Annotated in this window: 54 protein-coding genes, 2 tRNA genes and 2 pseudogenes (1 of these 58 running past the window's edge); 30 read left to right on the top strand and 28 right to left on the bottom strand. The window is 60.0% G+C overall.

All coding sequences use genetic code 11. The annotated features are described in order from the left end of the window. The 5 genes from gcl to ABH944_RS05410 all read left to right on the top strand — a co-directional run. A protein-coding gene (gene gcl / locus ABH944_RS05430; protein ID WP_062090230.1) for a glyoxylate carboligase crosses the window boundary here: on the top strand, positions 1-1,207 show its 3' portion. 569 nt of this gene lie to the left of the window's left edge; only the last 1,207 of its 1,776 coding nucleotides appear in the window; the start codon falls outside the window, past its left edge; its stop codon occupies positions 1,205-1,207. Positions 1,208-1,221: 14 nt separating this feature from the next. Beyond that, positions 1,222-2,025, top strand: coding sequence for a hydroxypyruvate isomerase (hyi, locus tag ABH944_RS05425; protein WP_404605293.1), 804 nt, complete (start codon positions 1,222-1,224; stop codon positions 2,023-2,025). An 18-nt stretch (positions 2,026-2,043) separates the two neighbouring features. Further along, on the top strand, positions 2,044-2,925 hold the full coding sequence (glxR, locus tag ABH944_RS05420; protein ID WP_404605295.1) for a 2-hydroxy-3-oxopropionate reductase: 882 nt from the start codon (positions 2,044-2,046) through the stop codon (positions 2,923-2,925). Positions 2,926-3,226: 301 nt separating this feature from the next. Continuing rightward, complete coding sequence (gene lysM / locus ABH944_RS05415) at positions 3,227-3,727, top strand: peptidoglycan-binding protein LysM (protein WP_404605297.1); 501 nt, start codon at positions 3,227-3,229, stop codon at positions 3,725-3,727. A gap of 199 nt (positions 3,728-3,926) precedes the next feature. Beyond that, positions 3,927-4,568: a Vat family streptogramin A O-acetyltransferase gene (locus tag ABH944_RS05410; RefSeq protein WP_404605298.1), complete on the top strand. Its 642-nt coding sequence runs from the start codon at positions 3,927-3,929 to the stop codon at positions 4,566-4,568. A 65-nt stretch (positions 4,569-4,633) separates the two neighbouring features. On the opposite strand, the gene ABH944_RS05405 is transcribed toward ABH944_RS05410, so the two are convergent. Continuing rightward, the gene (locus ABH944_RS05405) at positions 4,634-5,236 is read right to left on the bottom strand and encodes a hypothetical protein (protein ID WP_404605299.1); all 603 of its coding nucleotides are present in this window, start codon (positions 5,234-5,236) and stop codon (positions 4,634-4,636) included. Positions 5,237-5,805: 569 nt separating this feature from the next. Here ABH944_RS05405 and ABH944_RS05400 point away from each other — a divergent pair. Then, positions 5,806-6,267 carry a GNAT family N-acetyltransferase gene (locus tag ABH944_RS05400; RefSeq protein WP_404605301.1) on the top strand — a complete coding sequence of 154 codons (462 nt, stop codon included), beginning with the start codon at positions 5,806-5,808 and terminating at the stop codon, positions 6,265-6,267. Positions 6,268-6,300: 33 nt separating this feature from the next. Here the strand turns inward: ABH944_RS05400 and ABH944_RS05395 are convergent, their stop codons facing one another. From ABH944_RS05395 to ABH944_RS05370, 6 genes are all read right to left on the bottom strand, one after another. Next, the gene (locus ABH944_RS05395; protein WP_404605302.1) at positions 6,301-7,305 is read right to left on the bottom strand and encodes an asparaginase; all 1,005 of its coding nucleotides are present in this window, start codon (positions 7,303-7,305) and stop codon (positions 6,301-6,303) included. A 60-nt stretch (positions 7,306-7,365) separates the two neighbouring features. Beyond that, the gene (locus tag ABH944_RS05390) at positions 7,366-8,292 is read right to left on the bottom strand and encodes a CysB family HTH-type transcriptional regulator (RefSeq protein ID WP_062090223.1); all 927 of its coding nucleotides are present in this window, start codon (positions 8,290-8,292) and stop codon (positions 7,366-7,368) included. A gap of 38 nt (positions 8,293-8,330) precedes the next feature. After that, positions 8,331-9,389 (bottom strand): sulfate/molybdate ABC transporter ATP-binding protein, encoded by a 1,059-nt coding sequence (locus tag ABH944_RS05385; RefSeq protein ID WP_404605303.1) that lies wholly within the window; start codon positions 9,387-9,389, stop codon positions 8,331-8,333. Between the two features lie 15 nt (positions 9,390-9,404). Next, positions 9,405-10,334 carry a sulfate ABC transporter permease subunit CysW gene (cysW, locus tag ABH944_RS05380; protein WP_404605305.1) on the bottom strand — a complete coding sequence of 310 codons (930 nt, stop codon included), beginning with the start codon at positions 10,332-10,334 and terminating at the stop codon, positions 9,405-9,407. Continuing rightward, on the bottom strand, positions 10,331-11,227 hold the full coding sequence (gene cysT / locus ABH944_RS05375) for a sulfate ABC transporter permease subunit CysT (protein WP_062090220.1): 897 nt from the start codon (positions 11,225-11,227) through the stop codon (positions 10,331-10,333). Before cysT ends, cysW begins: the two co-directional genes overlap by 4 nt. 168 nt (positions 11,228-11,395) lie before the next feature. Beyond that, positions 11,396-12,445 (bottom strand): sulfate ABC transporter substrate-binding protein, encoded by a 1,050-nt coding sequence (locus ABH944_RS05370; RefSeq protein WP_404605307.1) that lies wholly within the window; start codon positions 12,443-12,445, stop codon positions 11,396-11,398. 292 nt (positions 12,446-12,737) lie between these two features. On the opposite strand from ABH944_RS05370, the gene lexA reads away from it, so the two are divergent. From lexA to ABH944_RS05355, 3 genes are all read left to right on the top strand, one after another. Continuing rightward, positions 12,738-13,394 carry a transcriptional repressor LexA gene (gene lexA, locus ABH944_RS05365; RefSeq protein WP_062090218.1) on the top strand — a complete coding sequence of 219 codons (657 nt, stop codon included), beginning with the start codon at positions 12,738-12,740 and terminating at the stop codon, positions 13,392-13,394. A gap of 206 nt (positions 13,395-13,600) precedes the next feature. Beyond that, entirely contained in the window at positions 13,601-13,987 is a 387-nt protein-coding gene (locus ABH944_RS05360; protein WP_404605309.1) for a hypothetical protein, read from the top strand. Between the two features lie 151 nt (positions 13,988-14,138). Next, entirely contained in the window at positions 14,139-14,792 is a 654-nt protein-coding gene (locus tag ABH944_RS05355) for a DUF2939 domain-containing protein (RefSeq protein WP_404605310.1), read from the top strand. Between the two features lie 130 nt (positions 14,793-14,922). Here the strand turns inward: ABH944_RS05355 and ABH944_RS05350 are convergent, their stop codons facing one another. Next, complete coding sequence (locus ABH944_RS05350; RefSeq protein ID WP_097262436.1) at positions 14,923-15,429, bottom strand: universal stress protein; 507 nt, start codon at positions 15,427-15,429, stop codon at positions 14,923-14,925. Positions 15,430-15,829: 400 nt separating this feature from the next. Here ABH944_RS05350 and nodI point away from each other — a divergent pair, with 400 nt between their 5' ends. Continuing rightward, complete coding sequence (gene nodI, locus ABH944_RS05345) at positions 15,830-16,795, top strand: nodulation factor ABC transporter ATP-binding protein NodI (RefSeq protein WP_404605312.1); 966 nt, start codon at positions 15,830-15,832, stop codon at positions 16,793-16,795. A 78-nt stretch (positions 16,796-16,873) separates the two neighbouring features. Next, entirely contained in the window at positions 16,874-17,686 is an 813-nt protein-coding gene (locus tag ABH944_RS05340; protein ID WP_404605378.1) for an ABC transporter permease, read from the top strand. Between the two features lie 129 nt (positions 17,687-17,815). On the opposite strand, the gene gnd is transcribed toward ABH944_RS05340, so the two are convergent. The 3 genes from gnd to ABH944_RS05325 all read right to left on the bottom strand — a co-directional run bounded on the left by gnd (position 17,816) and on the right by ABH944_RS05325 (position 22,241). Continuing rightward, positions 17,816-18,802: a phosphogluconate dehydrogenase (NAD(+)-dependent, decarboxylating) gene (gene gnd / locus ABH944_RS05335; RefSeq protein WP_404605314.1), complete on the bottom strand. Its 987-nt coding sequence runs from the start codon at positions 18,800-18,802 to the stop codon at positions 17,816-17,818. Positions 18,803-18,808: 6 nt separating this feature from the next. Further along, a complete protein-coding gene (tkt, locus tag ABH944_RS05330) occupies positions 18,809-20,905 on the bottom strand; it encodes a transketolase (protein ID WP_404605315.1) in 2,097 nt (698 codons plus the stop codon). A 283-nt stretch (positions 20,906-21,188) separates the two neighbouring features. Continuing rightward, positions 21,189-22,241, bottom strand: coding sequence for an NADP(H)-dependent aldo-keto reductase (locus tag ABH944_RS05325; RefSeq protein WP_404605380.1), 1,053 nt, complete (start codon positions 22,239-22,241; stop codon positions 21,189-21,191). A gap of 205 nt (positions 22,242-22,446) precedes the next feature. Between ABH944_RS05325 and ABH944_RS05320 the strand changes: the two genes are divergently transcribed. Further along, positions 22,447-23,889: an MFS transporter gene (locus ABH944_RS05320; protein ID WP_404605316.1), complete on the top strand. Its 1,443-nt coding sequence runs from the start codon at positions 22,447-22,449 to the stop codon at positions 23,887-23,889. A 216-nt stretch (positions 23,890-24,105) separates the two neighbouring features. On the opposite strand, the gene ABH944_RS05315 is transcribed toward ABH944_RS05320, so the two are convergent. Further along, a tRNA-His gene (locus ABH944_RS05315) sits at positions 24,106-24,181 on the bottom strand. Between the two features lie 99 nt (positions 24,182-24,280). Continuing rightward, positions 24,281-25,282, bottom strand: a complete 1,002-nt coding sequence (gene dusA, locus ABH944_RS05310) for a tRNA dihydrouridine(20/20a) synthase DusA (RefSeq protein WP_404605317.1) — start codon at positions 25,280-25,282, stop codon at positions 24,281-24,283. Between the two features lie 281 nt (positions 25,283-25,563). Between dusA and ABH944_RS05305 the strand changes: the two genes are divergently transcribed. After that, complete coding sequence (locus tag ABH944_RS05305; RefSeq protein ID WP_404605319.1) at positions 25,564-25,857, top strand: hypothetical protein; 294 nt, start codon at positions 25,564-25,566, stop codon at positions 25,855-25,857. Between the two features lie 260 nt (positions 25,858-26,117). Then, complete coding sequence (locus tag ABH944_RS05300) at positions 26,118-26,543, top strand: hypothetical protein (RefSeq protein ID WP_404605320.1); 426 nt, start codon at positions 26,118-26,120, stop codon at positions 26,541-26,543. On the opposite strand, the gene ABH944_RS05295 is transcribed toward ABH944_RS05300, so the two are convergent. From ABH944_RS05295 to ABH944_RS05280, 4 genes are all read right to left on the bottom strand, one after another. After that, the gene (locus ABH944_RS05295) at positions 26,540-27,646 is read right to left on the bottom strand and encodes an enoyl-CoA hydratase/isomerase family protein (RefSeq protein ID WP_404605322.1); all 1,107 of its coding nucleotides are present in this window, start codon (positions 27,644-27,646) and stop codon (positions 26,540-26,542) included. The two genes, ABH944_RS05300 and ABH944_RS05295, sit on opposite strands and share 4 nt — an antisense overlap. A 63-nt stretch (positions 27,647-27,709) precedes the next feature. Then, positions 27,710-28,324 (bottom strand): TetR/AcrR family transcriptional regulator, encoded by a 615-nt coding sequence (locus ABH944_RS05290; RefSeq protein ID WP_404605323.1) that lies wholly within the window; start codon positions 28,322-28,324, stop codon positions 27,710-27,712. Positions 28,325-28,405: 81 nt separating this feature from the next. After that, positions 28,406-28,690: a DUF1488 family protein gene (locus ABH944_RS05285; RefSeq protein ID WP_404605324.1), complete on the bottom strand. Its 285-nt coding sequence runs from the start codon at positions 28,688-28,690 to the stop codon at positions 28,406-28,408. Between the two features lie 61 nt (positions 28,691-28,751). After that, a complete protein-coding gene (locus tag ABH944_RS05280; RefSeq protein ID WP_257025947.1) occupies positions 28,752-29,123 on the bottom strand; it encodes a hypothetical protein in 372 nt (123 codons plus the stop codon). Between the two features lie 520 nt (positions 29,124-29,643). Between ABH944_RS05280 and ABH944_RS05275 the strand changes: the two genes are divergently transcribed. Beyond that, entirely contained in the window at positions 29,644-29,961 is a 318-nt protein-coding gene (locus tag ABH944_RS05275) for a hypothetical protein (RefSeq protein ID WP_404605381.1), read from the top strand. Between the two features lie 27 nt (positions 29,962-29,988). On the opposite strand, the gene ABH944_RS05270 is transcribed toward ABH944_RS05275, so the two are convergent. Together ABH944_RS05270 and ABH944_RS05265 are read right to left on the bottom strand one after the other, a co-directional pair. Further along, complete coding sequence (locus ABH944_RS05270; RefSeq protein ID WP_404605325.1) at positions 29,989-30,327, bottom strand: DMT family transporter; 339 nt, start codon at positions 30,325-30,327, stop codon at positions 29,989-29,991. Between the two features lie 3 nt (positions 30,328-30,330). Then, the gene (locus ABH944_RS05265; protein WP_404605327.1) at positions 30,331-30,834 is read right to left on the bottom strand and encodes a heme-degrading domain-containing protein; all 504 of its coding nucleotides are present in this window, start codon (positions 30,832-30,834) and stop codon (positions 30,331-30,333) included. Positions 30,835-31,227: 393 nt separating this feature from the next. On the opposite strand from ABH944_RS05265, the gene ABH944_RS05260 reads away from it, so the two are divergent. The 5 genes from ABH944_RS05260 to ABH944_RS05240 all read left to right on the top strand — a co-directional run bounded on the left by ABH944_RS05260 (position 31,228) and on the right by ABH944_RS05240 (position 33,196). After that, a complete protein-coding gene (locus ABH944_RS05260) occupies positions 31,228-31,491 on the top strand; it encodes an ESPR-type extended signal peptide-containing protein (protein ID WP_404659310.1) in 264 nt (87 codons plus the stop codon). Between the two features lie 115 nt (positions 31,492-31,606). Beyond that, a tRNA-Met gene (locus ABH944_RS05255) sits at positions 31,607-31,683 on the top strand. A 216-nt stretch (positions 31,684-31,899) separates the two neighbouring features. Continuing rightward, complete coding sequence (locus ABH944_RS05250; RefSeq protein WP_404659308.1) at positions 31,900-32,286, top strand: DUF2946 domain-containing protein; 387 nt, start codon at positions 31,900-31,902, stop codon at positions 32,284-32,286. A gap of 84 nt (positions 32,287-32,370) precedes the next feature. Beyond that, the gene (gene copC, locus ABH944_RS05245) at positions 32,371-32,742 is read left to right on the top strand and encodes a copper homeostasis periplasmic binding protein CopC (RefSeq protein WP_404605330.1); all 372 of its coding nucleotides are present in this window, start codon (positions 32,371-32,373) and stop codon (positions 32,740-32,742) included. Between the two features lie 7 nt (positions 32,743-32,749). Continuing rightward, the gene (locus ABH944_RS05240; RefSeq protein WP_404605331.1) at positions 32,750-33,196 is read left to right on the top strand and encodes a copper chaperone PCu(A)C; all 447 of its coding nucleotides are present in this window, start codon (positions 32,750-32,752) and stop codon (positions 33,194-33,196) included. A gap of 150 nt (positions 33,197-33,346) precedes the next feature. On the opposite strand, the gene ABH944_RS05235 is transcribed toward ABH944_RS05240, so the two are convergent. Next, positions 33,347-35,830, bottom strand: a complete 2,484-nt coding sequence (locus ABH944_RS05235; RefSeq protein ID WP_404605333.1) for a penicillin-binding protein 1A — start codon at positions 35,828-35,830, stop codon at positions 33,347-33,349. Positions 35,831-36,478: 648 nt separating this feature from the next. Between ABH944_RS05235 and ABH944_RS05230 the strand changes: the two are divergent. After that, positions 36,479-36,743 (top strand): annotated as a pseudogene (locus ABH944_RS05230) (plasmid mobilization protein); the annotation flags it as partial. 363 nt (positions 36,744-37,106) lie between these two features. Here the strand turns inward: ABH944_RS05230 and ABH944_RS05225 are convergent. Continuing rightward, positions 37,107-37,277: pseudogene (locus ABH944_RS05225) on the bottom strand (DUF2177 family protein); the annotation flags it as partial. A gap of 384 nt (positions 37,278-37,661) precedes the next feature. Here ABH944_RS05225 and ABH944_RS05220 point away from each other — a divergent pair. Together ABH944_RS05220 and ABH944_RS05215 are read left to right on the top strand one after the other, a co-directional pair. Further along, positions 37,662-38,342 (top strand): PspA/IM30 family protein, encoded by a 681-nt coding sequence (locus tag ABH944_RS05220; RefSeq protein ID WP_404605334.1) that lies wholly within the window; start codon positions 37,662-37,664, stop codon positions 38,340-38,342. A 259-nt stretch (positions 38,343-38,601) separates the two neighbouring features. Next, a complete protein-coding gene (locus tag ABH944_RS05215) occupies positions 38,602-39,789 on the top strand; it encodes a tetratricopeptide repeat protein (protein WP_062090240.1) in 1,188 nt (395 codons plus the stop codon). 377 nt (positions 39,790-40,166) lie between these two features. On the opposite strand, the gene glgX is transcribed toward ABH944_RS05215, so the two are convergent. Next, positions 40,167-42,371 (bottom strand): glycogen debranching protein GlgX, encoded by a 2,205-nt coding sequence (gene glgX / locus ABH944_RS05210; protein ID WP_404605335.1) that lies wholly within the window; start codon positions 42,369-42,371, stop codon positions 40,167-40,169. 28 nt (positions 42,372-42,399) lie between these two features. Then, a complete protein-coding gene (locus ABH944_RS05205; protein ID WP_404605337.1) occupies positions 42,400-42,558 on the bottom strand; it encodes a hypothetical protein in 159 nt (52 codons plus the stop codon). A 232-nt stretch (positions 42,559-42,790) separates the two neighbouring features. Between ABH944_RS05205 and ABH944_RS05200 the strand changes: the two genes are divergently transcribed. The 4 genes from ABH944_RS05200 to ABH944_RS05185 all read left to right on the top strand — a co-directional run bounded on the left by ABH944_RS05200 (position 42,791) and on the right by ABH944_RS05185 (position 46,547). Continuing rightward, positions 42,791-44,206 (top strand): DUF2252 domain-containing protein, encoded by a 1,416-nt coding sequence (locus ABH944_RS05200; protein ID WP_404605338.1) that lies wholly within the window; start codon positions 42,791-42,793, stop codon positions 44,204-44,206. Between the two features lie 252 nt (positions 44,207-44,458). After that, positions 44,459-44,905 carry a large conductance mechanosensitive channel protein MscL gene (gene mscL, locus ABH944_RS05195; protein ID WP_404605340.1) on the top strand — a complete coding sequence of 149 codons (447 nt, stop codon included), beginning with the start codon at positions 44,459-44,461 and terminating at the stop codon, positions 44,903-44,905. A 376-nt stretch (positions 44,906-45,281) separates the two neighbouring features. Further along, entirely contained in the window at positions 45,282-45,773 is a 492-nt protein-coding gene (locus ABH944_RS05190; RefSeq protein WP_062090190.1) for a hypothetical protein, read from the top strand. 564 nt (positions 45,774-46,337) lie between these two features. Next, complete coding sequence (locus ABH944_RS05185; protein WP_062090189.1) at positions 46,338-46,547, top strand: dodecin; 210 nt, start codon at positions 46,338-46,340, stop codon at positions 46,545-46,547. A 138-nt stretch (positions 46,548-46,685) separates the two neighbouring features. On the opposite strand, the gene ABH944_RS05180 is transcribed toward ABH944_RS05185, so the two are convergent. From ABH944_RS05180 to ABH944_RS05165, 4 genes are all read right to left on the bottom strand, one after another. Continuing rightward, the gene (locus ABH944_RS05180) at positions 46,686-47,789 is read right to left on the bottom strand and encodes a BMP family ABC transporter substrate-binding protein (protein ID WP_404605341.1); all 1,104 of its coding nucleotides are present in this window, start codon (positions 47,787-47,789) and stop codon (positions 46,686-46,688) included. A gap of 73 nt (positions 47,790-47,862) precedes the next feature. Next, positions 47,863-48,792, bottom strand: a complete 930-nt coding sequence (locus tag ABH944_RS05175) for an ABC transporter permease (protein WP_062090187.1) — start codon at positions 48,790-48,792, stop codon at positions 47,863-47,865. 8 nt (positions 48,793-48,800) lie between these two features. Further along, the gene (locus ABH944_RS05170) at positions 48,801-49,907 is read right to left on the bottom strand and encodes an ABC transporter permease (RefSeq protein WP_062090186.1); all 1,107 of its coding nucleotides are present in this window, start codon (positions 49,905-49,907) and stop codon (positions 48,801-48,803) included. Beyond that, positions 49,907-51,496, bottom strand: a complete 1,590-nt coding sequence (locus ABH944_RS05165; RefSeq protein ID WP_404605343.1) for an ABC transporter ATP-binding protein — start codon at positions 51,494-51,496, stop codon at positions 49,907-49,909. The genes ABH944_RS05170 and ABH944_RS05165 overlap by 1 nt, the downstream gene beginning before the upstream one ends. Before the next feature lie 269 nt (positions 51,497-51,765). Between ABH944_RS05165 and ABH944_RS05160 the strand changes: the two genes are divergently transcribed. After that, complete coding sequence (locus ABH944_RS05160) at positions 51,766-52,698, top strand: LysR substrate-binding domain-containing protein (protein WP_097262378.1); 933 nt, start codon at positions 51,766-51,768, stop codon at positions 52,696-52,698. Between the two features lie 6 nt (positions 52,699-52,704). Here ABH944_RS05160 and ABH944_RS05155 read toward each other — a convergent pair whose 3' ends face one another. Beyond that, a complete protein-coding gene (locus tag ABH944_RS05155) occupies positions 52,705-54,075 on the bottom strand; it encodes an 8-oxoguanine deaminase (RefSeq protein WP_404605345.1) in 1,371 nt (456 codons plus the stop codon). Between the two features lie 519 nt (positions 54,076-54,594). Between ABH944_RS05155 and uraH the strand changes: the two genes are divergently transcribed. Continuing rightward, a complete protein-coding gene (gene uraH / locus ABH944_RS05150; RefSeq protein ID WP_089164586.1) occupies positions 54,595-54,948 on the top strand; it encodes a hydroxyisourate hydrolase in 354 nt (117 codons plus the stop codon). A gap of 92 nt (positions 54,949-55,040) precedes the next feature. Further along, the gene (locus ABH944_RS05145) at positions 55,041-56,234 is read left to right on the top strand and encodes a urate hydroxylase PuuD (RefSeq protein ID WP_062090181.1); all 1,194 of its coding nucleotides are present in this window, start codon (positions 55,041-55,043) and stop codon (positions 56,232-56,234) included. Positions 56,235-56,510: the final 276 nt, after the last annotated feature.

Raw genomic sequence — 56,510 nt, 5'->3', positions numbered from 1 at the left:
CGCCCAGGTCGAAAAAGCGCTGGCCATGCTGACGGCATCGGAGCGCCCGTTGATCGTGTCCGGCGGCGGCGTGTTGAACGCAGCGGCCGAGGATCTGCTGGTCGAATTCGCTGAAATCATGAACGTGCCGGTGATCCCCACGCTGATGAGCTGGGGTGCAATCCCTGACGATCATCCGCTGATGGCCGGCATGTGCGGTTTGCAAACGGCGCACCGGTACGGCAACGCCAGCATGCTCGCGTCAGACTTCGTGCTCGGTATCGGCAATCGTTGGGCGAACCGCCACACGGGCAGCGTAGAGGTTTATACGAAGGGCCGTACATTCGTGCACGTCGACATTGAGCCGACGCAGATCGGCCGCGTGTTCGGACCGGATCTGGGCATTGTCTCCGACGCTAAATTCGCGCTCGAACTGTTTGTCGAAGTGGCGCGCGAATGGAAGGCCGCGGGCAAGCTGAAGGATCGTGGAACGTGGGTCGGCGAGTGCCAGGAACGCAAGCGCACGATGCATCGCAAGACGCACTTCGACAACGTCCCGATGAAACCGCAACGCGTCTACGAAGAGATGAACAAGGTCTTCGGCCGCGATACCTGCTACGTCTCGACGATTGGCCTTTCGCAGATCGCAGGCGCGCAGTTCCTGCATGTGTACAAGGCCCGCAACTGGATCAACTGCGGCCAGGCCGGCCCGCTCGGCTGGACCATTCCGGCAGCGCTCGGCGTGCGTGCCGCGGACCCGCAACGGCCGATCGTCGCGTTGTCCGGCGACTACGACTTCCAGTTCATGATCGAAGAGCTTGCGGTTGGCGCGCAATTCCGCCTGCCGTACATCCATGTTGTCGTGAATAACTCGTACCTCGGCCTGATCCGTCAGGCACAGCGTGGCTTCGACATGGACTATTGCGTCCAGCTCGCTTTCGAGAACATCAATGCGCCCGACCTGAACGGTTATGGCGTCGATCACGTCGCAGTGGCCGAAGGACTCGGCTGCAAGGCGGTGCGCGTCTTCAATCCGGAAGACCTCGCCCCCGCTCTTCGCAAGGCACAGGGCATGCTCGCGGAATTCGGCGTGCCGATCATCGTGGAAGTGATCCTGGAGCGCGTCACGAACATCGCGATGGGCACGGAGATTGATGCGATCAATGAATTCGAGCCGCTGGCCGAAAGCCAGCAGGACGCGCCCACGGCCATCGCGCATAACGCCTGAGAGAGAACAAAACCATGCCGAAATTTGCTGCAAACCTGACCATGCTGTTCAACGAGGTGCCGTTCCTCGACCGCTTCGCAGCAGCAGCGGAAGCGGGCTTCGAAGCGGTCGAATTTCTGTTCCCGTATCCGTACCCGGCAGCAGACCTGCGTCAGCGTCTCGATGCGAACAACCTCGAGCTCGTGCTGCACAACCTGCCTGCCGGGAATTGGGAAGCAGGCGAGCGCGGCATCGCGTGCCTGCCCGATCGCCGCGAAGAATTCCGTGAAGGCGTGACGCGGGCAATCGAGTACGCAAAGGCGTTGAACGTGCCGCAACTCAATTGCCTCGTTGGGATTGCGCCGGCATCGGTGAGCCGTGAGGAAGCGCGGGCGACCATCGTCGAGAACTTGAAGTTTGCGGCCGCTGCGTTGAAGAAAGAAGGCATCAGGCTGCTGGTCGAGCCGTGCAATCACTTCGATATCCCCGGCTTCGCGCTGAACCGGTCACAGGAAGGGCTGGACGTGATGCGCGACGTGGACTCGGACAACCTGTTCCTGCAATACGACATCTATCACATGCAGCGCATGGAAGGCGAACTGGCTGCCACGATCAAGCGCAACCTGCCGTCGATTGCGCATATTCAACTGGCCGATAACCCCGGCCGCAACGAGCCCGGCACGGGCGAGATCAACTATCCCTTCCTGTTCTCGTTGCTCGATTCGCTGGGCTACGACGGCTGGATTGGTTGCGAGTACAAACCGCGCGGCACGACTGGAGCAGGCCTTGGCTGGCTGCAGGAAATCGCCGGCTGGAAGACTGCGCGAGCAGTGGCATAACTGGAGGAGACACACGCAATGGCAACAATCGGATTTATCGGCCTGGGCATCATGGGCGCGCACATGGCGCGCAATTTGAAGAAAGCGGGCCATTCGCTGGTGCTGAACGGCGCGTATCCCGTGCCGGACGACCTGCGCTCGCTGGGTAAAGTGGTTGCCAGCTCGACCGACGTCGCCCGGACAAGCGAAATCGTCGTCATCATGGTGCCGGACACGCCCGATGTCGCTAACGTCCTTTTCGCCGAGGACGGCGTTGCGCAAGGTCTGGAAAAAGGCCAGCTTGTTATCGACATGAGTTCGATCTCGCCGATCGAGACGCAAGCGTTCGCGAAGAAAATCAACGCGCTCGGCTGCGATTATCTCGATGCGCCTGTGTCAGGCGGCGAAGTCGGTGCGCGTGAAGCGTCGCTGACCATCATGGTAGGCGGGCCGGAAGCGGCGTTCGAACGCGCCAGGCCGCTCTTCGATGTCATGGGCAAGAACGTGACGCTCATTGGCGATAACGGCGCCGGACAGACGTGCAAGGTCGCAAACCAGATCATCGTCGCGTTGAATATTGAAGCGGTTGCCGAGGCGTTGCTGTTCGCGTCCAAATCCGGTGCAGACCCTGAACGCGTGAGGCGTGCGTTGATGGGTGGATTTGCGGCATCGCGGATATTGGAAGTTCACGGCGAACGCATGACGAAGCGCACGTTCAATCCGGGATTCCGTATCGAATTGCATCAGAAGGACCTGAACCTCGCGCTCGAAAGCGCGAAGAAACTGGGTCTTGCTTTGCCGCATACCGCGAGCGCGCAGCAATTGTTCAGCGTGTGCGTGGCGAACGGCGGACGCGAGTGGGACCACTCAGGAATGGTGAAGGCGCTGGAACTGATGTCGAATCATCAGGTTACCGAATGAACTGCTCGAAAACCGGCTGACACATATTCCTGCGCATAGCCGGTCGCAGAAAGTGCAATAAAGCGGGGTCCGTCAAGCGGCACCCGGTGATGACGTGGAAGCCTTGGTCGGTCAGACGTCATTGCCGGGTGTCCGCCTTGCCGGATCTTTCTTTGCTTTGTTGACTCAAGCGTGTCAAAAAATGTCCATCCACACAGTATTACAACTCCATCGGCAAAACCGAGAACTATCGGTTAGTTCTCGCGACTAAAGGGCTCGGCCTTATCGTGCCGATTCACGCGGTCATTACAGGAGTTGCAACATGGGCATTTTCAGTTTCATCAAGGACGCGGGCGAGAAGTTGTTCAGCGCCGTTTCACCGACAGCCAAGGCAGCGCCGGCGGGAGCCGCGCCGCCGGTTGATGTAGCCGCGCTCAACAAGACGGCTGGCGATGCAATTGCAGCCTACATCCGCGCGCAAGGCCTGAGCGCCGATAACCTGCAAGTCAGCTTCAACGGCGCGTCGCATACGGTCACGGTGAGCGGTCAGGCCGCCGATCAAGCGACCAAGGAAAAGATCCTCGTGGCGGCGGGTAACGTGCAGCACGTGGACAAGGTCGACGATCAACTGACCGTGCTGAACCCCACGCCCGTTTCGCAATTCCATACCGTGATTTCCGGTGACAATCTCTGGAAGATCGCCGACAAGTACTACGGCAACGGCGCGAAGAACGATGTGATCTTCGAAGCCAATAAGCCAATGCTCAAGAGCCCGGACAAGATTTACCTCGGACAGGTTCTGAGGATTCCCGCGCTGGCTTGAGGACCGGGCGAATGGTTGAATAGAAACGCGACTCGAGGGTCGCGTTTTTTGTTGCATCGGTTTTCAGGGGCAGTTTTGGCGGCGCGGCGGCATAGACCGGCAGACAGCTTTGCCAATACACTACTCGCCTACATCGAACGCTGAAGCGGGCAAAGCTTTGATGCCCGGCGAATTCGCGACCAGGTTTCGAGGAGGTCATGTGAACGGTCCTGATCCAAACAACAAACATCCCATGAAGGGATTTCCGCAAGTCTGTTTCATCAAAAATACCGTGCGCAACCCGAACATCTTGATTGGGGACTACACGTATTACGACGATCCCGAGGATTCGGAGAACTTCGAACGAAATGTCCTGTATCACTTCCCGTTCATCGGCGACAAACTGGTGATCGGAAAATTCTGTGCAATTGCCAAAGGCGCTCAGTTCGTCATGAACGGCGCGAATCACAAGCTCTCGGGCATATCCACTTACCCGTTTCAGATTTTCGGCAATGGCTGGGAAAAGGTCACACCTGCGATGAGCGACCTTCCCTATAAGGGCGATACCGTAATCGGCAACGACGTATGGATCGGCTACGACGCGCTTATCATGCCGGGAGTCAGGATTGGCGACGGCGCAATTGTGTCGTCACGATCTGTCGTCACCAGCAATGTTCCCGCCTATACGATCGTGGGAGGCAACCCGGCAAAACCGCTTAAGGAACGATTCGCGCCCGGTGTCGCTGCCAGACTCCAGGCACTGGCTTGGTGGGACTGGCCAATCGAATCGATTACCCGGCATCTCGCGCATATTGTGTCCGGCGATGTTGAGCGCCTGAGCGACTGCGCGAAGGGAGGCTGATTTTGTTCCCGGGTCAGCGCAGGCTCCGCCAAGAACGACTGAGCTGCATCAGCCGCGTTGCCTTATCAGATCATCTTTTCCCGGAGCACTGCATTCTGCGCCGCACGTCTGGTCGACAGCATATGAAAAAAACCGTGGATGCCTGCCCTCAACTCGTCCGCGCGTTCGAACTCCAGGTAAGTCACCTCACATAAATCCTCGAGCTCCCGAATGAGCGTTGTCTTGATCGGAGCATGCTTCCAGACGAGAAACAGGATCGGGGAACATTGTCCCTTGAAGATGTGATAACTCAGTTCAAAGGCACTGCTCTCGCTCATGCCAACCCTGATATTGATCAGGGCATCGGCCTGGTCCAGCAGTTTCAGCCGATAGTCACGAAAGTTCTTCGGCGTAAACGGCAGGTGACGATTACGCTCAAACGACTCCCTGAAGGTGTCCGCACTTTCAGCGCTGGTGCCGGTGAGATAGTTGAATGGACGGCGCGGGTCATTGGCAGTGTCGATTATTTGCAGTATCTGTTCGATCAAGCGCTGCTGTGACTCACCCGACTCGGTGAATGGTTGCCTGATAAATAACCTGATCGAAGTGTCGCCGACAGACGAATCAGGACTTCCTGCCGGCGGCGTTGTTTGCACAAGCGACCGATGCAGTTCCTGCAGCGAATACACAGCCATGGGATGTTTCATCACTTATCCCGTCAATCCGGGTTGCGAACCGGCGCACCCTATATTTCGACAATCTGAAAATCAAAATTTAATAGGATTACGAAATATAAAAAATAAAAGCAAAGCTCAAATCAAAGCCATGCCCTGTGTTTCCACCGGCATGCCGCTTCGCTGTTTCAGGTGATCTCAGGGACTATCAGCCTCGAAAATCCTGGCTCAAGTCTAGTGCATGGGCACGCACTCTCCAAGGGAATTCCACCGTCATTACGGTGCATCGAGAGGTTATCGCGGCAATGGTTTCGCCAGGTGAACGTGTTGCCGATTGCGACTATATTTTCTGAAACGCATATCGGCCTTTGTGCGAAATACCTCCCCACTTTTTCAGACGGCATCAACATCTGAAACACGCGAATCCGCCATTGCGTTCCCTGACTATTTCACGCGATGGCCACTTCAGGCACGTGGCTCCTGGAAAACGAGCGCGGCTGGATCTTTTTGCCTTTGCTGAAGCGCACTATGATCTCCCACACTATTTCGCACTGTTCCAATCACCTGTCAGGAAACGCACGACCATGACATCAACACTCCCTCCTCAGATCAGATCGGTGGCCGTTGCTGACTTTGATGCGTGGTTGACGCTATGGCGCGGCTATCAAGCGTTCTACAAGACCGATATCCCCATGGACACCACGCTGCGCACGTGGGTGCGAATGCTCGATCCATCGGAGCCGGTATTTGCTGCAGTGGCGGTAATGGATGGCCGCGTAGTCGGGATGGTGCACTGGATCATGCATCGGTCGTGCTGGACTGCCGGCGACTACTGTTATCTGCAGGACCTATACGTGGAACCGGATATTCGCGGAGCCGGGATTGGACGCAAGCTCATCGAGCATGTCTATGCCAAGGCCGAGGAAGCACAATGCTCGCGCGTCTGGTGGCTGACGCATGAAACCAATACCGACGCGATGCAGTTATATGACCGCATCGCGGACCGGTCGGGGTTTGTGCAGTACCGGAAGATACTGGGCGGATAGAACGCCAACGCCGGAAGTCCGGCGTCGCCACGATCAATAGGTATCGAACACGCTCTGCAGGTCTGCCGACGCGGTGCCCGCCGCCAACGCCAGCATCAGCAGCACGCGCGCCTTGTACGGGTTCAAAGCGTCTGCCGTGATCGAACCAAGTGCATCGTCCGGCGCAGCGCCATTGCGCATCACATGCCCCGCGCCTACCCGCGATGACCGCACCACCGCTACGCCTTGCCTGACAGCTTCGGCAACTGCCTGTTGAAGCGCTGAATGAAGTGAGCCGTTGCCCGTCCCTGCGATCACCAGGCCTTTGACACCGGCTGCAACGAATGCATCGATAGCTGCTCGCGACGCCCCCGCATAACTCGTCACGATCTCGACCACGGGCAGATCAGCGGATATCTGGAACGGGCTGCGCAGCGTATGCGGCCTTACCACTGCTCGCTGGAATTCCACCTGGCCGTCCTGCACCCAACCAAGCGCACCGCCTTCGGGGGACCGGAAGGCGTCGACGGCATAAGTGCTCGTCTTGGTCACATCGCGGGCACAGTGAATCTGGTTGTTGAACGCGACCAGCACGCCCTGCTTCCACGATGCCCGGCTTGCCGCCACCGTCACGGCGTTGAGAAGATTCAGGGGGCCATCGGCGGACAAGGCTGTCGCCGGCCGCATGGCTGCCGTCAGCACCACGGGCTTCTCGCTTTTGACGGTCAGATGCAGCAGGTAGGCGGTTTCCTCGAGCGTGTCGGTACCGTGCGTGATGACAATCCCGTCGATATCGTCCTGCGCCAGCAACGCGTTCACCCGCGTGCAGAGCGTGGCCCATAGCGCCGGAGTCATGTCCTTGCTGTCGATGCTCGCTACTTGCTCGGCGTGGATCCGCGCGACTTGCGAGAGCGAAGGCACGGCGCCGAGCAGTTTATCGACGCCGAGTACGCCGGCCTTGTAACCCGAGGTTTTCGAGGCATCGCCGGCCTCGCCGGCGATGGTTCCGCCGGTGGCCAGCACCGCAATCCGCGGCAATGAAGTGTGTGAGGAGTTCATGGCCGTAATTGTAGCGGAGCGGCGGCCGGCTGCTTTTCAGGCCGTTGAGCTTTTCAAGGCTCAGGCAGCTTCCCGCAATTGCGCCGCGATCTGCGCTTCATCGAGTTGCGGCGCGAACATCTCGATCAGCCTGTACGCGTACGCCCGCAGGAAAGCGCCCTTCCTCAAGCCCACGCGCGTGGTGCTGGCTTCGAACAGATGCTGCGTGTCGAGCGCGACGAGTTCGGTGTCGCGTTTTTCGTCGAAGGCCATCGCGGCCACAATGCCGATGCCCATGCCCAATTCCACGTACGTCTTGATCACGTCGGCATCGATAGCGGTCAGCACCACATCCGGCAGCGCGCCCGCTTTCGCAAACGCCTGGTCAACATGCGAACGGCCGGTGAAATCGTGGTCATACGTAACGATCGGATATTCAGCGATTTCGTCGAGCGTGATGTTCTCGCGGCCGACCAGCGGATGCCCCTTTGGCACGACCACCGTGTGATGCCACGAGTAGCACGGGAACGTGACGATATCCGGGTACCGGTCGAGCGCTTCGGTCGAGATACCAATGTCCGCTTCGCCATTGATAATCATCTGCGCGATCTGTTGCGGGCTGCCCTGACGCAACGCGAGATGGACCTTCGGGAACACTTCCGTGAACTGGCGGATCACTTTAGGCAACGCGTAACGCGCCTGCGTGTGGGTGGTAGCGACCACCAGATGACCGTTGTCCTGATCGGCGAACTGGCGGGCCACGCGGCGCAGGTTCTCGGCATCGAGCAGCATCCGCTCGATCACCTGATGCACCTCTTTGCCCGGCTCGGTCAGACCCGTCAAGCGCTTGCCGCGTCGAATGAAGATATCGACGCCGAGTTCGTCCTCGAGGTCCTTGATCTGCTTCGATACACCCGATTGCGACGTATAAAGCACGTTCGCGACTTCCGTCAGGTTCATGTTTTGCCGGACCGCTTCGCGTACGAAACGCAATTGCTGGAAGTTCATGTCAGCCTCTCTTTTTCAGTATGCTTGATTCAGTAAGCTCAATGCGCCGGGAACACGCGCAGAACACGCGGCACGGCGGTCACGCCATCGCCGATATTCAGATTCAATCCACGCCAGGTTTCGCGATCCAGTTCCGCTTCCAGCACATTGCCTTCGGCGCCTTCCAGGTCCACGCGCACCGAACCGCCAAGCGTGACGACACGGCGGACATCGACCACGATGCCATCGCGATGACCGCTCGCCGTCGGGAACAGCGTCAGGTCGTGCGGCCGTACGTAAGCCACCGCAGGACCCGCGAAATTCGCTTCTGTTGCGATCGGCTGCGCGGCGCCTTGCGCCACAAAACCGTTCGCATCGACACTGCCCTTGAGCCGGTTCGCCGCGCCAAGGAACTCATAGACGAACGACGTCTGCGGATGATCATAGACGTCTTGCGGACTGCCAACCTGCTCAACGTGGCCACGATTGAGCACCACGATCCGGTCAGCGACTTCAAGCGCCTCTTCCTGATCGTGCGTGACAAAAATAGTCGAGATATGCAGGTCGTCGTGCAAACGCCGCAGCCAGCTACGCAATTCCTTGCGGACCTTGGCGTCGAGTGCGCCGAACGGCTCGTCGAGCAGCAGCACTTTCGGTTCGACTGCCAGCGCCCGTGCCAACGCAATCCGCTGCCGCTGCCCACCGGAAAGCTCCGATGGAAACCGTTGCGCCAGCCAGTCGAGCTGCACGAGCTTCAGCAATTCATGCACTTTCTCGCGGATCACCGCTTCGGACGGCCGCTCCTTGCGCGGTTTCACGCGCAGGCCGAACGCCACGTTCTCGAACACGGTCATGTGCCGGAACAGCGCGTAATGCTGGAACACGAAACCGACCTGCCGCTCGCGCGCGCCCACGGCCGCGACGTCTTCGCCGTTCAGCACGACCGAACCGGTGTCCGCGTATTCCAGCCCCGCGATCACGCGCAGCAGCGTGGTCTTGCCACAGCCCGACGGCCCGAGCAGCGCGACGAGCTCGCCCGACGGAAAATCGAGCGAGACGTTATCCAGCGCGACGAAATCGCCGAAGCGCTTCTGCAAATTGCGAACGATGATGCTCATGGTGATTTTCGCCTTCTAGTTCTGGATTGACGCGACCGGCATATCGGCGGGCCGTGCCTGCACTGCTTCAATCGATTGCGACATGCGGCGCTCGGCGAGCAGCTTCAGCGCCAGCGTGACGAGCGCGAGCAACGCAAGCAGCGACGCCACGGCGAACGCCGCCGAAAAGTTGTACTCGTTGTAGAGGATTTCCACGTGCAGCGGCATGGTGTCGGTTTGTCCGCGAATGTGGCCCGATACCACCGATACCGCGCCGAACTCGCCCATCGCCCGCGCATTGCAGAGAATCACGCCGTACAGCAGACCCCACTTCACGTTCGGCAAGGTCACGCGGCGGAAGATCTGCCAGCCCGACGCGCCAAGCACGTGCGCGGCTTCTTCCTCGTCGCTGCCTTGCGCCTGCATCAGCGGGATCAGCTCGCGTGCAACAAACGGGAACGTGACGAAGATCGTCGCCAGCACAATGCCGGGCACGGCGAAGATGATCTGTACGTTGTGGTCGATGAGCCAGGGGCCGAACCAGCCCTGCGCGCCGAACATCAGCACGTAAATCAGGCCCGAGACGACTGGCGAGACCGAGAACGGCAAATCGATCAGCGTCGTGAGGAGGGCTTTGCCGCGGAATTCGAATTTCGCGATGGACCACGACGCCGCCAACCCGAACACCACGTTCAGCGGCACGGCAATAGCGGCAACAATCAGCGTGAGCTTGATGGCGGACCACGCGTCGGGGTCTTTCAGCGAATCGAAGTAATAGTCCACGCCCTTGGCAAACGCCTGCGCAAACACGGCAACGAGCGGCACCACAAGAAACAGCGCCAGGAAAATCAGCGCAATGGTCGTCAGGATCCAGCGCACGGCGCGCGGTTCAGTGACCGGATCGAGCCGGTGTTCCGTCACTCGGGGCGCGGTCGCGCCTACCGCTTTCTGGTTGACCGTACTCATGCTTTCGCCCCGTCGATATGCAATGCACCGGCCGAAGCGGGCGCAGGACCTGCTCCGCCGCGGCTCGTGCGCCGTTGCAGGAACCATTGCAGCGTATTGATCAGCAGCAGCATCAGGAACGACACGCACAGCATCACCACGGCGATCGCGGTCGCCCCGGCGTAGTCGTATTGTTCGAGCTTCGTGATGATCAGCAGCGAAGTGATTTCGGACTTCATCGGTACATTGCCTGCGATGAAAATCACCGACCCGTATTCGCCTAGCGCACGCGCGAATGCGAGCGCGAAACCGGTCAGGATCGCGGGAAACAGCGACGGCAGCACCACGCGGCGAAACGTCAGCCAGCGCGTGGCGCCAAGGCACGCGGCCGCCTCTTCCTGCTCGCGCTCGAAATCTTCCAGCACGGGCTGCACGGTCCGCACGACGAATGGCAAGCCGATAAACGTCAGCGCCACCAGCACACCCAACGGCGTGAAAGCCACCTTGATCCCGAGCGGCGCGAAAAACTGGCCGATCCAGCCATTCGGCGCGTACACCGCGGCAAGCGCGATGCCGGCAACGGAAGTCGGCAACGCAAACGGCAGATCGACCACGGCGTCCACCACGCGCTTGAACGGGAACGTGTAGCGCACCAGCACCCAGGCCACCAGGAAGCCGAACACGGCGTTGATCAGCGCGCCGCCGAGGGCAGCCGTAAACGTCAGCCGATACGACGCCATCACGCGCGGCGAAGTCACCGCGCGCACGAACGTCGCCCAGTCGAGCGTGGCCGTCTTGGCGAAGGTCGCGGCGAGCGGAATCAGCACCACGAGGCTCAGATACGCCACCGTGATGCCGAGCGTCAGGCCGAAGCCCGGCAGTGCGCTGGGCTTGCGGAAAGTAAAAGTCGTCATGCGTGAATCATCCAATTCCACCACGCCGCGGGGACGGCGCTTCGGGGTCGAGCTTCGGGTTGGTTTCCGGGCCGTCTATGCGGCCGTAGTGTCATTTCAAGCTTCTTTTACGACTACAGCACCGCGAGCGCGCAAGCGCCGGCGATGCTGTCCTTCAAACCGCCATGCTTACTGCGGCTGATAGATCGAATCGAACACCCCGCCATCGGCGAAATGCGTCTTTTGTGCTTTGGCCCAGCCACCGAACGAGTCGTCGATGGTGTAGAGCTTGATCTTCGGGAACTGCTTCGTCAGCGCGGCGGGAACAGCCGTGGAGCGCGGCCGATAGAAATTGCGCGCGGCGATCTCCTGCCCTTCTTCGCTATACAGATACTTGAGGTAAGCCTCGGCCAGTTTGCGCGTGCCGTGACGATCGACCACCTTGTCGACGACCGCCACCGGCGGCTCGGCCAGGATGCTCACCGACGGCACCACGATCTCGAACTTGTCCGAACCAAATTCCTTCAACGACAGGAACGCCTCGTTTTCCCACGCAATCAGCACATCGCCCTGACCACGCTGCACGAAACTCGTCGTCGCGCCCCGTGCGCCCGAATCCAGCACGCCGGCATTCTTATAGAGCTTGGTCACGAAGTCCTTCGCGGTCGTCGCGTTGCCGCCCGGCAGATGTTCCGCATACGCCCACGCCGCGAGGTAGTTCCAGCGCGCGCCACCCGACGTCTTCGGATTCGGCGTCACGATAGACACGCCCGGCTTGAGCAGGTCCGGCCAGTCCTTGATCTGCTTCGGGTTGCCCTTGCGCACGAGGAACACGATCGTCGATGTGTACGGCGAGGCGTTGTCCGGCAAGCGCTTCTGCCAGTCCTGGGCGACCAGTCCCTTGGCTGCGAGCGCATCAATGTCGTAAGCGAGCGCCAGTGTCACAACGTCAGCCTGCAAGCCGTCGAGGACCGAGCGCGCCTGACCGCCGGAGCCGCCGTGCGATTGCTTGAACGTGACGGTTTCACCGGTTTCAGCCTTCCATTTCTTGCCGAAAGCCTGATTGAATTCCTGGTACAGCTCACGCGTCGGGTCGTACGACACATTGAGGAACGACGTGTCGGCATGCGCTTGCGCGATCATTCCCGCGGTCATCCCGGTCACCGACGCCGCCCCGATCACCGCCGTGGCAAACAGCTTCCTTGCACGTGCGCCCCACCCCGAATTCCGACTCAGCATTGCCCCGTTCTCCGTCTTATGTGTTTGAGCAGCCGAGTCTATCGACGAGCTTTCATTATTAAAAATAATTGTTATTCATTCTTTTAGATGAAAAAGTGCTAATGACGGCTGGAAGCGGCGTTGCGGCCATCAATCAGGCGTTGGAGCACCGGATTTTGGGCTCTGTGTGGTTCTGACGACGCCGAACTTAAAGTAAAGCTTGAAAAGCGCCGAATACTGTATAAAACTACAGGTATCTGTTCATCCATACAGTGGACGACCGGCCATAAAGGGGCAAAAGTACGTGACCAAAATGAGCAAACTGACTGCGCGGCAGCAAGAGGTTTTCGAACTGATCCAGCGTGCGATCGAACGCACCGGGTTTCCGCCCACACGCGCCGAGATCGCAGCCGAACTAGGCTTTAGCTCCGCTAATTCCGCTGAGGAGCATCTTCGGGCGCTGGCGCGTAAAGGGGTGATCGAACTGGCCGCAGGTTCATCGCGCGGCATTCGCTTGCTGACCAATGGAGGCCTTGACGATGGTCCTCACCAGTTCACGTTGCCTCATGCCAGCATCATGCAATTGTCCTTGCCACTGGTCGGGCGCGTGGCGGCCGGTAGCCCGATCCTTGCGCAGGAACATATCTCCCAGCATTTCGCCTGCGACCCGGCGCTGTTCTCCAGCAAACCGGATTATCTGTTGAAGGTGCGTGGTCTCTCCATGCGCGACGCGGGCATCTTCGACGGTGATCTGCTCGCCGTGCAGAAGAAAAACGAAGCAAAGGACGGGCAGATCGTCGTAGCTCGGCTCGGCGACGACGTCACGGTGAAACGCTGGAAACGTCGTCCGGATGGGGTTGAATTGATCGCTGAAAATCCTGATTACGAGAACATCTTCGTAGCGTCAGGCAGTGACGACTTTGCGCTGGAAGGTATTGCGGTCGGGTTGATTCGTTCCGGCGAGCTTTGATTTCTGCACGGCTTTCAGCTTCTGCCTTGATTTCTGTTTGCTGATTTCCGGTTTCTGATTTTGCAGCGCGGCGGGTGTTCCGGGGGTTCCCGGTCCCAGCCGCGCTACCCATGAATTCCGGCCCTAAAAAGCGTGACGGACATCGCACCCGCGATGAACCGGTGCGCGTCCTATTGTTATCGATCATCGGTTATCGGAGAAACATCATGGAACGATTCGCCCGGCTGTTTTCTGCTTCTTTTTTATCCGCATCGTTCGCGCCGACGGCTCGTGCGCCACTATCGTTTCGGCAATTCCGGGAGTTCGGCCGTTTGCGGCACCTGCGCTCGCTGATCTCCTGCAAGACACAAAAGCCCGCCGACACCCCCGATCTCTTTGACGAACTGCCCGTCCTGCCCTCGCGGCAACCCGCGTTCGCCCGGGTATCGCTGAGTGCATCGGTGCATACGCAGGCCGAACAACGTGCGCCGGTGCGGGTTTATCGCGGCGAATCGCGGGTCATCATGGTCGGCAATATCGCAGCGGTATCGCGCATGATCGACCGCTGTATCGACGAGGAGCGTGCAGGCGCCGAAGGCGGATTACTCGCCTGATTCAAAGAAACGATGGAATTTACAGGGGTAACGCGGGGATAATTCTGGCGCCGTTGCGGTCCATCTAAAGAGCTGAGTTCTTTCTGGTCTCCGCTCTCTACTCGTGCATTCGAGCCGCATCCACTTCATCAGCCAAAAGGCGCCTTAGAGTATGTCCCGTACCAGCAAGTCCGTTGTCAGTGTGTTGTTGGTTGTTATTGTCGTGGCGGTACTCGGCTGGATCTATGCGTCGCCGTATATCGCGCTCGATCGGTTGAAACGCGCCGCCGACGCCCGTGACGCTCAAACGGTGAGTCAGTATGTCGACTTTCCGCTGCTGCGTGAAAGCCTGAAGGACCAGGTCGGGCAGTTGTTGACGCGAAAGATCGACATACAGAAGAGCGGCAATCCGTTAGCGATGATCGGCGCCATGATTGGCGCAGCGCTAATCGGCCCGCTGGTTGATTCGTATGCAACGCCCGACGGCGTGGCGGCAATCCTCAATGGCATTCCCCCACGGGGCGATCCGGGGGAGAAACCACCGATTTCGGCCGAGGCAAACGGCGACGTTGCTGCAGCTCGCGGGGCCGCGCCAGCGCCTCAGGCACCGCCGGCCGCACCGGATCAACCGGCGCCTACGGTCGCTTCGCCTTCCACACCGCCCGCCCCGAAGCCGCCGCCGCAAACCACGGCGGGGTATCGAAGTTTCGATACTTTCGCGGTGAACTACCAGCACGGCACCGGCGACGCACGCTATTCAGCCATTTTCCGGCGCTACGGGTTGTTCTCGTGGAAATTGGTCGCGGTGGAACTGAACGGCAGCTAGGCGGTTGATCGGCTTTCCCGCAGCTACAGGACTGTTCGCCCTGTAGCTGCGGGCTGATAACCTGATGGCGAACCCCGGCTTGGCCGTTTGTTGCTCCGCGCCCACCCTCAGCCCACGCGCGCGGGCGGCATCAAACATTCGCCTCGGCTTTCGCGGGCATCGCGGCGTGTGCAGCGTCTTCCTGCTCGGCAGATGTACCCGTTGGCGACACTGCCACCAAAATGCTGCACGACACCCGATCCATCAGCGGCGTGTTGCCCGAGCCCATCCACCAGCGCGCGAGACCCGTGCGGCACCGGTGCCCGACCACCACGAGATCCACCTGCAAGCTCTGCGCGAGCCCCGCAATTTCATCGATAGGATGGCCGAAGGCAAAGTGGCCCTGCGCCGGAACACCCCGTTCGGTCAGCCATTCCACGCCTTCGCGCAGGATGTCCCGGGCGGCGTCTTCGAAACGGCCGCACGCCATATCGGTGAGGAGGCCGGCGCTTTGGGCGATGCTGGAGCGCATGTCGACTACGGCAAGCACATGCGTTTCGGCTTTCAGGTCAAGCGCCAGATTCGCGCCGTCACGTAACGCCTTGCGCCCCTCGCGGGAACCGTCGTAACACAACAGGATTTTTCGGTAGCTCGCCATGGTGGTTCTCCGCGCTGCATGAAGGCAGCAAAGGGCATCAAAAAACGGTCGTCATAGTCTTGCAGATTCTGCCCCGTGGGCCGGGCGGGCGACAAAACCCGGGCCGCGTTGCCTTCATCATGGTGCGTCCCTGAAACGGTGGCAACGATGGAAAACGCTAATGCGGCCCAGTCCCTCGGCGAACGCCAAGCGGGCACCGTGCCAGGTCCGTGAATCCCTTGATGGGCGGGCCTTCCGGTCATTGGCCCCAGCGTCACGAAAGCGTCCGGCGACCGCAAAATGGCTCCCGTGCGCGCCCGCAGTGCAGTTCAGACAGAGGGACGCGCCTCGTTGGTGCAATCGATTAAACTAGTTAGCTTGTTTTCAGAGCCAACTTCCGACCCAACACCTGAGTTCGCGCATGTCAGATGCAGCAGTGTTACCCGCCGACGCAAACCGCACGACTGCCGCGCCGGGAAATCCGGCGATCGAGTTTATTGACGTCGAAAAACATTACGGTGACAAGACCGTCGTCAACGGGCTGTCGTTCCACGTTCTGCCCGGCGAGTGTTTTGGCCTGCTTGGCCCCAACGGCGCGGGCAAGACAACCACACTCAAGATGCTGCTCGGCCTGACCGCGCCGGATGCAGGCACGATCCGTCTTGTGGACGAACCCATTCCCGGCCGCGCCCGTTATGCCCGGCGCCGCGTGGGCGTGGTGCCGCAATTCGACAACCTCGATCCGGACTTCACCGTCCGCGAAAACCTGCTCGTATTCGGCCGTTATTTCGGCATGAGCGGCAGCGAGATTGAAGCCGTGGTGCCGTCGCTGCTCGAATTCGCCCGGCTCGAGAGCAAGGCGAACGCGCGGGTCGGCGAGTTGTCGGGCGGAATGAAGCGTCGGCTCACGCTCGCGCGCGCACTGGTGAACGATCCGGACGTGCTGATCATGGACGAACCGACCACCGGACTCGATCCGCAAGCACGGCACCTGATCTGGGAACGGCTGCGCTCGCTGCTTGCACGCGGCAAGACGATTCTGCTCACCACGCATTTCATGGAGGAGGCTGAACGGCTTTGCGACCGGCTGTGCGTGATCGAGGAAGGCCGCAAGGTAGCGGAAGGCAAACCCGACGACCTGATCCAGCGGGTGATCGGCTGCGACGTGATCGAAATCTACGGTCCCGATCCGCAAGCCCTTCGTGAAGAACTCCTGCCGTTCGTCGGCCGTATGGAGATCAGCGGCGAGACCCTGTTTTGTTACGTCGATGACCCCGCGCCCGTGCATCAGCGCGTAAAGGGACGGCCTGGCGTGCGTTATCTGCACCGGCCGGCAAATCTTGAAGATGTGTTTTTGCGCCTGACCGGGCGCGAGATGGTGGACTGATCGATGTCGAGCGAACCGAATGTGAACACCGCTGAGTCCCCTGGGTCTCCCGCTTCACCCGTGCGTGCAACCCACGCGGTGAGTAAGTCCCAACCCAAGCCTCACCGCGAACCGCTCCTGAGTGCGATGCCCGCGAACGCATCGAACTGGATGTCGGTCTGGCGGCGGAATTATCTGGTCTGGAAAAAACTCGCGATTGCGTCAATGTTCGGCAACCTGGCCGATCCCATGATTTATCTGTTCGGACTAGGTCTTGGGCTCGGCCTGATGGTCGGCCACGTGGACGGTGTTTCGTACATCGCGTTTCTCGCGGCGGGGACGGTGGCATCGAGCGTGATGATGTCGGCGAGTTTCGAGGCCATGTACTCCGGCTTCTCGCGCATGCATGTGCAGCGCACGTGGGAAGCGATCATGCATACGCCGCTGACTTTGGGCGATATCGTGCTCGCGGAAATTGTGTGGGCCGCGAGCAAGTCGGTGCTCTCCGGCGTGGCGATCATGCTGGTGGCCGGCGTGCTCGGCTACGCGAGTTTTCCGACCATGCTTTATGCGTTGCCCGTGATTGTCCTGACCGGTCTGGCGTTCTCCAGCACGGCGATGATCGTGACCGCGGTGGCGCCGAGTTACGACTTCTTCATGTTCTACCAGACGCTCGCGCTCACACCCATGTTGCTGCTCTCCGGCGTGTTCTTCCCGCTCACGCAATTGCCGGCGGTGGCGCAAAATGTCTCGCTATTGTTGCCGTTGTCGCACGCGGTCGCGCTGATCCGTCCCGCGATGCTCGACCGGCCGGCGGAACATGTCGTGCTGCATGTGGCTGTGCTTGCAGCGTATGCCATCGTGCCGTTTTTTATCTGCGCGGTATTGTTCCGTCGACGGATGATGCGTTAACCGCGTGAGCGGGAGATAGGACCGGTCGAAGCCGTTCTAATAAAGAGAAAAGCCGTTTCAACTCACGTTGAAACGGCTTTTTTACCCATCTTCAATCCACTTGCCGCACAGGAAAATCCAGCAAAAAACTCACTTCAGTCCCGGCGTGAATTCCTTGTGGCCGCCGAACCCGAAACGCATGGCCGACAGCATGCGGTCGGCAAACGAATTTTCTTCACGCGACCGGAACCGCGAATACAGCGCCGCCGATAGAACCTGCGCGGGCACCGCTTCCTCGATCGCCGCTTCAATCGTCCAGCGCCCTTCACCGCTATCGGCCACTTCGGCCGAGTATTTATCTAGCGTGCTATTGCCGGCCAGTGCACCTGCCGTCAGATCGAGCAGCCACGACGACACCACGCTGCCACGCCGCCAGACTTCGGCAATGTCTGCGATATCAAGATCGTAGCGCTGTGCCTCGGGCAACTCGGTCGACGACTTGTGCTTGAGGATGTCGAATCCTTCCGCGTACGCCTGCATCAAGCCGTACTCGATCCCGTTATGCACCATCTTCACGAAATGCCCCGACCCGACCGGCCCCACGTGCATATAGCCGTTTTCCACACGTGTATCGCGGCCTTCGCGATTCGGCGTGGCGGGAATATCGCCGCGTCCGGGAGCCAGCACGGAGAGAATCGGATCGTGCCGCTGCACCACGTCCTTGTCGCCGCCAATCATCATGCAATAACCGCGCTCGAGGCCCCACACACCGCCGGACGTGCCGACATCCACGAAATGGATGCCCTTCTCCTTCAGCTTCGCCGCATGGACAATATCGTCCTTGTAGAAGCTGTTGCCGCCGTCGATGACCGTGTCGCCCGCCTCAAGGATCTCGTAGAGATCGTTCAGCGTGTCTTCGGTGATCTTGCCCGCCGGCAACATCAGCCAGACCGAGCGCGGCGCGGCAAGCTTCTTCACGAGATCGCCCAGGTCACTTGCACCGGTCGCGCCGTCGGCCACGACCGCCTGCGTCGCTTCGGGCGCATGGTCGTACACCACGCAGGTCTGTCCGCCGCGCATCAACCGGCGTGCAATGTTCGCGCCCATACGGCCTAGTCCAACGATTCCGATCTGCATAATGGCTTACTCCTTATGGCTGGTTTTGACGCGTTCGATCTGCTTTTTCGCTTCGTCGTAGACGTGTTCCGGCGTGAAGCCGAATTTCTTCTTCAGTTCGGCGAGCGGAGCCGACGCCCCGAACGTATGCATCACGATCTGCGAACCGAGACGGCCGACATAGCGGTCCCAGCCGAGCGCACCGGCCTGCTCCACGCACACGCGCGCGGCGACATCCGGCGGAAAGACGGAATCCTTATAGGCGTCGTCCTGCCGTTCGAACAGGTCCCATGACGGCATGGAGACGACCCGCGCCGCGATTCCCTCGCTCTTGAGCTTCTCATAGGTGTCGACGCACACCGACACTTCGCTGCCTGTCGCCATCAGGATGACTTCGGGCTTCTTGCCGCCTTCAGCGTCGGCGAGAACATAGGCGCCCTTGTGAACCCCCTTCGCCGATGCATACTTCGACCGGTCAAAAGTCGGCAGCGGCTGGCGCGAGACGACGATGCACGCCGGCCGTTGCGGTTCGGACAATGCGGCACGCCACGATTCGGCGACTTCGTTCGCATCGCCCGGACGATAGGTGCTGAGTCCCGGCACCCCGCGCAATGAAGCCAGTTGTTCGATCGGCTGATGCGTTGGGCCGTCTTCGCCCACACCGATTGAATCATGCGTGAACACGTAGATCACCGGCACTTCCATGATCGACGAAAGCCGGATAGGCGGCTTCATGTAGTCGCTGAAAATCAGGAACGTGGAACCGTAGGGCCGCAGGTTCGACAACGCGATGCCGTTGCAGATTGCGCCCATTACGTGCTCGCGAATACCGAAGTGCAGGTTGCGGCCGGCGTAGTTGTCGTACTCGAAACTGCCCGCGCCTTCGAACTTCATATCGGTTTTTGTCGATGGCGACAAATCCGCCGAGCCGCCGATCATCCAGGGAAAACGCTTGGCAATGGCGTTCAACACCTTGCCCGATGATTCCCGCGACGCAATGCCCTTCGCATCGGCGTCGAACGTGGGAATGTCCGCGTCCCAACCCTCGGGCAACTCGTGGGCTTCGATCTGCGCAAACTCCTTCGCCAGGTCCGGATACTTCTTCGCGTAGTCATCGAAACTCTTTTGCCACGCTTCGCGCGCCGCTTTGCCGCGTGCGCCAATGCCCTCGTTGAAGTGCGCATACACGCCGTCCGGCACGAGGAAACTCGAGTCCTCCGGCCAGCCGTAAAACTTCTTGGCGAGCTTGATTTCATCCACGCCCAGTGGCTCGCCGTGCGCTGCGGAGGTGTCCTGCTTATGCGGCGCACCCCAGCCGATAATGCTCTTCACCACAATCAGCGTAGGTCCGTCGGTGTTGGCCTTCGCCTGGTTCAGCGCAGCTTCGAGCGCGGCGCCGTCGTTGGCGTCGTCGACGTGCAAGGTGTTCCAGTGGTAGCCCTTGAATCGCGTTTCCACGTCATCGCTATACGCAAGATCCGTGTGACCTTCAATGGTCACGCGATTGCTGTCGTAGATCCAGGTCAGATTCGACAACTTCAAGTGCCCCGCCATGGAGGCCGCTTCGTGCGAGATGCCTTCCATCATGTCGCCGTCGCCGCACAGCGCATACACGTGATAGTCGAAAATCTGCGCATCCGGCTTGTTGAAATGCGACTCGTACCAGCGCCCTGCCATCGCCATGCCGACGCTATTTCCCAGCCCCTGCCCGAGCGGACCCGTCGTGGTTTCAACGCCCGAAGTCATGCGGTATTCCGGATGGCCGGGCGTCTTGCTGTCGAGTTGCCGAAAATGCTTGATGTCGTCCAGCGATACAGCCGGACCATCCGTTGGCTTACCGGCGTGATTGACGGCTTTCACCCCGGTCAGGTGCAGCAGCGAATACAGCAGCATGGACGCGTGGCCAACCGACAGCACGAAGCGGTCGCGATTCGGCCACAGCGGTTCAGCCGGGTCGTAACGCAGGTGGTTTTGCCACAGGTGAAAGCCTACCGGCGCAAGCGCCATTGGGGTGCCCGGGTGACCGGAGTTGGCTTTTTGCACGGCGTCCATGGACAGCGTGCGGATGGTGTTGATGGCGAGGGTGTCGAGATCGGAAGAGGACTTCGAGGGGGTTTGTGGCATGAGCGACGACTCCTTTGCGTAGGGCGCGCTGAGGCACGAGAGGCACCACAGCGGCAACCGGGACCTTCGAGCAAGTGTAATGCCATGACAACTGGCGCGTCACCAACGAGCAGCGAAGCGCGCGCCAGCCAAGCACTGGCGCGGCTTATGACAGACGATTACGACATCAACCGAGACAACAACTTTACGCTTGAAACCATGCAAAAACAGATGCAGCGGGTAAAAAATCGTGGCCGTTTTCAATCAGCGTACGACAAGCGTATGACACTTTTCAGCGAAACGATCAGGGTGCGGGATTCGGCTGGGCTTCGTGAAGCGCATCGATTTCGGCCAGGATCTCATCGGACAATTTCACGTCCAGGCTGCCGATGTTCTCGTGCAATTGCGCGAGCGTCGTTGCGCCGATCAGCGTGCTGGTGGTGAACGGCCGGCTGTTCACGAACGCAAGCGCGAGTTGCGCCGGGCTCAGGCCGTGGCGCCTGGCGAGTTCCACGTAAGCGCTGATCGCCTTGACCGCGTGTGGCTTGCTATAACGGGCAAATCGCTCGAACAACGTGATGCGAGCACCCGCCGGACGCGCACCGCCCTCGTACTTGCCGGACAACCAGCCGAACGCAAGCGGCGAATACGCCAGCAGGCCGACGCCTTCCCTGTGCGTGAATTCCGAGAGCCCCGTTTCGAACGTACGGTTCACCAGGCTGTACGGATTCTGGATGCTCACAATTCTCGGCAGGCCGAGTTTGTCGGCGGCGTGAAGGAATTGCGCGACACCCCAGGGTGTTTCGTTCGATACCCCCACGTAGCGGATCTTTCCTGCCTTCACGAGATCGCCGAGCACCGTCAGCGTCTTTTCGATCGGCACCGTGTATTCGTCCTCGACCCACGGATAGTTCGCGCGTCCGAACGTCATCGTGCTGCGGTCGGGCCAGTGCAACTGATACAAATCGACGTAATCCGTCTGCAGCCGAGCGAGGCTGGTATTAACGGCTTCGGTCAGGTTGGTCCGGTCAAACTGGTTGCCCGCGCCGCGGATGTGCCGCGGGTTGTGCGGCTGGCGCGCGGGTCCCGCGATCTTGGTCGCGAGCACGATCTTTTCACGTGCGCCCGGGTTCGCTGCCAGCCACGTGCCGATGTACGCCTCCGTGCGCCCTTGCGTCTCCGGGCGCGGCGGCACCGGGTACATCTCGGCGGCGTCGATCAGGTTGATGCCGGCATCGAGCGCGGCACTGAGCTGCGCGTGCGCATCGGCTTCCGTGTTCTGCTCGCCCCAGGTCATCGTGCCCAGTCCGATCAGGCTGACATTGACATCCGTTCCACCGAGTTTCCGGTACTCCATTGCTTGCTTCCCCATGTTGGTGTTCAGGTTTTAAAGACGCTCGCCGAGTGCTGAAGCTACCATAGCGCGGGCCTTGCTGCATCGATGCCCGCCGCCACGTCGCGGCCCCAGCCCGGTAAGCTATCGGCATGTGGTGTAGTTGCCTTTCATTAGCTTTTCAGTATCGCCGTCTTCATTCAAGATCCGAACAAGAGAGACGCCTTCGATGCAGGCCCCCGACCTTTCCCGCACCACGTCCGGCGCGGCGAACCCACGCGGTTCCTCCGTCATCGTGATGCTGGTCGCGGCGACCTTCTTCATGGAGAACCTCGACGGCACGATCATCGCCACGGCGCTGCCGGAAATGGCGCGCTCGTTCGGGCTGCACCCCGTCGACCTGAGCCTTGGCATTACATCGTATTTGCTGACGCTTGCCGTATTCATCCCCATTAGCGGCTGGGCCGCCGATCGCTTCGGCTTGCGCACCGTGTTCGGCAGCGCGATCGCCGTGTTCACGGTTGCGTCCGTGCTCTGCGGCATGACGTCGACGCTGCCCGCGTTCACGGCGGCCCGTGTGCTGCAGGGTATTGGCGGCGCGATGATGGTGCCCGTCGGGCGGCTCGCTGTACTCCGCGCCACGCCGAAGGAAGGCTTGATGCGCGCTATCTCGATCATTACCTGGCCTGGTCTTGTCGCGCCCGTGATCGGGCCGCCGCTGGGCGGGTTTATCACCACGTATTCGTCGTGGCGCTGGATCTTTTACCTGAATCTGCCGCTCGGGGTGATCGGCTTGATGGTGGCGCTTCGCTACCTCGATAACACCCGCGAGCACGCCGGCCGCCGCTTCGATTTTCCGGGTTTCGTGCTATGCGGCCTTGCCTGCACGACCCTGCTCTACGCGATGGAACTCGTTGGCCGCAACGACACGCCCTGGGCGCTTGCAAGCGGGCTGATCGCGCTCGGCGTGCTGGCCGGCGTGGCCGCGTGGTGGCATGTGCGCCGCGCGACCGAACCGCTCCTCGATCTCGACGCACTGCAGATCAAGACCTTCAGGGTAGCGATGGGCGGCGGCTCGCTGTTTCGCATCGCCATCAGCGCGGCGCCGTTCCTGCTGCCGCTGATGTTTCAGGTCGGCTTCGGGCTGAACGCATTCGAATCCGGGCTGCTGACGTTATCGGTCTTCGCCGGCAATTTATCGATGAAGCTGGTCACTACACCGGTCATGCGGCGCTTCGGCTTTCGTCCGGTGCTGATCGTGAACGGAATCGTGGCGGCTGCGTCGCTGGCGGTAATGAGCTTGATATCGGCGACGACGCCGACCTGGGTCATCGTCGCCGTGTTGTTTGCGAGCGGGCTGTCGCGCTCGCTGCAATTCACGGCGTTGAACACCCTCAGTTTCGCCGATGTCCCGAAGGCGCAGATGAGTGGCGCGTCAGCGTTGTCCAGCACGTTGTTCCAGTTGACGATTGGGATTGGCGTCGCGGTCGGTGCCATCGCTTTGAGACTCGCGGAATGGATGCATGGTCACGACGCGCAGACGGTCCTGCCGGCCGATTTCAGTATCGCGTTCCTGATCGTGGGCGCGGTGGGATTGCTCGGGGTGGCGGATCTGTTCAGCCTGCATCGCGATGCGGGTGCGCAGGTCAGCGGACATGGAAGAAAGGGGTAAGGCTGGTTACACCTGAACATCAGGGAAAGCTATCGCACACCGGGTTAGACAAGACGGCGCGGCAAAACGAACTCAGAGAAACAGAAGCCGTTTCGAAAACGGTACCTGAGTTGTATATGGGCAGATCTTGACCAAATCTGACTGCACAGTAGTTACATGGATTCCAGAAAACAAAAAGCCCAACTCGTGAAAGTCGGGCTTTTTGCTTGAATCTTTTGGGGTGGCTGATGGGGCTCGAACCCACGACAACAGGAATCACAATCCTGGACTCTACCAACTGAGCTACAGCCACCACTGTCTTACTTCTTACTGCCTCTCTAGCTCACCAAGAACTGGCTTGCTGAATCGAGAAACGAGATTATACGAACAAAGATTCGCTTTGCCTAGTCCCTTATTCGATCAATTCGACAGCATCTCGCAGATGAGTGCGCGCTTCATCGAAAATGGCCATATCGCCTGTTGCGAGGCGGCGGCTATCCGAGAGCACGCGACGCCAGCCACGCGCACCCGCCACGCCTCGATACAAACCCAGCGCGTGTCGCGTAATACCGCCAAGGAACGTCCCGCGCGCCACTTCCTGACGCGCGTAGTCGATCAAGCCGGCCTCGACTTCCTCGCGCGACAGCACGGGCGTCTGCGCACCGTAAAAACGGGAATCGACGCCCGCTAGCACGTAGGGGTTGTGATAAGCCTCGCGGCCAAGCATCACGCCATCGACATGTTTCAAATGCTCTTCCACTTCGTCCAGCGTCTTGATGCCACCATTGATCGATATCTCCAGATGCGGGAAATCGCGCTTCAACTGGTAGGCATATTCATACTTCAGCGGCGGAATCTCGCGATTCTCCTTCGGGCTCAAGCCCTTCAGGATCGCATTACGCGCGTGGACGATAAACACCTCGCATCCGGCATCGGCAACCGTACCGACGAAATCCCGCACGAACGCATAGTCCTCAACCGCGTCCACGCCGATCCGATGCTTGACCGTGACCGGAATCGATACCGCATCGCGCATGGCCTTCACGCCATCCGCGACCAGTTGCGGCTCGTTCATCAGGCACGCGCCAAAAGCACCGCGTTGCACCCGCTCGGACGGGCAGCCGCAATTCAGGTTGATCTCGTCGTAGCCCCATTGCTCGCCGAGCTTCGCGCTACGGGCGAGATCGGCCGGTTCGCTGCCGCCAAGCTGCAACGCGACGGGCGCCTCGCCTGGCGTGAACGCGAGATGGCGTGCGACATCGCCGTGCAGTAGTGCGCCGGTCGTGACCATTTCGGTGTAGAGCCACGTATGCCGCGTCAATATCCGATGGAAAGACCGGCAATGACGGTCAGTCCAGTCCATCATTGGAGCAACGCTGACACGGCGCGGGCTGGGTTTTGATGCTATTGACATGAGGAACTGCTAATTTTTAAGCGTGAGACGCGTTTTTTTGGCGTCGAATATGCAATTTTACCGTAACGCTCGGCACTGAGCACTGGCTGCGGTCCGCAAGCGGATCAGCTGCAAGATCCGGGGCTCACCCCGCGCAAATCGATCTTGCCTTGCCGCTGAAGCCCTGGCTGCTGACTACGCCGCACCAAAAAAACGAATCTTCCACCCTCTCCGATGTCACAAACCAAACGGCAGCGCCTTGCAGCACCTCGACAGAAACGCGCGCCGATCCGGAGAAAACCATGAAATCCCGCGCCCTTGGAACCCTGCCTGGCATTGTGGCCGCGGCTGCTTCATTGATTGCCGGTGTCAGCGCCGTAACGACAGTGCAAGCCCAGACTGCGCGTCCTGCGGACTCGGCGTCGATGGTAAAACCACCGCCCGCGCCCGGAGCATCTGACCCGCCCAAGGCCCCGAATGCGAGCGGATCACGCGCCTACAACCCTGACAACATGCCGATGAAACGCCCTGCGCTTCCGGCCAACGGCGACCGCATGCTGCACAACAATCCGGCGAGCGACGCGATCGCGAAATAACATCGGCACGAGCGTGGCTCGGCGCACGTGACGCTTGTCGTCGAAGTTCATCTACCGCAGACAGGGTCCGCAAGTGGCGCAGGCTGCCGCTGATCTGCGTCGATAACCCGGAAAGTATCGAGCAACATTAGCTAGCATCCCGTTGCATCTACCGCAAAGCTCCGCTTGATTGCACCATAACGCAGCATACCCGCCCCTATAATGACGCCACCTTAAAATATTGGCGCAGCCGCGGCTAGCGTCCCAAGCGGTGGTTTTTAATGCAAAAAGTCATTCTGCCGTTCGTTGCGGGCTTTCTCGCCGCGCTGTTTTTCCGTGAAGCAACCATCGCGTTGCTGCATGCAGCCGGGGTGGTCGATCCAGCCGGTTATTCCACCGTTCCGTTCCTGCCGCTGGGCATTCCCGAGTTCATTGTCAACGCGCTATGGAGCGCGGTTTTCGGCATCCTGATGGCGTGGCTGCTGCGGGTCTCGCCCGAGCGCGCGGCGCCGTGGGTGGGCGCGCTGATATTCGGCGGCGTCGTGCTGACGGCCGCGAGCGTGTTCGTGGTGGACCCGCTGCGCGGCATCTGGCCGAGCGGCAACATGCTTCCCCGCCTTGCGCTCGGATTCGCATCGAATGCCATGTGGGGCTGGGGCGCGCTCGTCTTCCTGCGAGCCTTCACGGCCGGCAGCGAAGCGGACTAATCTGCCAGCGCAGCCAGCGGATGGCCGGGCCCGGTCCACGGGCTGTCGAACATCCGCAGCACCTCTTCCCGCGTCACCGCTTCCACATGCGTCACCTTCCACGCGGGCTGGTTGTCTTTATCGACAATACGTGCCCGAATACCTTCCATCACGTCGCCATGATCGAACGTGGCGCGCGTAAGCCCGAGGTCGCGCCGCAGCGTCTCGGCCATGCTGGACGATTTCGCGCGGTCGATAAGTTCCAGCGAGACATCAATCGACAACGGCGAACGCTCGCGTAGCTCGGCAGCCGTATGCGCGGCCCATTCGCCTTCCGGCCCGCTCGTCGCGCTTTCCAGCGATTTCAGACACGCCGCGCCGTTCCCGGACGCAAAATGCCTGTCGATAAACACCCGGTTCCGCTCAAGATCACTCGCCTTGCCCGCGTCCGGCCGCCCCTGTGCCTCGACGAACCGCACGACCTCCGCGCCCGTCGCGAAGGTCTTTTCCTTCAGCGCATCTACCAGCCCGGCCAGCGAGTCGTCTTCCATGCAGGTATCGGCAAGACCGGCGTAGAGTGCATCGGCAGCATCGATCGTCGCGCCCGTCGCCGCGAGATAGCGCCCGATCGCGCCCGGGGTACGCGCGAGAAACCAGCTCACGCCCACATCCGGAAACAAGCCGATGCGCGTCTCGGGCATGGCCAGCTTCGTCGACGCGGCGACCACCCGCACGCCGCCCGTCTTCCGCGCGCCTTGCGAAATGCCCATTCCCCCGCCCATCACCACACCGTTCATCAACGCGATATACGGCTTCGGATACGTGAAGATCGCATGATTCAAGCGGTATTCGTCCGTGAAAAATTCGTCGATGGCCGCGCGCTCACCCGCCTTCGCCGATTGATACAGGAAACGGATATCGCCGCCCGCGCAGAACGCGCGCGGATGCGGACTGTAGATGACCACCGCGTGCACCGTCGCGTCGTCGCGCCAGGCGTCGAGCGCGCCGTGAATGGCATGCAGCATGGACGTGGACAGCGCGTTCAGCGCCTTCGGCCGGTTCAGCGCGATAAAGCCGATCCCCTGTGCGCGTTCAATACGAATTTCGTCGATGGATTCAGTCATATGCGATACAGGTTTCTATTCGTGTGAGGGGAGATAGAGCGGGAAATGGAACCGGAAAGCAGGTCAACCCGCGGTTGCCGACGGCCGTCGACGAGCCGCTTTCTTGTTCACGCCCGGCAAATACAGGTCCAGCACTTCATCTATCAGCGTTCCGGCCGGCGCGGCGAAAATTGTCGGGGCCGTCAAGCTCAACGACACGATACCGTGCAACGCTGCCCACAACGTCCCGGCCCGGGCGGCGGGGTCATGAACAAGCGCCAGCGTCCGGGTCAGCACGGAAAGCACCGTTTCGCCGGCCGATTCCGCAGCGCTGAACGCGGCATCGGTATAGGCCGGATTCTGCATGAAAATCAGCCGATACACCTCGGGATGTGCCTGCCCGAACTTGACGTATGCATGCGCCATGGCCCTCAGGCGCTCAACCGGCTCCGCTATGCAATCGTGCGTGTGCAGTGCCTCAAGCAACTGCGCGTGACCCTCGACGCAAAGCGCGTGGGCAATGGCGTCGCGGCTGGCAAAGTGGAGATAAAGCGAAGCGGGTGAATAACCGACGATCTCGGCAAGCTTGCGCATGGACAGCGCGCCAAAACCTTCGCGTACGACGATCGCGCGCGCCGCATCCAGGACCTGGACGCGCAGTAAGGGCTGATTTGAAAAATGTTGTCTTGAGCCGGCCATCCCGCGCATTTTCCGGATGACACTGGACAAGTCAATGCAAAGCTGAACAGCGCTGAGTGTGACCGTGGTGCTGATTGACCGCTATCCGTTCGCCATGCCGGGCGGAAAATGGCCGCTCTTCAGTAGCACGGGCGCGCCATTGCTGACTTGCAGATGCTCCCGCGCAACCGCTTCGATCCTCGTGCGCGCGGCGTCGAACGCCCGTATCCAGCCCGTGCTGTCGCAGCTTTCCACGCCAAAATGATCCTCCAGCGCCTCGACCGAGATCGCGCACGGAACCCGCTCGCCGTTGACCAGCGCAGCAAATACCACCGTGAGATTCGTGTCGCGATACGCGGGCGCGTCGGCTGGAAAAAGGATATTCATGGCTGCCTCGCACGCAAGAAAACAGATCGCAACGATGGTACTCGCGGAGCAAACGTGCAGTCTACCCCGCAGGAGTCATGCTTGCGCGCATCAGCCCGGCGGGCACATCGACGATCATCAGGGAGACCGCGTCGGGATCCGCGTAGTCGAACCTCAGATGCCGGCTCATGTCCCTTACCCGTTCGCAAAATTGCTGCTGCGCCGCGTGGGTGGCGAGATCGAACAGGCTCAATGCCTCCGTCTCGAACCGATAGTGCACACCCCACGCAATATTGCCTGGGTGACTTGCCATGCCGCCTGTGCGCCAGCTTACGAACAAACACGGTTTCTGATCCGTGCCGATCTCGCTGATATCCGCGCCGCTCGGAAACAAATCGAGCAGCGCCTCGGCTACACAACGCATGGCCGGGTGACGGATATTGAGCGTACGCATCAGCTATTTCTCAGCAATCTGTCGATATAAGCGCGCGCCGCCGCGCCGATGTAATACCCCCGATACGGGCCGTTGACACGTGCAGCCATGGTCTTCCTCTCGATGTTTTATCAGTATTCGTGCGCTGCCCACGCCCCAGTAAGGTTTTAACACCGGCAATTAGTTCGCTGCCGTTGCAACCTGTTGCATTTTCCTACGATGCCCTCAATCACGTAGATGCGTTGAAAAGTCTCCCCTGCTCTGCGCATTGCAAGGCACGCGCCCGCAACCTGTATTTCAAATACATTTATAGAAGCGAGCTTGATCCAAGTCAAAACGGGCCGCTTTTTACCGCGATCACTGGCGTGTGGGAAAATACGTGATGAAACATGAAATATGGTTGGAAATCATGCCTTGAAAAGCAGGTTGGACCGCGCCCATGCGTTGCGCCTGATCTTTTCGACGCTTTTCCGGCGTTTGTCACCTGAGGAACACAATGAAGCAATTTGCACGGCGCCTGCCGACCCCCTCCCCGTTGCGTATGGCACGAGTTCTACAGGCCGCTGGCCTCAGCCTCGCAGCCGTGGGCGTTTTAAGCCTTGGCGGATGTGCATCGTCGACCGATGCGTCGCTGATTCATCTCCCCGATGGCCAGAGCGGCTACGCCATCAACTGCAGCGGCGCCGATGCCAGTACGACATGGGCGAGCTGCTACGTGCTGGCGGGCGAGAAATGCGGCGCGACCGGCTACACGATCGTATCGAAGGATAACGAGGAAGGCGGACCATCGGGCGGCAGCATCACCAACGTGGTGTCGGCGAATGTTAAAAACCGTTCGATGGTCGTGCGTTGTAATTGACCTCGGTATCGCCCGTCTTTACGAAAACTAATGCGGGCTGACCTTCGAAAACACGTTCAGCACCACCACGCCCGCCACGATCAGGCCCATGCCGAGCACGGCGGGCAGATCGGGGATCTGCTTGAATAGCAGCGCCGCCACCAGCGTGATCAGCACGATGCCTGCCCCCGACCAGACGGCATACACAATGCCAACCGGCAGCGACTTCAGCGTGAGCGAGAGCAAGTAGAACGAGATGCCGTAGCCGATCACCACGATGACGGACGGCACCAGCCGCGAGAATCCGTCCGATGCCCGCAAAGCCGATGTCGCCACGACTTCGGCGACGATCGCGACCGCGAGCAGCATATAAGCGGATGGGCGCATGGGTTACGCCTTGTCCGATACAAACGCGAGCGCGCTTGCGTCGTGGCCGAGAATGGCGCACAGCGCCTCGACCACGAACTCGTGATCCTTGCGCTGCGGCAAGCCCGATACCGTGACCACGCCGATCACACCTGCGCCTTTGACCGTGAGCGGGAATGCGCCGCCATGCGAGGCGAACTCCGCGGCGGGGAGACTGTATTTATCGGCGAGTGTTGCCGATGCTTGCTGCAAGCTCAATCCGATTGCATACGAACTACGGCGGAAGTGCTCGACCGTGCGCGCCTTGCGCTGCGCCCAGCGGACGTTGTCGGGCGTGGCGCCATCGAGTAACGCGAAAAATAAAGGCTGCCCGAAGGTGCGCACGTCGATCGCCATCGGCGCGCCACGCGCGACTGCCATTTCGCGAAGCTGCGAGCCAATCTGCCATGCGCGATCGGAATCGAAGTGCGGGAAGACGAGGGTCTTCTCTTGAAGAGCGATGGTCTGCAGATCTTGTGCGATGTTCATAAACGATGGTTCCTGGCGAGTGAAAAGTCGAGCGACGCGATTAGACAAATTGTGACACGGCCGGGAAATCGAGCTTGCGTGATCACGCCATTGACCTGCTCTTCGGCGACGAACGAGCGTCGTCAACTCGTGATACGCGGACGGTCCTATCATCCATTGCTGATCGGCCAAGGATTCTCAACTTGACCTAAATCGTCTTATATATCAATTGATTCGGTATCCTTATGTATTATCTATCCTGTACCAGGTGAATTGGGAGCTTTCTCACCAGGACATTCAAGCTTGCTCAGTAGAGTTCGACGTTATCCACATAGCCTTCGGCAAGTTGAAGCGAATTCGACACAGGCATTGGTCCAGCACGAAGAGAATCCCTTCCCTCTGAGGGCTCGACTCATGGATTGGGGTCAACTTTACGTTGATATGCAAATGAATAATGTTTACAAGTCCGTCCGGAATGAAGCGCTCGGTGCTTGCGTCGCAGTACCGGCAAATAGTCCGACACGCGATAAGCGAAGTGGGCGGATCGCCGCTTCGAGCTATGCCCTGTGCGCCAATACGCATCAACACGAGAAATCGACCCCGGTCACATTCAGCCCGGGCTATGTCACGTTATCCGGCACAATGCCGCTCTTACATGCAGCGCCCCGACATATGTAGGCACCAACAGCATCGACGCGACTCATCAATTCAAGCCGCACTCGATCAAGCTGTCAAAGCGAAGGAACATGACAAACATGTTGCACTGCGGTGCCCGTTGTCTTATAATCTTTTTCGCGGGGTGGAGCAGTCTGGCAGCTCGTCGGGCTCATAACCCGAAGGTCATAGGTTCAAATCCTATCCCCGCAACCAAGGATTAAAAGTCAAAAGCCCGGTTCTCCGGGCTTTTTTCATTTCGGCGTCAACGGTTGGGTCAGGTAGCGTTGGGGCACGCGCTTGTGTAACGCGAATATCAAGTCCTCATGGTCCAATGCTGCGCTGAATGGTCGCCCTGCCAGCGCACAAACGCTCGCATCCTCGCGTGGCATAATCGGCGGCTCAGCCGCTTTGGAAGCCAACGTCAGTCTCATGCGCCGTCGCCTCGTCCGCAAGTTCGGCAGCCTCCTCGGATTGCTTGCGATCCTGATGACCGCGCTCGCTCCGGCCGTGTCGCAAGCACTTGCCTCCGGCGCGCAGCCCAAGATAATCCTGAGCGCGTTCTGCTCGGCAACATCACCGAACCCGCAGACCGGCACTGCCAAACCCACTTCTTCGCAGCACTCCGCCGCAGGTCATTGGAACGCATGCGGGTACTGCAATCTCGCGGCACACTCACCCGCAGCACCACCTTGCGCAAGTGCATATCAAGCGCGCGCTACGTCGGGATCTCTACCCGACAACACCCCTGCCCAGCCCTTCCCGCCTTATGCGCCGGTCTTCGCTGCACAGCCTCGCGCGCCGCCAGTCTTTGTCTGATTCTTCTTCGCATTGCCACTGGCTAAATGGCCAGTACTCATCATCCGCGTCATCCGGATAAAACGAGATCAAAACAGGATCGGCATGAACACGTCTCTCATAAGCATGGTCAGACATGGCGGCCTTGGCGCCCTGCTCCTCGCAACAACTCAACTGGCTGTTGCGCATGCGCATCCCACGCAGCAAACACCCGCACCTGACGCAACCGTCGAAGCACCGCACGAAGTAGCCATCGATTTCACAGAAGATCTCGAACCGGCATTCAGCACGCTGACTGTGGTCAATGCAGCGGGCAAGCAGGTCAACAGCGCGAAATCGGCTGTCGATGCGGCCAACAAGAAACATATGAGCGCCGCCCTCGGTGATCTGAAAACAGGCCCATATCAAGTGAAATGGACGGCCGTGGCCGACGACGGTCATCGTACGCAAGGCCACTATCTCTTCAACGTAAAGTGAGTTGATCATGAAAAAGAACGCCCTGATTCACGCTGGTTTGCTGGCCTTTTGCGCTCTTGCTGCAACCGGCGCGCAAGCCGCGACGCTCGAAGTACACGATTGCTGGATCCGTTCGATGCCGGCTAAATTGCCGTCGTCGGGCTACTTCGTGATATCGAATAGCGGCGATAAACCCGCTACCCTTACCGGCGCCGAAACGCCCGCGTTCGGCATGGCGATGCTGCATAAATCGACGAGTAACGGCAGCACATCGACCATGTCGATGGTCGATTCCGCCGAAGTGCCCGCGCACGGCACGCTCGCGTTCGCCCCGAGCGGTTATCACCTGATGCTTGAGGACGCACCCAAGCCGTTGAAGGTTGGATCAACGATCCCGCTGAAGCTGACGTTCGCGGATCAGTCGAGCATCGAGACGACATGCGCGGTGAAGCCGGCGTCCACGCTAGGCAAATAAGCACGCAGCAATAAAAAGGGCGCGCAGCAATTTGATTGCGGCGCGCCCTTCTTCTTTGGCATTACCTTCGCCAGATCGGCCTCGCATAACGGGAGAGCCAGATGACTGCAGGAGCATCGCAAGCGAAGGCTCCTGCAGCGAACACCCCAATCAATGCCCCTTGAAGAGATCCATGATCTCCTGGCGCTCGGCCGGGTTCACGCTGGGGGGCGGCACGCTCGGGGGCGTCAATCCACCAGGACCGACACCACCCACCGCATCGCTTGCACCTTCGATCGGATTCGCTGAATCCACGCCGATGCTCGCAACAAATCCATTACCCGGCGTTTTATCGGCGAAAAACAACTCGCCGTCGACGGTCGTCAAACCATCAGGCATCGCCATCTGCTGCTGCGGGATCTTCGCGAGCGCCCGTTGCATGTACTCCACCCAGATCGGCAACGCAAGCTGTGCACCGAACTCCCGGCTGCCGAGCGACTTCGGCTGGTCGTATCCCATCCACGCGATCGCCACGAGTTGATGCTGGTAACCCGCGAACCAGCCGTCCTTCGCGTCGTTGGTCGTGCCGGTCTTGCCCTGCAAGTCGTTACGCTTGAGCACATTGGTGCCGGCGCCCGTGCCGCCGGTCGCGACCGAATGCAGCAAGCTGTTCATCACGTACGCGTTGCGCGGCTCGAGCGTTTGCGGCGCGTTGCTGCCGGCAACCAGCGGATTGGCGCGCGAGATCACCGTGCCGTGTGCATCGGCTACTTCGCCGATCAGATACGGATTGATCCGCGAACCGCCGTTGGCGAACACCGAATATCCACCGGCCAATTGCAACGGCGTGACAAGACCGGCACCGAGCGCGAGCGGCAGATACGGTGGCGTTTTATCGACATCGAAACCGAAGTTCTGCGTGACGTAATCCTGTGCGTACTTCGTGCCTATGTACGAAAGGATCCGGATCGACACAAGGTTCTTCGACTTCTGCAAGGCCGTGCGCATGGACATGGGACCATCAGGCTGATCGTCGTCCTTCGGCTCCCACGCCTGTCCACCCGGGCTGGTCGGCGGGAAATACAGCGGCGCGTCGTTGATGATGGTTGCCGGTCCAAGACCCTTTTCCAACGATGCCGAATAGATGAACGGCTTGAAGCTCGATCCCGGCTGACGCCACGCCTGCGTGACGTGATTGAACTTGTTCTTGTTGTAGTCGAAGCCACCTATCAGCGCGCGAATCGCGCCGTCCTGCGGCACGAGCGAAACGAGCGCACCCTCGACCTGCGGCAACTGCGTGATGCTCCAGTTGCCCTTCGCGTCCTGTATCACGCGCACGATGGAACCCGGCTTGATCCGCACCGCCGCCGATGCGTTGCTGCGCAAACCAGCGGCGACAAAACGCAAGCCGTCGCCGGTGATGGTCGCCGGATCGGCATTGACGAACGTCACGACCACCTGCTTCGGATTCACCGATGTCACCACGCCCGCGATCAGATCGCCGTTATCGGGATGATCGGCGAGCGCGTCGTCGATCGCTTCGTCGCGGTCATCCTCGTTCGTCGGCAGATTGACGAAACCTTCCGGCCCGCGATACCCATGGCGCCGCTCGTAATCCATCACGCCCTTGCGCACGGCGTCATACGCCGCTTCCTGATCGGCGGAGTCGATAGTCGTGGTCACCGAAAAACCACGCGTGTATGTTTCGTCGCGATATTGCGCGTACATCAGCTGCCGGACCATTTCCGAGACATATTCCGCATGGACGCTGTACTCCGTACCCGCCACGCGCGCGTGTATTTCTTCAGCGCTGGCTTGGTCGAATTGCGCCTGCGTGATGAAGTTCAAATCGAGCATGCGCTTCAGGATGTACTGCTGACGCACCTTCGCACGCTTCGGATTGACGACCGGGTTATACGCCGACGGTGCTTTCGGCAAGCCCGCAAGCATCGCGCATTCGGCAAGCGTCAGGTCCTTCAGGTCCTTGCCGAAATACACCCGCGCCGCCGATGCAAATCCGTACGACCGCTCGCCCAGATAAATCTGATTCATATACAGCTCGAGAATCTGGTCCTTGGTCAGCGCGCGTTCGATCTTGTAGGCGAGCAGCATTTCATAGATCTTGCGCGTGTAGGTCTTCTCGCTCGAGAGAAAGAAGTTACGCGCGACCTGCATGGTGATCGTACTGGCGCCTTGCGACGCGCCGCCGTGCATGATGTCACTCAACCCTGCCCGCGCAATACCAATGAAATCGACGCCGCCGTGCTCGTAGAAGCGGTAATCCTCGATCGCGAGGACGGCCTTCTTCATCTGGTCGGGGATCTCGTCGAAGCGCACGATCCGACGCCGCTCCTCGCCGAATTCGCCGATCAGCACGTGATCCGCGGTGTAGATCCGCAACGGCACTTTCGGCTGATAGTCCGTGATTGCGTCCAGCGAGGGCAGATTCGGCCCCATCACGACCAGCGCATAACCAATGATCAGCGCGCCGATGATTGCCGCGACGGCGAACAGCCCCACGAACCAGAACACGATGCGCAGCACGATCGAGGGTCCGGCTGGAGACTTGGCGGGTTGACGGTAACGATTGGGACCATCTTGATCCCGGTCATCGCGTGGAGCGTTTGAGGAATTCGGTCGTTTGATGATTGGCATGACTTGGATTGAACGGCGCGCCCCTAAGGCGCCCGGTGCGCAACGCCATGAAACCGCGTAACGATAAATGTTGGGGTGAGCGAAAGCCGTGGCCGGCTCCGCCGTGTAGCCGATGTGTAGCGCCGCGGCCTGATCGACGCCGGGAAACGCTCAAAAAAGCGCTTCCCGGGAATGGACCTGGACTGCTGCGTCGCGTGCCGTTGCCCCCGGACTGGCTGCGCGTTTCTGCGAATGGGCCGTTATCGCATTGTAAGAAAAATTGCAACGCTGACGGCCCTGCGCAGAATAACAGCGCATTTTAAAGAATTCGAGCGCCGAGCACCGGCAGTGAAGGGATTTTTTTGTAAGTAAATCCCGTGTAACAGGCCGCCGCGACGGGTATGTCCGTCAAGACCCGCCGTCCGGCGTTATCGCGGAGAGGGCATTAGCACCACTATCTCAATATTGCAAGCGCTCGATGCGGATAGCGTCCGAAGCCCGGCTCGGGGAATGTGCGCACACGCACGAGACGATGGCAAAACGATATGATGGAAACGTTGGTTGCGTGGTTTGCCGTACCGCCGCGTACGCCGAAAGCGCATCAAATGGCGTTGCCCGTGTCGGATATCGGCCGTTCTGACTTGCCCAGCCCTGCTTAGCGAGGCGCTCATGACTACCAAACCCAGCGAACGCATCGTTGTTTTTGTCACTCCTGCGCAGAAACTTGCGATCACCAGCACTGCGGACGCTCTTGGCGTCAGCGTCAGCGAACTCATGCGGCGCGCCGTATTGAGCTTCAACGCGACCAGCGAACAGGTGAAGGCCGCAAGTCTTGTAGACCGGTTGCGTGCGCCGAAAACACCTGACCCGCTGAATGTCGCGCTGCGGCAAGTTGCTGAACGAGCCGCCGCGCGCGAGGCCCGGGACGCGGCGCTCGTGGCGAAGGTGGCCAGCAAACGCACGTTGGCGGCTGAAGGGCCGAATCCTTTGGCTGCGATTGAACCGGACACGGACGACGTCCTGCCGCAAACCTGCGATTCCGGGGACGACCTCGGTGCGCCGGATGAGTTGGACGAAGACGCGTCGTTTTCCAGGCGCTCCTGACCGGGCGGCCCGGCGGTTCAGTTGCGTTTCGAGTTGGACTCCCCGCGTGGCGATAGCGACCACGCCTGGCCACTGCGTCCCACGGGGCGTGCATGCGACGAGCGTCGCGCTTCAGCCTCGGCATCGCCAGGTTGGTGAGGTCGCACGCGGCATACGCGACGATTCCGGACACCGCTCCGTTCACCAGTCCCGCGATGTGGATCACGTAGAAAATAGCCGCCCCGCCAGAATCGGGTTTCGGCAAAAATAATTCGCCGATTTCGCATTGATACAAATTCCGCAGGCTCACACCAGGCCCGATGGCGTCGAGAATCTGGAAAACGATCGTAGTAACGGCGAATGCAACGGCCAACGTTATCGGCATGGCTAGCGTTCTTATCTCGTTGAAAAACCTGAATTTCTGTCGCGGTATTCGCTAAATCAAACGCATGGTGTACCGTTAAGATAATCCTGTTAAGCCCGGTTTAAGCCGTTGCATGGTTTAATACAGCGGCAAAAATCAGATGCCGTGCAAGGGCGTTGTGATGATGACCAAGGATCATGCTCAGTCGGCGGAACCAGCCGTCAATGTGCGGATTCCCGCTTCGCAACAAAATGTATCCGCGAGCTTGTAATCCGTGCGCCCGGCCCGATTTATCCGACGCGCGACGCCGTGGGCGCCGTGCTTAATCAAACGTTGGCGAACGTTCACAGAATGTTCATCGAACGTTGCTGCCTGGCAGCCGACTTCATTTCCAGGAGGAAACTCATGTCGCTTTTGGATTCCATCTCGCGCACCGTCAAGGGCCTGCTGAACGACGCCGCCGACACCGTGCAAGACCCGTCGCGCGACGCTCGCCAGATCGTGCGCGAGCTCGACGACAGCATCGCGAAGGCCGAGAACTCGCTAATCGAAATCGAAGCGCAGGTCGCCACGCAACAAAGCAAGCGCGATGTTGCTGCCGAGAAGGCGAAGAAGTATGAAGACGGCGCCAAGCGCGCGCTGCAAAGCGGCGACGAAGCGCTTGCCCGCGAAGCTCTGGGTGCGCAGGCAAACGCCGAAACAGAACGCGATGCACTGGCCGCCGAGCTGGTTACCCTGGTGCCGTCGGTGGATCACCTGAAGCAGCAGATCAACGACATGCGCCAGCGGCGCAACGAGCTCAACTCGCGGTCGAATATTCTTCAAGCCAAGCAGCAGATTGCAACGGCGAAAGATGTCGCGGCAACCGCGCTGGGCGGTATTGGCGGCAAGAACCTGTCGGAAGACTTTCAAAAACTGGAAGACAAGGTCCAGTTGTCGAATGCACGCTCGGATGCCCGGCTGAACTCGGCCGATCAGAAGAGCGGCAAGGCACTCGAAGACAAACTCGCGGCGCTCACGCGCGGCCCGTCTGTCGAAGACCGCCTGGAAGCGCTCAAGAAGCAGATGAACACGCCGGCGCAGTAAAGCGTCGGTTCTCAGGCCGGCGCGAAAGTTTCGCGGCGGCCCGAGACTGAGGTACGGCAAGAGCAGGACCAAGGCTTGCGCCCTTCGGGGCAGACGCCGGACAGCGCAAATCAGCAGTGAGGTTAGCCTCCAGGGCTGCACGCGGTCGGTTGAAGGCGCGGCGAACGGCGCGATAGCGCAGTTGGCCGCGAGCAACATTGGGGTATTGCATCGAAATGTCGCATGGAATGGAGACGGGTGCGAACGCCCCGGTCCGCTGATGAAAAAATATGTGATGGCTGTAGTTGCATCGCTGATGCTGGTCTCAGCGGCGGCCTTCGCCGCCGTACCGAGCGCCGGCCAGATCGAGCAGTCGATGACACAAGGCAACTGGAGTCAGGCCGACGCCCAGTTGCAGGAAGTACTGCAGGCGCATCCGAACAACGCCAAGGCGCACTATTTATACGCGCAAGTGCTGGATCGCGAAGGCCGTTCCTCCGACGCGCTCGCTCAGGTTCAACAAGCGCGCACACTCGACCCCGCCATTAAATTCACTGACCCGGCACGCTTCAATGCCATGGAAGCGCGTATCCGCTCGGATGCAAACCGCGTGAATTCATCGACCAATACGTCTAATTCGACGTCTGCCTCGGTCACACGCAATCCGTTCAATCAAGGTGCCGTAGCGGCTCCCGAAAGACACGGCCCGTCAATGGGCATGTGGGTGATGCTTGCGGTCCTGTTCGCCGGGATTGCGCTCGTGCTGCGCTGGGGTCTGAAACGCGCGCGTTCCAACGACGACGGCCAGGCCGACGCCGATCGCCGCACGCAGTTGAAGCGCGCGACCGAACTGCTCAACGATGTCCGGTCGCTTAAGCTCGACGTGCGTTTATCGACCCAGCCGGGTCACGAAGCGATGCTTCAGGAAGTCGAAGGCATCGAGACACAACTGCGCCAGATGGTCGAAGCGCTGTCCAATTCGAAAAACCCGGTGCCGCCGTACGCGATCGAAGATTTGTCGAACCAGATCGACAGCGTGCGGGCTCGTTCGGAAGGCCGGCCCGATCCGCGCGCAACAGCCGCCCCGGCAAGCGCCGATGGCCAATCGGTTTATGCGCAGGAAGCTGAGCGCTTTGGGCGCAACCCGCAAGGTCAGCCGCCCTATTCGCCTTATCCACCGCAACCGCAGCAACAGCCGCCGGTCATCGTGCAGCAAGGCGGTGGGTTTGGTGGCGGCATGGGCGGATTGCTGACCGGCGTGCTGCTGGGTGAGGCGCTGTCCGGCGGCAACCGCGAGCGTGTGATCGAACGCGAAGTTCCGGTCGACGACGACGAATTGCGCCGCCGCCGAGGTGGCGACAACAACGGCGGTGGACTCGACTTCGGCAACGGTTCGAACGACTGGAGCGACAACGGCGGCGGCGTCGACCTGGGCAGCAACGATTCCGGCAACTGGGACAACAGCTGAGCTGACTGCCGGCCGTGCCGGCTACGCTGAATGTTAAAAAGCTCCGAACGAAATCACGCAGATTGGTTCGGAGCTTTTTTATTGGTGCCGCCAGATTCAACGCATATTCAGGCCAATACCATCTTCATCCGCCCCCGAGAAAGCGCAGCAACGCCCACAGGAATTTGAAGAATCCCACAATAAATTCCCAGATGCGCTCGAGTTGATCCCAGTTCGCAACACGTAGGAGTGCCTCGAACATCATGTCTGCCGGGTGCGCTGCACGACAGGCTGCGATGTGGATGAAAACGAGGGGTGGCAAGGTAAGCGAAACAGCGGGGCAAGGTTCATGACCCGCATGATAGCCGTTACAAACCCCTGTCGTAGATAACGCTCCCTTACTCCGCGTTACCGCCCTCCGGTTCGACTTCGTCGGTAAGCGCTTCTTCCAGGCGCTGGAAGATCCGTTTGGTCGCACCGCGTGCATGCAACGCGAACAGCAGGAGCGACCGGCCGGTTACCTGATACACCGCGCCCGAATCGAAGTCTTCCAGCTCTTCACGGATTGGTGCGTTGGTGTCGATGAGGCAACTCCACTGGTCACTGCCGGGAATCTCGGGCAGCGTCAGGTCCACCACGTCGTGATGCGCGTTGAAGACCAGCAGCAGCGTGGCGTCCGACGCGGGACGGCGAATGCCTGTTGCTTGCGCGCGACCGTCGATCACGAGCCCGAAACAGCGCATTAACGGATCGTCCCATTGTTCCGGCGTCAGCTCCTCACCGGACGGGCTCAGCCATTTCACGTCGGAGAGTTCCAGGTCTTCGTGGAACTCGCCTGTCAGGAAACGTCCACGACGCAGCACCGGCAGCGTGTGCCGCAGGGTCGTGAGTTTGCGAACGAAATCGTTTAACGCGCGGCCGTCGTCGTCGATGTCCCAGTTGACCCAGCTGATGTCGTCGTCCTGGCAATACGCGTTGTTGTTGCCTTGTTGCGTGCGGCCGAATTCATCGCCGGCGAGAATCATCGGAGTGCCTTGCGAGAACAGCAGCGTAGCCAGCATGTTGCGTTTCTGGCGCTCGCGCAGCGCTCGGATCTCGGGATCATCGGTCGGTCCTTCCTCGCCGCAATTCCACGAGCGGTTGTCCGAGCTGCCGTCGTTGTTGTCCTCGCCATTCGCCTCGTTGTGCTTCTCGTTGTACGAGACAAGGTCGTTCAACGTAAAACCGTCGTGCGCGGTGATGAAGTTCACACTTGCCCACGGACGGCGGCCACGATGGTTGAATTTATCGCCGGAACCGGTGATACGCGTGGCCAGTTCCGCCGCCACGCCCTCTTCACCCTTCCAGAATTCGCGCACGGTATCGCGGTATTTGTCGTTCCACTCCGCCCAGCCGGGCGGGAAACCACCGACCTGATATCCGCCCGGACCGCAATCCCAAGGCTCGGCGATCAGCTTCACGCTGGAGAGAATCGGGTCCTGGCGGCAACTGTCGAGAAACCCGCCGCCTTCATCGAAACCGTAGGGCTCACGGCCGAGGATGGTCGCAAGATCGAAACGGAAACCGTCCACGTTCATCTCGGTGACCCAGTAGCGCAGGCTGTCGGTGACCATCTGCAGCACGCGCGGATGCGACAAGTTGAGCGTGTTGCCCGTGCCGGTATCGTTGATGTAATAACGCTTGTCTTCGGGGAGCCGATAGTACGAAGCGTTGTCGATACCCTTGAATGACAACGTCGGCCCGCGTTCATTGCCTTCGGCCGTGTGGTTGTAGACCACGTCGAGAATGATCTCGAGGCCGGCTTCGTGGAAGCGGTCGATCATCTGCTTGAGTTCCGCGACCGCGCCCGGGCCCTGCGCAAAGAAGCGCGGATCGGCCGCGAAAAAGCCGATCGTGTTGTAGCCCCAGTAGTTGGTGAGGCCTTTGTCGGTGAGATGGCTGTCGTTCACGAACGCATGAATAGGCAGCAATTCAACCGATGTCACCCCCAGGCTCTTGATGTGCTCGATCACTTCCTTCGTGCCCAGTCCCTCGAATGTGCCGCGCGCGTGTTCGGGCACAGCCGGGTGACGTTTCGTGTAACCGCGCACGTGGGTTTCGTAGAAGATGGTCTGCTCCCAAGGCACCCGGACGCGCGTCGGGTGGACCCATGAAAAGCTCTGGTCGACCACCTGGCACTTTTGCACGAACGGCGCGCTGTCGCGTTCGTCGAACGTGAGGTCATCGCCGTCCGCGTTCAGCGTGTAGCCGAACACCGCCGGGTCCCACGTCAGCTCGCCCACATGCGCCTTCGCATACGGATCGAGCAACAGCTTGTTTGGATTGAAGCGATGCCCGTTTTCTGGCTCGTACGGACCATGCACGCGATACCCATAGACCGCGCCCGGTTTTAAACCGAATAAATAGACGTGGAACACTTCGTCGGTGTATTCCGGCAATTCGATGCGTTCGAGTTCCTTCTCGCCGTTTTTATCGAAGAGGCACAGTTCGACTTTCGTGGCGTTCGCGGAGAACAAGGCGAAGTTGACGCCCTCGCCGTCCCAGGTCGCGCCCAAGGGGAACGGCGAGCCTTCGGCAATGCGGATATCGTGCGTCGTGTTCATGTATGCGTGTGTCCAGGTGTTTAGAGCTTCAACTGAAATCGATATGTGCAGGGTGCTTCAACCCGCCGCGCCGCCAGCGGCTTGCGAGGGTTACGGATTGCTCGCCGGGATCGGACGACGGATTATTCCGCCATGCGTGCAACGCAATCACGAGCATGGGCAGAAAGACAGCAGGTTTCGTGCCCATCGCGGAGCGTCCTTTTCGGACAGATTCTGGCGGCTGCCAGACACTCGTTATTATGGTGAGGCGTGGTTTCGCGTTTAAGACCAACGAAAAATTCTCCATTCGTGGTTGTGGAATCCAGGGCTGTACGAAATCGCTGCGGGCGCGCATCGTGATCATGCGTCCCGCTCATCGGCCCGGCACGGTCATGAACTCGTTCACGCCTTGCGCTATCGATCAACCGAGGAACACTGTCTTGCCCACCCGTCCCGTCGCATCCGCGAATCCAGCCATCAGCCTGTCCGGCCCGTCCCTCGGCAACGCTGAGGAAAGCCGTGTTCTTGGGCGCTCACTGCGCGACTCGGTCCCCTTCGACATGCACGCGGCCTGGAAACCGGAAACCGACCGCCCGGACCCCGTGGCACGCGTGCTCGCCAACAACGCCGGCCGGCAAGAACGGCTGATCCCGCTGCGGATGTCACGCATGGCCGCGTCGCCGTTTGCGTTCCTGCGCGGCGCGGCGAGCGTGATGGCCTGGGACCTCGCACATACGCCGTCTATCGGTCATCACGTAATGATTGATGGCGACGCGCATCTGAACAATTTCGGCCTGTTCCGCACGCCTCGCCAGGACGTGGTTTTCGACCTGAACGACTTCGACGAAACGCTGGTCGCCCCGTGGGAATGGGATCTGAAGCGGCTCACGGCCAGCATTAACGTGGCGGCGTCCGAAAACGCAGTCGACATCACCGGCCGCGAGCGCGCGGTGCGCACCGCCTGCACGGCCTACCGGACCACGATGTCGACGCTGGCCCAAGTCCCCGCCTACGAACTGTGGCAGATGCGCTCGTACGCGAGCGTGTTGCATATCGAAGCGCCTGTCGCGCTCGATCCGGCCGAGAAGGCGACCATTGCCAAGGCCGTCGAGCGCGCGACCAAGCACAGTCACGCGACAATGCTGGCCCGCGTCGCCGAGCCCGAAGGCAAAAGCTGGCGTTTCCGCGACGACCCGCCGATCCTGACCCGTCTTGACGCAGCGGAGAAAAATCACGTTACAGAGGGGCTGCGGGGCTATTTGCAGACCATCGCGGGCGAATGGCGGACCATGCTCGAACGCTACGACGTGGTCGATGTCGCGCATCGCGTGGTGGGTGTGGGCAGCGTCGGGACGCGAGCCTATTTGCTATTGCTGCTCGGCCGTGCCCATGGCGACCCGCTGTTCATGCAGGTGAAAGAAGGCATCGTGCCGGCCGCCGCGACATTCGTGCCGCCAATCGCCGAACCATTCGGCCATCAGGGACGGCGCGTCGTGCAGGGTCAGCGCCTGCTGCAGAGCTCCTCCGACCCGCTGCTCGGCTGGACGACCATTTCAGGCCGCGACTTCTACGTGCGACAGATGAAGAACATCCGTGGCTCGATTCCGGTGGACTGGCTGCACGGTGCGACCTTCGACTTCTATGCGTGGTGCCTCGGCTTGCTGCTCGCGCGCGCTCATGCCCGCACCGGCGATGCCGCTCTGATTGCCGGCTATTGCGGCAACTCGGACCGCCTGGACGCAGCCTATGCCAAGTGGGCCGAAAGCTACGGTGCGCAGACCGCCGCCGACCATGCCGCGTTTGTCGCGGCGATCGCGCAGGGACTCGTGATAGCGGCACCGCCCGAGAAAGCGTAGCAGTGCGATTGGGGAAAACGAGGGGCAAAACAAGCAGAATCCAACCGCCAAACCCTATCCGATCAGCCGATCATCTCAAAAAAGCCGGGACGCAATTACTACCGATTAGCTATCATTGCCGTTATCCGTTTAAAAAACGGTGAGAGCCTGAACAGAAGAGCAAAGCCGGGACGTCGGCTGTGAATACGGAAGCCGTTAATTGGCACATCCCTTGCTGCTGATTCTTATGATCTTTAATGGAGGAAGCGACGCATGAGCATGATTCAGGAATTCAAGAGCTTCGCCCTCAAGGGCAACGTGATGGATCTGGCGGTCGGTGTGATTATCGGCGGCGCATTTTCGACCATCGTCAATTCGATCGTCAAGGATCTGATCATGCCGGTCGTGGGGCTGGTCACGGGCGGACTTGATTTTTCCAACATGTTCATCAAGCTGGGAAACATACCCCCCACGTTCAAGGGCAATCCCGACTCGTACAAGGACTTGCAGACGGCGGGGGTCGCCGTGTTCGGTTACGGCTCGTTCATTACCGTGCTGATCAACTTCATCATCCTGGCATTCATCATTTTCCTGATGGTCAAGTTCATCAACAAGCTACGCAAAGCCGAGGAGCCGGCACCGGCGCCCGTCGCAACGCCGGAAGACGTGCTGTTGCTGCGTGAGATCCGCGATTCGCTGAAGGCTTCGCCGCGCGTCTGACCTGAGCGCGTGAGCTAAGCGTCTGACCTGAGCCTCCGGGACAGGAGGCGGTGTTCCAGAAAAGCCCGTGACGGCGTCGTCGCGGGCTTTTTCATTTTTCGGACGCAATCACGGAGTTGGTGGCGTTCATGACACTCGTTTGAATTTTCTAGCGATTTTTCATCGCAGCGGGGTTTCGTAGGTCTATTATTGAGACAGAAACATGCGAGCCGCAGCAGGGTTATCGGCATGATTCGTGCGCCACCGTGAGGGCCGGCCGAGCGTGACCGACCTGGCGGTGTCCTAAACTGAATCGCCGTGAATCCACCACTTCGATGTGCTATAAAAGATCGACGTGTCCAGACAAACGAGCGGCCCGCCAGATGGGAGTGGCCGCATGAGGACGCTGCGTTTTTTGCAATTCTTTTTCAGGCGAATTTTTATGTCCTTCCCGAAAAAGCGTAGACGCGCAAAGGTCGACGGTGACGAGTCTTTCCTCGCCGTGCTCAGGCATTTCAAGCCGTTTGGCCAACTCGATACCAAGATTGCACGCGCCCGCGCACAGGATGAACCGGTGTTGTACGCGCATGTGCTGCCAGGGCTCGATGTACTTCTTTGCAGCGTTCGTGGCGCACAACCGCCGTATCCGGCGGTGGATGAATTGCATCGCCGGTGCGTTGAATGTATTACGAACGCGCTTGAACAGCCGCTCGACGGGCTCGAAAACGGCGGTTACTGGTATGAAGCCAACGGCTTCGGGTTTCTTGTGTTTGCCAGCCGGGCGCGGACCCAGATCTTGAGCGAATTCGGCGCGTCCGCGACTGCGAGGTCCAGGCGCGGTGCACGGCGGCAGGATGCGGGGGATGCGGCTTCTCGACCATTGAGATAGGTGTTTCGCTCGCGCCGGTGGACGGGGTTTGGCGGGTGGGTTTTCCGGGGTTAGTGGTCGGGGTTATGCCGGGGTGTCAGGTTCTGGGGTTAGCGGTCGGAGTCAGTGCCGGGTTGCTGCTTTCGGCGTTAGCGGTCTGCATGAGTCGGATTTTCTCTTCATCACTATTAGCCACTGTGCGTGGCGGCCCGTCATTTCTTTGTCCAAAGCGACAAAGAAACGAAGCAAAGAAAACGCTTTCACCGCACTACCCTAAGTGTCCACAGCGTGCAGTTCCCATTCATAGGTGCCCCAAAAGCACGGTGCTCGCCAGAGCGAAGGATGTGTGAACCCCTCCTTCTCCGAACACGGATACCCACACGCTTCGCCACCAGTGATTGAACCTGCCCAAGGGACACCCCGCGCTGCGCGCGGACAATCTCGCACGAAATAATCCCCTCCCCCCCCGCGCTTCCCCGTAGAAAAACCGAGTGCGAACGGTCCCCCCTTGGCGCATGATTTGCTCAGTCCTACGAAGGCAAATCAGCGTCCAATGCCATCAGCCCGACACCCAAGGAGAACACAATGAGCAATCACGTCTACAAACAAATCGAACTCACCGGGTCGTCGACCCAATCAAGCGACGATGCAATTCGCGTGGCGCTCGAAAAAGCCTCAAAAACCCTCCGCAACCTGCACTGGTTCGAAGTCATCGGCACCCGCGGCCAAGTCGAGGACGGCAAGGTCGCACACTGGCAGGTCACGCTTAAAGTTGGACTGCGAATCGACGATTAAGATTAATCACGACGCAGACAATAAAGGCCGCGCTTAACCAAAGCGCGGCCTTTTCTTATGACGGAAACGATGACAAACAGCCGGTAAGTTTTGCGAGCCGAAGTTCGTTCCGCAGCCTCGCCTACCCCCACCGATTACTTACTTCGGCAGCGACCCATCCACGCCTTCCACATACCAGTTGATACGCTGTAGTTCAGGATCGGTCAGATTCTGGCCTGCCGCAATCTTGACCGCTCCCGACTGGTCCTTCACCGGCCCCATGAACACGTCCCAATTGCCGCTCTGCAGTTGTTCACGCTTAGCCTCTACAGCCTGCACCGCCTTCGCCGGCACCACGGCCGTGTTGATGTCCTCAAGATTCACCGCCTTTTGCGGCATCCCCAGCCAGACCGGATCAGTCTTGACCTTGCCATCAAGAAGCTGCTGGATCATCGAGTTGTAATACACCTCCCAATGTTGCACCACCGAGCCCAAATGAGCACTCGGACCAAACTTCTGCATGTTCGAATCCCACCCGAATGCATACACCTTCTTCTCTGCAGCCGTCGCCAGCGTCGCGTTCGAATCCGTGTTCTGCAACAACACATCAGCACCCTGCCCAATCAGCGTCTCCGCCGCCTGCTTTTCCTTACCCGGGTCAAACCAGCTATTAATCCAGATTACCTTCGTATGGATCTTGGGATTGACCGAACGCGCGCCCAGCGTATACGCGTTGATATTGCGAATCACTTCAGGAATGGGCACCGATGCAACAAACCCCAGCGTGTTCGTCTTCGTCACGTAACCCGCTGCGACGCCGGCAAGATAAGCACCCTGGTACATGCGATTGTCGTACACACCGAAGTTCTTGGCCTTCTTGTAGCCCGTCGCGGTCAGGAACGTAATGTCCGGATAATCACGCGCCACTTTCAGTTCAAAGTCCTGGTAACCAAAACTGGTCCCCACGATCACCTTGTTACCCTTCGCGGCCAGGTCGCGGAACACGCGCTCCGAATCCGCCGATTCCGGCACGTCTTCCACCCGCGTGATCTTGATCTTGTTACCGTACTTGGCCTCCACCTCCTTTGTGCCGGCGTCGTGGGCAAAGGTCCAGCCTGCATCGCCGGGATTGCCGAGGTAGACGAACGCAACGCCCGGTGCATCGGCAGCCCGTGCAGGGCCGGCGACCATCGTGGCGGATAGCGCGAGCATCGTGCCCACGGCTCCGGCTGCGCCCAAGGTGTTCAGCCAGCTTTTCTTCATCGTGATTCTCCTGTCGATGGTTCAATGATGTTTGTAAAAATCATGCCGCAATATCAGGCCATGGTTCGGACCGTCAGCTAGCCGCAAAAAACGGCTTCCCGAGCGACGCAGGCGCATTCAGCTTGATCGTGTTCGGATTGCGCGAGATGAGCACCAGCACGACGATCGTCGCAACGTACGGCAGCATGGCGAGGAACTGCGTCGGAATGGGCACGCCAATGGCCTGTGCGTAGAACTGCAGCGCCATCACCGCGCCGAACAGCAACGCCCCGATCAGCAACCGCCCCGGCCGCCACGTCGCGAATACGACCAGCGCGAGCGCGATCCAGCCGCGCCCCGACGTAAGCTGTTCCTGCCACAAATGCAGATAGACGATCGAGTAATAACCGCCCGCGATCCCCGCCATGCCGCCACCAAAAAGCGTTGCTCCATAACGCACACCCACTACCGGAAAACCCACGGAATGCGCGACCGAAGGCGACTCCCCCACCGAGCGCAGTACCAGCCCGGCACGGGTTCTGTATAAAAACCAGCCGATCACGCCGAACATGATGAACGCGAGATAACCGAGCGGCGTCAGCGTGAAAAACGCAGGGCCGATCACAGGAATGGAGGTAAGACCGGGAATGGGCAGCACGTCGATAGTCGCGCGCACCGCCGCCGACGTATAAGGCTTGCCGATATACGCCGAGAATCCAATGCCGAATATGGTCAGCGATAAACCCGTGGCCACCTGGTTCGCGAGCATGGTGATGGTGAGGAACGCGAACACAAGCGACATCAGCACGCCCGCGACAATCGCGCCCACAATGCCGAGCCACGGGTTGCCGGTGATCGCGGTCACGGCATAACCGGTGACAGCGCCCATCAGCATCATGCCTTCCACGCCGAGGTTCAACACCCCCGACTTCTCCGCGACGAGCTCCCCGGCGCCGGCGAACATCAGCGGAATGGCGGCTACAACGGCGCTTGAAGAGAGCGAACCGGCCTGATTGATGTCCATGGTTTTATCTATGAATGTGCATGCGCAGCGACCCGGCGCCGTACGCGATAGTTGACGAACAGGTCAGCCCCGAGCAAGCAGAACAGCAACAGCCCCTGGAACACGCCGGCGAGCGCCTGCGGCAATTGCAGCGACGTCTGCACCGCCTCGCCGCCGAGATACAGCAACGCCATCAGCAGGCTCGCCAGCACGATGCCAACCGGATGCAAGCGTCCGACGAACACCACGATGATCGCCGTAAAGCCGTACCCCGGCGACCAGCTCGCCTGCAATTGCCCGATCGGTCCGGCCACTTCACCCATGCCGGCCAAGCCGGCCAGACCGCCGCTCAGGAGCAGCGAGGTCCAGATGGCTTTTTTATCGGAGAAACCGGCGTAGCGCGCTGCCAGCGGCGCCAGGCCACCCACGTTCATCCGATACCCCGCGAAGCTCTTGCGCATGAACAGCCACACCAGCGGAATCGCAATCATGGTCAGGAACACGGACGCATTGATCCGCGTGCCCTTCAGCCATGCCCAGCCCCAATCGCTGTAAAGGCGGGGGTATTGCGCCGAATCGCCGAACATCGCCGAGATCGGGAAGTTCATGCCCTCGGGATCACGCCACGGACCGCTCACCAGGTAGATCAGCAACTGCGTCGCGACGTAGGTGAGCATCAGGCTCGTCAGGATTTCGTTAGTGTTGAAACGGCTCTTGAGCAACGCGGGAATCGCAGCCCACGCCATGCCGCCTATCACGCCGCCAATCATCATCAGCGGCAGGATCCACCAGCCCGTGGCGTCGCCAACGTGAATCGCTATGCCGCCCGCCACGATCCCGCCCAGCAGCATCTGTCCTTCAGCGCCAATGTTCCACACATTCGCCCGATACCCCACCGCCAGCCCCAACGCGATCAGGCACAGCGGCGACGCCTTCAGCACGAGTTCGGACCAGCCGTTCACGTTCGACAACGGTTCGATGAAAAAGCCGTGCATCGCGCGCAGCGGGTCCTGGCCCACGAGCGTAAAAATCAGGAAGCCGATAATCAGCGTGAGCACCGCGGCGACCAGCGGCACGGCAAGCTGCATGGCGCGCGACGGAGTGGGCCGCGCTTCGAGTCGATAAGGAAAATTCATTATGTCGGGGCCGTGGTGTCGAGGGCGACGGGGTCGGCACGATTGCCATCGAAGAGACCCGCCATGAAGAGGCCGATTTCTTCCGCGTTGGTCAAACCAGTCTCGCGGACCGGCGAAAGTTTGCCGCGGGCAAGGACCGCGATGCGATCGCAGATATCGAAGAGTTCTTCCAACTCCTCCGATATCACGAGGATCGCGACGCCGCGTGCCGCCAGATCCAGTAGCTGTTGCCGGATGAAACCCGCGGCGCCGACATCGACGCCCCAGGTCGGTTGCGCGACCACCAGCACCTTCGGCTCCTGCAAGATCTCGCGTCCCACGATGAACTTCTGCAAGTTGCCGCCTGACAGGCTTTGAGCGAGCGCGCCGTTGCCGCCGCAGCGGACGTCGAACGCGCTGATGCAGCGGTCGGCAAATGCGCGCATGGTCTTCGTACTGATCCAGCCGCCGCGCACCATGTGTTCGCGATGCCCGGTCAGCAGCGCGTTTTCCGCCAGCGACATGGCCGGCACCGCGCCGCGCCCGAGCCGTTCCTCGGGCACGAAGGCGAAGCCGAGTGCACGCCGTCCGGCCGCGCTGAAGCGGGCGGCGTGCTGACCGACAATGCTGATGGCGTCCGGGGCCACGTGTTTATCGCGGATCTCGCCCGAGAGCGCGGCCAGCAACTCGGCCTGCCCGTTTCCCGATACCCCCGCGATGCCGAAGATTTCTCCCGCGTGCACCGAGAACGAGACGTCCTGCAGCGACGTGCCAAACGGATCGGCGCTGGCAACAGACAGGTTCTTCACCGCGAGCTTCACCTCGCCCGGCGTATGTTCGCGACGTGTGTAATCGGGCAGCGAATGGCCGACCATCAGTTGTGCGAGCGATGCGTGGGTTTCCTTGCGCGGATCGACGCGCCCCGTCACCCTGCCGCCGCGCATGACCGTCGCGGTCTGGCACAACGCCTGGATCTCGTCGAGCTTGTGGCTGATATAGAGAATGCTGCATCCCTCCGACGCCAGCCGTCTCAGCACCGTAAAGAGCTTCTTGACCGCTTGGGGCGTGAGCACGGACGTGGGTTCGTCCATGATCAGCAGGCGCGGGTTCTGCAGCAGGCAGCGCACGATCTCCACACGCTGGCGTTCGCCCACCGCGAGGCTATGAACGTGGCGTTGCGGATCGACATCGAGCCCGTAATTCGCCGATACCTCGCGAATCCGCTTACCGAGCGTCTTGAGATCGAATTTATCGTCGAGGGCTAGCGCAATGTTCTCGCCCACGGTCAGCGTCTCGAACAGCGAAAAATGCTGGAACACCATGCCGATGCCCAGCTTTCTCGCCGCCGCCGGACTGCCGATCTCGACCGGTTCGCCTTCCCAGAAAATCTCGCCTTCGTCTGGACGAACCGCGCCGTAGATGATCTTCATCAGCGTGGACTTGCCCGCGCCGTTCTCGCCAAGCACCGCGTGGATTTCACCCGGTTCGACAATGAGCGTGACGTCGTCGTTGGCCTTGACGGCGGGATATTGCTTGCTGATGCCGTGAAGCGCGAGGCGGGAAGTAAGCACACCGCCCGGCTGAATGGATGAGGAAATGGCGTCGCCCATATGGACTCAGAAAGTGCGGAAATTGCGCAAAACCGGTATGACCGGCATGGCAGCAACGGAAACTTGCAGTCTGCGAGTAAAAGATACCCAAAACGGTGCGGGCCGTCGATTGCTCAAAATAGTGCGCGCAATTAGCAACAGCACGGTGTTGCATAGCTTGCAACGAATGTGCTTGAGGGTATGCCCAGCTTGACGGAAACAATGTGTCATATTAAAAACGATATGTTGTGCACCCTGGTCGATCAGCCTGACCGTATATTGGAGAGAAGATGAGTCAGCAACGCGAAGCGATCGACACTTACCTGTTACGCGTCCTTCACACCCTCTTGATGGAGCGCAGCGTCACGCGCGCGGCCGTCAAGCTCAATCAGTCACAACCTGCGATCAGCGCGGCGCTCAGGCGCCTGCGCGACATCACCGGCGATCCGCTGCTCGTGCGCGGAAAAGCGGGCATGGTGCCGACCGAGTACGGCCTGCGCCTGCTCGAACCCACACAAAACGCACTGCGCGAAATCGAACGCATCAAGGTTCAGCAGCACAACTTCGAGCCGGCGACTTCGGTGCGCTGTTATCGCATTGGTTGCCCGGACTATCTGAACGTGCTGTTCGTGCCTACCGTGGTGGAGCGCTTTCGTATAGCCGCGCCCAACGCCACGCTCGAATTTCATTCACTCGGCCCCGCCTTCGACTACGAACTTGCGCTGGAGGAAGGCAAGCTCGATATTGTCGTGGGCAATTGGCCCGAGCCGCCTGAACAGTTGCATCTCTCGAATCTTTTCGTCGACAAGATTGTTTGTCTCGTCAGTTCGAATCATCCGTTTGCCCGCCGCGGCGCGCTCACGCTCGATCAATACCTCAACGCACCGCACTTGGCACCTACGCCGTATTCCGTTGGCCAGCGCGGTGCGATTGATGTTCATCTGGCACGCGAGCGGCTCAAGCGCCATGTAGTCGTCACGCTGCCCTACTTCAACCTTGCGCCGTACGTGCTGATCAAGTCGGATCTCGTGTTCACCACCACACGTCTTTTCGCCGATCACTACGCCAAGTTCCTGCCGCTGACCGTGGTGCCCGCACCGCTCGACTTTCCGCCGATGCAGTACTACCAACTGTGGCACGAGCGCTGCCATTACTCCGACGAAGTGCGGTGGCTGCGACACCTTGTTGCCGATGCCACGCGCTCGCTGATCGAAACGCCTTGAACGCCTTTAATTCGCCATTGCTATAAGCTGACCCGCCAGCCGGTTGTGACGCTCGACGATCGGTCCAAGATCGACCGTCGTCAGTTGACCGTGACGCACGACCACCTTTCCGTCGATAACACTTGTCGATACCTGCGACGGCGCACAGAACACCAGCGCCGCGACAGGGTCGTGCAACGCGCCGGCGAAGCCGTGCTGGCTCAGATCGAAGGAAACGAAATCGGCCGCCATGCCCGGAGCCAACGCGCCTATATCATCCCGGCCCAGTACTTTCGCGCCACCCAGCGTCACGATTTCGAGCGCTTCGCGTGCGCTCATGGCGTCTGGACCGAAACCCACGCGCTGCAATAACAACGCTTGCCGCACTTCTGCGACCATCTGCGCGCCATCGTTCGATGCCGATCCGTCCACGCCTAATCCAACGCTCACGCCCGCGTCCCGCATCGCCCGGATGGGTGCGATGCCCGACGCCAGCCGCATGTTCGAGCACGGACAATGTGCGACACCCGTACCCGTGCGCCCAAACAACTCAATACCGGCGCGGTCAAGCTGCACACAATGCGCGTGCCAGACATCCGGTCCGACCCAGCCTAAATCCTCCGCATACTCGGCTGGCGACATGCCGAACTTCTCGCGGCTGTACGTGACGTCGTTCACGTTCTCGGCCAGATGCGTATGCATCGATACCCCGTATTCCCGCGCCAGCACCGCCGAATCGCGCATCAGTTCACGGCTGACCGAGAACGGCGAGCAAGGCGCCACCACCACGCGCAGCATCGCGTAACGGCCTTCATCGTTGTAGGTTTCGATCAGGCGCTGCGTGTCCTTCAGGATTGCATCTTCTTTCTCGACCACTGAATCGGGCGGCAAACCGCCGTCCTTTTGCCCGACACTCATGCTGCCGCGCGCCGCGTGAAAACGCATGCCGATCAGCTGCGCCGACACGATGCTGTCGTCCAGGCGCGCACCGTTCGGATAAATGTAGAGATGGTCGCTCGACGTCGTGCAGCCCGAGAGCAGCAATTCGGCCATGGCGGTCAGCGTCGACACCTCGATCATCTCGGGCGTTAGGTTCGCCCATATTTTGTACAGGCTGGTGAGCCAGCCGAACAACTCTGCATTTTGTGCGGCCGGGACCGCCCGCGTGAGGCTCTGGTACATGTGGTGATGCGTGTTGACCAGGCCGGGAATCACCAGATGGCCTGCCAGGTCCAGCACCTCATCCGCTTGTTGCGGCAAGTCGCTCGTCGCGCCGACCTGCGTGATCCGGTTGCCTTCGACGAATAAGCCGCCGTTAGGAATCTCGCGCCGTGTCTCGTCCATGGTCACGAGCACGCGCGCGTTCTTCACCAGCAATGTCCGGGGTTTCTGTTGCATGTCGATCTCCGCTATTTCTCTGTTTTACCGAGGGCGCAGAAGCACAAAATCAGTACTTGCATCCGCGCCAATTACCCGGTTACCCAGCGTCGATCGCCGTCTTCGGGATGCCCAGCGAGCCCCGCTGTGTAAGGCCACGGTGGCCGCTGTGCAAGACGCTACTGTCCGTAGCCAAAAAGCCCGTGACAATGCGAACACTGCCATAGTTGTCTTCACGGACTCAATATGATCGTGAATTTTGGCTCGCGTAGCATCGCCGGAAAGCGGTAAAAAGGGCTGAAACGCTGACGTTTTCTTTACGAAAGCGCAATAAGCGGGCAGCCGTTATGCGCTGGTGATTATCTTGCCTATCGCGGGCGCTATGATCACTGCAACTTTTTACAATGCTGTACACGGCGCGCATCCTCTCACGCCGACGGGTATGTAGCCACGCTTGTGGAGCCTCGATCCGCCGCTGATTGTCAGAACACAGACGGTTCGATGCGCAGCCATTCCTCGCACACTACAAGGACAAAGCGAATGGGCAAGCTCACAACCCACGTACTCGATACCGCGCACGGCCGCCCCGGCGCCGGTATCAAGGTCGAACTTTTCGTGCTGACCGGCGACGCCCGGCGCGCGCTTCTCACCACGCACACCAATTCGGACGGCCGTTGCGACGCGCCGTTGCTACAGGACGATGCGTTTGTCGCTGGCGAATACGAACTCGTGTTTCACGCGGGTGATTATTTCGCAGCGAGCGGCGTTGATCTGCCGGAGCCACGGTTTGTGGACCGCGTGGTGCTGCGCTTTGGTATTGCCGACGCCACGTCGCACTATCACGTGCCACTGCTTGTATCGCCTTGGGCATACAGCACTTATCGCGGCAGCTGAGTTTTTATCTGACGCGCAGTGTGTTGGCTGACGCTTGTGCCCCTTGCGTCCGTCCGATGAATCAACAACAGAATTCGTAGTGGAGACGTTTCATGCAAGGCTTTATTGTTGACTGGCTGAATCTTGCTTTGCGCTGGTTGCATGTGGTGGTAGCGATCGCCTGGATTGGCGAGTCGTTTTATTTCGTGGCGCTCGACAACAGCCTGAAGCCGCCGAAAGATCCCGCTGCGACCAAACGCGGTGTGTTCGGCGAGTTGTGGCACGTGCATGGCGGCGGCTTTTACAACATGCAGAAGTACACGGTTGCGCCGCCGAACATGCCCGACGACCTGCATTGGTCGAAGTGGCCTTCGTACACCACGTGGATGTCCGGCTTTGGCTTGTTCATGGTGTTGTATCTGTTCTCGCCGAGCACTTATCTCATCGATAAGAACGTGCTCGATATGGGACCGGTGGTGGCGGTTTCATCGGCACTGGGCTTCTTGCTCGCGGGCTGGATCGTGTATGACTCGCTGTGCCGGTTGCTGGGCAATCGCGACGGTTTGCTCGGGATCTGCGTGGGCGCCTATGTGATCATCGCGGCATGGCTTGCATGCCATGTGTTTGCGGGGCGTGCTGCGTATTTGATTACGGGCGCGACGTTGGCCACGATCATGTCGGCGAACGTGTTTTTCGTGATCATTCCTGGTCAGCGCAAGATGGTCGAGGCCATGCTGAAGGGCGAAGTGCCCAATGCCATTTATGGCAAGCGTGGTAAGCAGCGTTCGGTGCACAACACGTATTTCACATTGCCGGTAGTGTTCGTGATGTTGTCGAATCACTACGCGATGACCTATACGCATCCTTATAACTGGGCTGTGTTGCTGATCATCATGCTGGCGGGTGCGCTGATTCGGCAGTTCTTTGTGATGCGTCATCGTGGGCAGGTGTTGTGGTACCTGCCGGTGATTGGTGTGCTGCTGATGTTTGGTGCGTTTGCGTGGACCATGCCGAAGGCGGTGCCGACGGTTGCGCCAGTGGCTGGTGCGCCGGCGATTCGCGTAGCCGATATTGAGCCGATCCTGCAGCAGCGTTGCGCCACGTGTCATGCAGCTCATCCGACGATGATGGGGGCTGCCCCGGCGGGGGTTTTGCTGGATACGCCGGAGTCGATTTCGTTAAATGCGCAGCGGCTTTATCAACAGGCTGTGGTGTTGAAGGCAATGCCGCTAGGGAATGTTACGCAGATGACCGATGGTGAGCGCTCAAAGATCGCCGCGTGGTTTCAGGGTGGTGCTTTGAAGTAAGGTTTTTTGAGTTGGGTTGGATTTGGTTTGCTCGCGCCGGTGGACCGGAGGGTCTGCTGGCGTTGTTGGTTTTTGGTCGTTGCGGGAGGTTAGCGAGTGGATTGGTGCGAGGGTTCTGCGGTAGCGGTTGGGGTCAGTGCCGGCTTGCTGCTTTCGGCGTTAGTGGTCTGCGTGAGTCGGAGAGGGTGTAATTAGTTTTGTGTAAACGGTCATTTGGCAGGAGACTGCCAGCATCTAGGAGCAACGATGACCGTAGCGAAACGCACCAAACGAGTG

Source organism: Caballeronia udeis, from assembly GCF_044909315.1.
In the GTDB taxonomy this organism is placed as follows: Bacteria; Pseudomonadota; Gammaproteobacteria; order Burkholderiales; family Burkholderiaceae; genus Caballeronia; species Caballeronia udeis_A.
This window is presented reverse-complemented; position numbering and strand designations above follow the sequence as displayed.

Excerpts from the sequence above, each read along its gene's own strand:
- hyi (WP_404605293.1), top strand. The coding sequence starts at position 1,222 with ATGCCGAAATTTGCTGCAAACCTGACCATGCTGTTCAACGAGGTGCCG.
- glxR (WP_404605295.1), top strand. The coding sequence starts at position 2,044 with ATGGCAACAATCGGATTTATCGGCCTGGGCATCATGGGCGCGCACATG.
- lysM (WP_404605297.1), top strand. The coding sequence starts at position 3,227 with ATGGGCATTTTCAGTTTCATCAAGGACGCGGGCGAGAAGTTGTTCAGC.
- ABH944_RS05400 (WP_404605301.1), top strand. The coding sequence starts at position 5,806 with ATGACATCAACACTCCCTCCTCAGATCAGATCGGTGGCCGTTGCTGAC.
- ABH944_RS05395 (WP_404605302.1), bottom strand. The coding sequence starts at position 7,305 with ATGAACTCCTCACACACTTCATTGCCGCGGATTGCGGTGCTGGCCACC.
- ABH944_RS05390 (WP_062090223.1), bottom strand. The coding sequence starts at position 8,292 with ATGAACTTCCAGCAATTGCGTTTCGTACGCGAAGCGGTCCGGCAAAAC.
- ABH944_RS05385 (WP_404605303.1), bottom strand. The coding sequence starts at position 9,389 with ATGAGCATCATCGTTCGCAATTTGCAGAAGCGCTTCGGCGATTTCGTC.
- cysW (WP_404605305.1), bottom strand. The coding sequence starts at position 10,334 with ATGAGTACGGTCAACCAGAAAGCGGTAGGCGCGACCGCGCCCCGAGTG.
- cysT (WP_062090220.1), bottom strand. The coding sequence starts at position 11,227 with ATGACGACTTTTACTTTCCGCAAGCCCAGCGCACTGCCGGGCTTCGGC.
- ABH944_RS05370 (WP_404605307.1), bottom strand. The coding sequence starts at position 12,445 with ATGCTGAGTCGGAATTCGGGGTGGGGCGCACGTGCAAGGAAGCTGTTT.
- lexA (WP_062090218.1), top strand. The coding sequence starts at position 12,738 with ATGAGCAAACTGACTGCGCGGCAGCAAGAGGTTTTCGAACTGATCCAG.
- ABH944_RS05360 (WP_404605309.1), top strand. The coding sequence starts at position 13,601 with ATGGAACGATTCGCCCGGCTGTTTTCTGCTTCTTTTTTATCCGCATCG.
- ABH944_RS05355 (WP_404605310.1), top strand. The coding sequence starts at position 14,139 with ATGTCCCGTACCAGCAAGTCCGTTGTCAGTGTGTTGTTGGTTGTTATT.
- ABH944_RS05350 (WP_097262436.1), bottom strand. The coding sequence starts at position 15,429 with ATGGCGAGCTACCGAAAAATCCTGTTGTGTTACGACGGTTCCCGCGAG.
- nodI (WP_404605312.1), top strand. The coding sequence starts at position 15,830 with ATGTCAGATGCAGCAGTGTTACCCGCCGACGCAAACCGCACGACTGCC.
- gnd (WP_404605314.1), bottom strand. The coding sequence starts at position 18,802 with ATGCAGATCGGAATCGTTGGACTAGGCCGTATGGGCGCGAACATTGCA.
- tkt (WP_404605315.1), bottom strand. The coding sequence starts at position 20,905 with ATGCCACAAACCCCCTCGAAGTCCTCTTCCGATCTCGACACCCTCGCC.
- ABH944_RS05325 (WP_404605380.1), bottom strand. The coding sequence starts at position 22,241 with ATGGAGTACCGGAAACTCGGTGGAACGGATGTCAATGTCAGCCTGATC.
- ABH944_RS05320 (WP_404605316.1), top strand. The coding sequence starts at position 22,447 with ATGCAGGCCCCCGACCTTTCCCGCACCACGTCCGGCGCGGCGAACCCA.
- dusA (WP_404605317.1), bottom strand. The coding sequence starts at position 25,282 with ATGTCAATAGCATCAAAACCCAGCCCGCGCCGTGTCAGCGTTGCTCCA.
- ABH944_RS05305 (WP_404605319.1), top strand. The coding sequence starts at position 25,564 with ATGAAATCCCGCGCCCTTGGAACCCTGCCTGGCATTGTGGCCGCGGCT.
- ABH944_RS05300 (WP_404605320.1), top strand. The coding sequence starts at position 26,118 with ATGCAAAAAGTCATTCTGCCGTTCGTTGCGGGCTTTCTCGCCGCGCTG.
- ABH944_RS05295 (WP_404605322.1), bottom strand. The coding sequence starts at position 27,646 with ATGACTGAATCCATCGACGAAATTCGTATTGAACGCGCACAGGGGATC.
- ABH944_RS05290 (WP_404605323.1), bottom strand. The coding sequence starts at position 28,324 with ATGGCCGGCTCAAGACAACATTTTTCAAATCAGCCCTTACTGCGCGTC.
- ABH944_RS05285 (WP_404605324.1), bottom strand. The coding sequence starts at position 28,690 with ATGAATATCCTTTTTCCAGCCGACGCGCCCGCGTATCGCGACACGAAT.
- ABH944_RS05280 (WP_257025947.1), bottom strand. The coding sequence starts at position 29,123 with ATGCGTACGCTCAATATCCGTCACCCGGCCATGCGTTGTGTAGCCGAG.
- ABH944_RS05275 (WP_404605381.1), top strand. The coding sequence starts at position 29,644 with ATGGCACGAGTTCTACAGGCCGCTGGCCTCAGCCTCGCAGCCGTGGGC.
- ABH944_RS05270 (WP_404605325.1), bottom strand. The coding sequence starts at position 30,327 with ATGCGCCCATCCGCTTATATGCTGCTCGCGGTCGCGATCGTCGCCGAA.
- ABH944_RS05265 (WP_404605327.1), bottom strand. The coding sequence starts at position 30,834 with ATGAACATCGCACAAGATCTGCAGACCATCGCTCTTCAAGAGAAGACC.
- ABH944_RS05260 (WP_404659310.1), top strand. The coding sequence starts at position 31,228 with ATGGATTGGGGTCAACTTTACGTTGATATGCAAATGAATAATGTTTAC.
- ABH944_RS05250 (WP_404659308.1), top strand. The coding sequence starts at position 31,900 with ATGCGCCGTCGCCTCGTCCGCAAGTTCGGCAGCCTCCTCGGATTGCTT.
- copC (WP_404605330.1), top strand. The coding sequence starts at position 32,371 with ATGAACACGTCTCTCATAAGCATGGTCAGACATGGCGGCCTTGGCGCC.
- ABH944_RS05240 (WP_404605331.1), top strand. The coding sequence starts at position 32,750 with ATGAAAAAGAACGCCCTGATTCACGCTGGTTTGCTGGCCTTTTGCGCT.
- ABH944_RS05235 (WP_404605333.1), bottom strand. The coding sequence starts at position 35,830 with ATGCCAATCATCAAACGACCGAATTCCTCAAACGCTCCACGCGATGAC.
- ABH944_RS05220 (WP_404605334.1), top strand. The coding sequence starts at position 37,662 with ATGTCGCTTTTGGATTCCATCTCGCGCACCGTCAAGGGCCTGCTGAAC.
- ABH944_RS05215 (WP_062090240.1), top strand. The coding sequence starts at position 38,602 with ATGAAAAAATATGTGATGGCTGTAGTTGCATCGCTGATGCTGGTCTCA.
- glgX (WP_404605335.1), bottom strand. The coding sequence starts at position 42,371 with ATGAACACGACGCACGATATCCGCATTGCCGAAGGCTCGCCGTTCCCC.
- ABH944_RS05205 (WP_404605337.1), bottom strand. The coding sequence starts at position 42,558 with ATGGGCACGAAACCTGCTGTCTTTCTGCCCATGCTCGTGATTGCGTTG.
- mscL (WP_404605340.1), top strand. The coding sequence starts at position 44,459 with ATGAGCATGATTCAGGAATTCAAGAGCTTCGCCCTCAAGGGCAACGTG.
- ABH944_RS05190 (WP_062090190.1), top strand. The coding sequence starts at position 45,282 with ATGAGGACGCTGCGTTTTTTGCAATTCTTTTTCAGGCGAATTTTTATG.
- ABH944_RS05185 (WP_062090189.1), top strand. The coding sequence starts at position 46,338 with ATGAGCAATCACGTCTACAAACAAATCGAACTCACCGGGTCGTCGACC.
- ABH944_RS05180 (WP_404605341.1), bottom strand. The coding sequence starts at position 47,789 with ATGAAGAAAAGCTGGCTGAACACCTTGGGCGCAGCCGGAGCCGTGGGC.
- ABH944_RS05175 (WP_062090187.1), bottom strand. The coding sequence starts at position 48,792 with ATGGACATCAATCAGGCCGGTTCGCTCTCTTCAAGCGCCGTTGTAGCC.
- ABH944_RS05170 (WP_062090186.1), bottom strand. The coding sequence starts at position 49,907 with ATGAATTTTCCTTATCGACTCGAAGCGCGGCCCACTCCGTCGCGCGCC.
- ABH944_RS05165 (WP_404605343.1), bottom strand. The coding sequence starts at position 51,496 with ATGGGCGACGCCATTTCCTCATCCATTCAGCCGGGCGGTGTGCTTACT.
- ABH944_RS05160 (WP_097262378.1), top strand. The coding sequence starts at position 51,766 with ATGAGTCAGCAACGCGAAGCGATCGACACTTACCTGTTACGCGTCCTT.
- ABH944_RS05155 (WP_404605345.1), bottom strand. The coding sequence starts at position 54,075 with ATGCAACAGAAACCCCGGACATTGCTGGTGAAGAACGCGCGCGTGCTC.
- uraH (WP_089164586.1), top strand. The coding sequence starts at position 54,595 with ATGGGCAAGCTCACAACCCACGTACTCGATACCGCGCACGGCCGCCCC.
- ABH944_RS05145 (WP_062090181.1), top strand. The coding sequence starts at position 55,041 with ATGCAAGGCTTTATTGTTGACTGGCTGAATCTTGCTTTGCGCTGGTTG.